Raw genomic sequence first — 57,671 nt, 5'->3', positions numbered from 1 at the left:
CGCTAGCAAATAGTGGCGAAATGGCAGCTTGAATATGTTTCCCTACTGGGCAATCCGGATTGCTATTTTGGTGAACGGGAAATAAGCTGATGTGGTTGACTTCTTGTGTGGAAAAATAAATCTCAAGTAAGGTCACTTCCTTTGGGGACTTACTGAGTTGATAGCCTGTTTTTCCTTGATGGGAAGTAATTAAGCCAGCGTTTTTCAATAAGGCAATCACCTTACGAATATAACTAGCGTTGGTTCCGACGCTCTCAGCCAGAGCTTGTGAACTTAAGGTATCCTTGCTCTCGCTAATCATGGTTAGGATATGTAAGGCTACTGAAAATTTTGTATCCATATAAACTCCTTTGGATAACTTGTATCTAATACGAGAACAAGTATATCACAAATAAAATGAAAAGCAAGACTTTTGTTTTAAATTTTTAAAATATTTTTGAAGAGTGTCATCAGATTAGAGATGTCTGGAAAGGCAGTTCATAAAAAATAGTGAGATAAACTTGTTTTAAAGAAACAGCATCTCCCCTCTCTGCTTGATCAAACATATCTTAGTTTGTGCCTAGTAAACTTTGTTTAATAATCTAATTATATGTTATTTCATTCCGTTTTTTTGTTCTTTTCAAAGCGTTATGAGGACTTGAAACTTCTTTTATGATTTTTAATTAGTAAAATGTTGAACTATAGTGAGTTTTGTGTCACAATAGATAGTATATAAATCATTAATAGAATAGAAATAATATTTTCTTACCTTTACAAGTAGTATTGGTTAGACATTTTTTCGTCTCAATTGTACTTATCTCTCAAGTTTAGCTAGTTTTTATAAGCTCTGTTTTCGAATCAATAAAACAAATTTTAGAAGTGCATAAGACAAGATGGTGACCTTACTACAGTCATCGCTAATCGCTATGTCTTGCTGGTACAGACTGTTTGTGCCGTTGGCTATTTACCAGTCAATTTGATCAAAGGGCTTAATTATTATTTTTGAAAGGTCTTTTATGGAAAAAATTCTTTCTTTAGGTCTGACAGGTAAGAAATTACTTGTTCAGGGTTTCTTGTTTGTTCTGCTAGGTCTTATCTTGATGGTCACGGGAACTTGGTTGCCAGTGACGGTTATTCGACTGGTTCTGTTTTTAGCTTGGATAGCAACGGTCTTAGATTTAGTATTACGTATTTTCAAAAAAAGTCAGTCAACGGACACCTTGGGAGTTGCACTGGTTAAATTGTTAGTGATGGGATATTTGCTAGGCTCGAATCTTGCTACTGATGTGCCAATTTATATTTTGGCTCTTGTGATTGGAATTTATCAGATTTTTCATGCTAGTATCAACCTTGTCACCTATGTTCTCTACCGCAAAAACAAAATTCGACCTCGTTTTCGTTTCTTACTAGATGGTCTCGTACTAGTTTTTCTTGGTGGGACTAGTCTTTTGTCCTCTACGGGAAATTCTGTCTTTCAACTCTTTGTTTTAGGGGCTTATTTTTGCCTTTATGGTGTGTCCAATATCCGTGACGGTTTCTTATTTGAAAAGGAAATTGGGAAAAACCATCTCAAACGTCGTGTCAGAATGAGCTTACCTATTGCCCTAGCCGCTTTCATCCCTGCAAGTACTTTAGCAAAAATCAATAAATTCATGCAGGAAAATGCTGATGAGGAAGAGGAAATCTATCTTGGAATGGTGAAGTTTGGTAAGACAGCAGATCTTGAAATTTTCGTTCATACAGCGGAGACTTCTCTATTTTCAGCTATTGGTCATGTGGACCTTTGTTATCAAGGACGTGTGATTTCTTATGGAAACTATGATCCGTCATCTGAGACCTTATTTGGTATGGTTGGAGATGGTGTTTTATATTTTTGCGACCGTGATAAGTACATTGACTTATGTAAACGGGAGAGTCAAAAAACGCTATTTGGTTACGGAATAGATTTGACACCGGAAATGGAAGAAGCGGTTCAGGAAAAATTAGCTGAATTAAAACAACTAACGATTCCTTGGGAGCCAAGCGCAGATAAAATTAAAACGGAAGATGGTAAGGAAGACTACACCTACGCTTATAAAATCAGACATGAGACGGATGGGGAACTTTATAAATTTATCAAATCTAAGTTTAAATCCTACTTTGTCTTGTCCACAAACTGTGTGCTCTTGGCTGATACCATAGTCGGTCAAGCTGGAACAGATATCCTCTCACCAAAAGGATTTATCGCACCAGGAACTTATCAAGCCTACCTTGACCGAGAGTTTGAAAAACCAAATAGTATAGTCGTATCTAAACATGTTTATTAAGGAGAATTTATGAAGTTAGTTAGAAAATACACCCCGTTAATCCTTTTTATAGGGCTGGTTGCTCTTGTGATTCTGAATGCGTCGAGCTTTATATCAGGAGCAATCTCTTTCTTTGACGTGACTTCAACCTTGATTTATGGCGCTGTTATTGCTTTTGTGCTCAATGTTCCCATGAAAAAAATTGAACAATTGCTAGTCAAAATGAAGGTAAAGGCAGAGTTGCGTCGTCCGATTGCCATGGTACTTGTTTTCCTAGCTCTTATCTTAATCGTGATAGGTCTTTTGGTTTTGGTGCTACCAACCCTAGCTCAGACTATTAGTCAGCTGGGAACAGTCCTTTCAACAGTCCTGACTCAACTTGGGAAATTGCTAGACGGCTCGGAATTTGTAACCAAAGACATGTTGTCAACTATTGTATCAGGCATACAGGGACAGTCTAGTTCTATTAGCCAAGCCTTGATAGGTTTCTTATCGGGTCTGACTAGTAATATCGGCAATATTTTTTCAAGTTTGATGAATGCCTTTTTGATTATAGTCTTCACCTTTTCATTTTTATCCAGTAAGGAACATTTGGCAGCGATGACGAGCCGACTTCTGAAAGTCTTACTTTCAGAGAAGGTAGTGACAAAGTTGGCTTACATCGGACAAATAGGACTAGAAACTTATGATCAGTTTTTGATGAGTCAGCTAATTGAAGCAGTCATCATAGGAGTTATGGTAGCGGTTGGCTATAGCCTATTTGGACTACCCTATGGGGTAATGACAGGTATCTTTGCAGGAGTGCTGTCTTTCATTCCTTATGTTGGTCCTATGATTGCTTGTGTGCTAGGAGCGATTTTTATCTTTACAGTCAGTCCAAGTCAAGCTTTACTGTCTATCCTTCTTTATCAAATTATACAGCTGATTGAGGGAAACCTTATCTATCCCAAAGTTGTGGGTCAATCTATCGGCTTACCAGCTCTCTTCACACTTGCAGCAGCTAGTATTGGAGGAAATCTATTTGGCTTACTTGGAATGATATTCTTTACACCCATATTTGCTGTTATCTATCGATTGGTTAAAGAATTTGTCGTTGCAAAGGAAAATCAGGTAGATTGAGAAAGACTGAATTTAATAAGATATACTAAGAAGAGAGTGAAAGATTCTCTTCTCTTTTATTTCTAAATGACTTGCTCTTGTTCTGTTGCGAAAATTTATGAATTCATAATAGCCCATTTTAATCTCTATGCGGATTGGCCATGTAATATGGGCACAAATTAGTATAGTTTAGTTAATTATAGACTAGCTCTGTACTGTAAAAAACAGTTGGTCTTATCAAATATTGCTAGCAATTGATTGAGAATAAATGATAAGTTTGATAAGGTTGGAAAACCTTTATAATGATTTGCTACAAAAAGTTATTTGACATCAAAAAAGCCTTGAAATCAAGGCTTTTTCCTGTTGATTTAGATGCCCCCTACATGAATTTGTAAGAACTTTTCATATTGAAAATAAACAAAAGTGTTGAAATATAGCTGATTTTAGGGAAATACTTTTAGGTGTTTTCACTGTCAGGCTTTAAAAACGTGGCAAAAGTGGGGCAAAAACGAATGACTCACATTTGGTTTGAAAATCTATAATACCTAATGATTATGCCATACTAGATATATAGTGTTGTTATAAATAAATGTCAGTGCGAGTTCAAATCGGAGGATAAAATGGAAAAACAAATTAATGAAAAAAAAGCCTTGGAAAACCAAGGCTTTTTTAATGCTATAAACTCATTAAAAGAACCCCCAGTTAGATTTGGAATATTTTTTATTCTGTGTCACATAAAAATAAATAAAATGAATGGCTATAGCTAGAGTAAAAATGGTTGCAATACTCAACACTGTTATAGGATTAGAAGCGAAAAGCAAAGAGAGAATCAAGGCAGCCAGATAGAGTGTCGCTTGAGCACAGTAGTAACTTCTCGGATAGCGAAGATAGTTTTTGTTATAGGGCCCATTTGCTAGGACAGCAGCTTGGAAGAGGCCAATTCCGATATAAAAGAAGCTGATTGCAACGAGAAGATTAGCCTCGGGATTCAGGAGATAACCCATCGAAACTGTCATCAACATAAGCCCGATGAAAATAGGATAGTGACTATAAATTACAAATAATCCCTTTTGACTAGATCCTTCATCAATAGCATGGTCAAATTCGCCAAAATAAAACAAGAACAGGGAAAGCATGATAACGAAATTGAGAACCGAATAAATCGAGAAATTCTCGACTGTAAAGAAGCTAGCTAGCCCAACAACCATCTCTCCAAACGTAATAATGACAAGAAGGGAGACGCGCTCGATTAAATGGGGAAGATTTACCTGGAAATGCTCATCTTTAGTAATCAAGAAAATTGGCACAATAAATGTTAGCAGAATACTAGCAATAAAGATATAGACTCCAACGTAAATAGGGAAAAGAGCTGCCAGATAGACTCATAAACTTCCTAGACCTGTTAACCATAGAAAACCTTTGATACTTTCCCGATCAGTATTATCGGTTGATTTTCTAAAAAATTCAACCAAATATTGAAAAAATAAGGTAAGGGTCAATGTACCAACAGCCCAACAGGTATAATAGAACCATTGTTGCCAATTGTATCCAATCATATTGGACATAAAGAGCATAAGTCCCATGTTGATAAACATGATTACCATGTTAAATAACGAGTTTGTTCCATAGCGATTGGTATAAATGGTTTGAATCATCCAGGAATTGATGATAACCATGACAGAGATGAAGAAATCAAGTAAAGAATCCCAAGCCACAACACCGCTATGAAGAGGGTGAATTAAAGCAGTTGCTTTTGAAATTGCAAAAACAAACACTAGGTCATAAAATAGTTCTGAAAATTCTACACGTTTATGCTTAATAAGAGTTGTCATATTAATACCTTTCTACTTTAGAAATACAATACATTATAACAGAAAATGGTAATGAAAGAAAAGGATATGCTTAAATAATTTCATGTGGCGCGAATTGTCAAAACCTTGACTTCTTTTGTCATTTACTTGAAAAAGCAACCCTGACGAGTTGCTTAAAATCCTATTAAAAATTAACTGTGTCAGGATCATTCTGAGTTTTGATGCCTTGAATCTTATCCAAGACTGCCATATCTTCCTCTGATAAGTCGAAGCCGAAGATATCCAAGTTGGCTTCAATATTTTTAGGTGTCACAGACTTAGGTAGTGGCAAGAAACCTTTTTGAAGGCTCCAACGCAGAGCAACTTGTGCTACAGATTTACCGTTACGTTCAGCCACTGCTTCAACATCTTCATTTCCAAAAATGCTACCTGTACCTAGTGGACTATAGGCTTCAAGAAGGATATCGCGCTCTTGGCAATAGGCAACTAAGTCTTTTTGGTCACAACCTGGAGCAAAGAGGATTTGATTGACATGTGGCACAATTTCAGCCGTTTCAAGAAGAGCTTCTAGGTGATGTTGCATAAAGTTAGACACACCGATAGCACGCACCTTACCTTCTTTGTAGGCTTCTTCCATTGCCTTCCAAGCGCCTGCATTACCAGACTTCCAAGCATCATTCTCACGAAGTGCCTTTGGATTTGGCCAATGGATAAGCAAAAGATCCAAATAATCCACACCGAGTCTTTCGAGAGACTCATCGATAGAAGTCTTAGCCAACTCGTAATCGTGCTTATCATTCCAAAGTTTGGTAGTTAGGAAAATATCCTCACGTGCCAAATTACTATCAGCAATCGCCTTACCTACAGAAACCTCGTTACCGTAAATTTGTGCGGTATCAATATGTGTGTAACCAGCCTTAAGTGCGAAGCTAACGCTGTTATAGGCTTCTTCGCCTTCAGCAATTTGCCAAGTTCCAAAACCAATTTTAGGAATAGCAACCCCATTTGCAAGCGTATATGTTTCCATGATTTTCACCTTTTCTTTTTTTAATAGTACTATCTTAAATAAGATAAGGCAAAAATGCAAAGATTTGCTACGGCTATTATTATGAATAGTTCCTTACTTCTTTTTCCGATGTTCGTAACAGCCTTTGGAGATATTATTACTTGGGAAGAGAATGGATTTGTAAGAACTTTTCATATTGAAAATAAACAAAAATGTTGAAATATAGCTGATTTTAGGGAAATACTTTTAGGTATTTTCAATGTAAATATTTCAAAATGGGGCAAAAGTGGGGCAAAAACGAATGACTCGTATTTTGTTTGAAAACCTATAATACCTAATGATTATACCATACTAGATATATAGTGTTGTTATAAATAAATGTCAGTGCGAGATCAAATTGGAGAATAAAATGGAAAAACAAATTTCTACGTAGAATGGAATGCGAAAAAGTGATAATTAAAGAGACGAAAAAGCTGAGAATATGATTTCCCAGCTTTTTTGAATGCGATAGAAATAGCAACTAGACTATTTACGAAAGGCCTCAATAATGTAGGTGAAGCCAGTAACTAAAAATGAAAAGGCAATGACATAAACGACAAAGACACCTGTAGCCACTGGATTGAACAGAATCACTAGACCTAGTAAAAATTCAAGCAAGGCTACCCACATGATATTGCTACCAATAATAGGGAAAATCAATCTTAGACGATTGCCTTTAAAGAAAGCAATAATGGCTTCTACAATTAACCAAATTCCTACAATGGTCGGAATGACGACCGGCAGGGTCACAAAGCCATAAGCAACGAGGTAAAGAGCTAAGAGAAGACTAACAAATCCTTGGAAAAGATAAACAGGTGAGCGAAGCTCTTTTGGTGCAGAGAAATAGCCTAAAATAGCTGCTATAGAAGAAACCAGTAAACCAAATGAAATCCACCAGCTGTAAGCAACAAGATTAGCTACTGGGTTTGTAAATAGGAAAAGTCCTAAAAGGACAAAAACAACTCCTGCAAGGAATAGCAGTAAACGATTAGAAAATTTCATTTCAATACCCCCTATATAGTATAGTTTGCTAATAAAACTATTGTACTTATTTTTATAGAAAATGTCAATAAAATAAATAAACAATTTGGAAGTTTCAGTCTGACTTACAAAAAGAAAAGGAGTTTTCACTCCTTTTCACAGATTGAAGACAAAGTCCTTATAAAAGTGTCTTCTAAAGATTTTAACTTCAATCTGAAGCGAGGTTATCCTCGCTTTTTCTATTTATCAAACAATTCCTTATTTTCAATTAAGAGTTCTAGTGGAGATTTATCCCTTGCTTCAATAAAACCAGGTTCATATTGGTTATGAAGTGTTCTTTTCTGAGAAGTTGGATCAATATACAACTCATCTCCATCTTCTGTGTATAGTTGGTTGCCTCTTGTTAAGTAAAGTAAATCCTCTAAGTACTGTCCATCAGTTTCTAGAAAATCTTCGATGTATTTGACAGCTTTTAAAATCTCACTTACTTTATCAGAGTATTCATTAGATTCAAGAACACTCTTTTCTAACTCAATCTCTTTACTAGTTCCAAATAGTTGGGTTGGAGTTGCATTAAAATATTCTGCTATCTTATCCAAATTTGCAAAGGTAGGATAGCTTTTTTGTTTTTCGTAATCAGAGATGTCTGGAAAGATTGCTCATAAAAAAATGTGGGGCAAATGATGGGGCAAATCAGTTATAGACAAGCAAAAAAGCCTTATAAATCAAGGCTTTTTCCTGTTGATTTAGATGCCCCCTACAGGGCTCGAACCTGTGACCCATAGATTAAGAGTCTACTGCTCTACCAACTGAGCTAAGGAGGCAAATAAAAAGCTGTATTGGTGCCGAAACTTCACGGTTTGTATTGAACCCGCGCAATTAAGCAGGTGGGCAACTCGCTCTAACTGAAGCTGTTTCCGTGTGAGACGGCCTACATGCTGTTAGAAGACTTTTGTTTCCCTAATAATACAAAAAATAGTCGGTCAACACTTAAATGTGAAGTCGTACACCACAGCGTTTCTATGATTATATGATACCACTTTTTCAAAAAAAATCAAGGGAAAATTAAAAATTTTGAAAAGGATTTCATAAGTTTCGTAATTTATCAATGGTTTCCTTGCGTTGAGCCAGGGCACGTTCGTATTTTCCACTATCTTCTGGTGAGAAGTAGCTATGGTTGCGAATTTTTTCTGGCAAGTACTCTTGTTTGACCCAGTGACCTGGGTAGTTATGTGGATAGAGGTAGTTTTGGGCATTGCCTAATTCCTTGCTACCACTATAGTGGCCATCTCGCAGGTGACGTGGGATTGGTAGGTGGCCTGAGGTTTTAAGGTCAGACAGAGCCTTGTCCATAGCTACATAGGCTGAGTTGGATTTTGGAGAAAGGGCCAAATCAATCACAACATTGGCAATGAGGATGCGGGCTTCGGGGAAACCGATCCTCTGTGCTGCATCCAGAGCAGTCACGGTATGAATCTGGGCTTCGGGATTGGCCAAACCGATATCTTCATAAGCAATCACAGTCAAACGACGAGCTAGGCTAGGAAGGTCACCAGCCTCTATCAAGCGAGCAGCATAGTGGAGACTAGCGTCCACATCTGAACCGCGAATAGACTTTTGAAGGGCAGAAAGGACATCATAGTGTCCGTCTCCATCCTTGTCCATAGTGATGTAGCTTCTCTGAAGACTATTTTCCATGATATCCAGTGTAATATGGTGGATACCTTTGTCAGTAGCTGGAGTGGAGAGAACTGCCAAGTCCAGCGAGTTAAAGGCAGAACGGAGATCTCCGTTGGTCGATGTTGCTATAAAATCAAGGGCATCATCATCTAACTTAACTGGGAAATCAAAACCTCGTTCAGGATCTGTCAGGGCTATTTGAATGGCCTTTTTGACGTCTTGATTGGATAAGGGTTCTAATTCAAAAATCTGAACACGGCTACGAATGGCTGGAGTGACAGAAAAGAAAGGATTTTCAGTCGTGGCTCCAATCATGATGACCAGTCCACTTTCCAAAAGAGGCAAGAGGAAGTCTTGCTTGGTCTTGTCAAGACGATGAATCTCGTCTAGTAGCAGTACAAGGCCACCTGAGAATTTAGCTTCTTCAGCAATCTCTTGGAGACGTTTTTTACTATCAACAGTGGCATTGAAGGTTCTAAAGGCATATTTGGTCGTTCCAGCGATGGCTGAAGCGATACTGGTTTTTCCGATGCCTGGAGGTCCGTATAGTATCATAGAGGATAGGCGATTGGCTTCCACCATACGGCGGATAATCTTGCCTGGTCCAACTAGATGCTCCTGACCGATGACCTGGTCGATGGTTTTGGGGCGCATACGAAGCGCGAGATTGTCTGGCATAGCAGCCCTTTCTAACATGGATTTTCTGATACGAATGTGGTAATATGGTAGTATCTATTTTAGCATATTTCCGAGTATTCGGGGCGATTGAAGAGTCGTATAGAAAGAGGACAAAATGGCAACATATGGATTTTTAGATGTTTTACAAGAAGAGTTGGACAAGAACTTTCCTTTTGATTATGAGATTAGTTGGGACAAGCGTAATCATGCGGTTGAAGTGAGTTTTCTATTAGAGGCGCAAAATTCTGCAGGGGTGGAGATGTTAGATGAAGACGGAGAGGTTTCGTCAGATGATATCCTTTTTGAAGAAGCGATGCTTTTTTATAACCCTGCCAAGTCAACAGTTAATGCAGAAGACTATCTCACAGTCATCCCTTATCTGCCGAAGAAAGGTTTTTCTCGTGAATTTTTAGCTTATTTTGCACTATTCCTCAAAGATACTGCAGAGGTTGGACTAGATGCCCTCATGGACTTTTTGGAAGACCCAGAAGCAGAAGAATTCGTCATGGAATGGAACCAAGAAGTCTTTGAAGAAGGGAAAGTTGGCTTGGAAGAGGGAGAATTTTACCCTTATCCTAGATACTAGGAGCTTGTAGTGGACGTAGATATTTTAGATTTCACAGGCTGCAAAATTGCTCTATTTTGCGGAGATAAGCTACTAACCATCTTGCGTGATGACAAGGAAAATATTCCTTGGCCCAATATGTGGGAGTTGCCGGGTGGTGGTCGTGAAGGGGACGAAAGTCCTTTTGAGTGCGTGGCGCGTGAAGTTTATGAGGAACTAGGCATTCACTTGACCGAAGATTGCCTGCTCTGGAGTAAGGTCTATCCCAGCATGCTCTATGAAGGCAGACAGTCAGTATTTATGGTCGGGCAACTAAGTCAAGAACAGTTTGACAGTATCACCTTTGGAGATGAAGGGCAGGGCTATAAATTGATGAACATTGAGGAATTTTTGACATCCAGTCAAGTAGTTCCGCAGTTGCAGGGTAGATTGAGGGATTATTTGGAGGAAGTGAAATGATTTTTGCAATTGCAACAACCACGTTAAACAAGGAAGTTAAACGCAAACTAAAAACTGGACAATACTCTAGGGAAGAAGCTACATTCATTTACATGGAATATTTAAAGTTAAAGAAGCAGAGAGAAAGTGGTACGAAAGTAGCTGGGATCTCTATGGCTGTTATTTGGGGATTAATGCTTGTTTTACCCTTACTGAGTGGTGAAGGTCTCGTACTGCCCCTTTCAGTACATTTTTTATTACTGCTACTGCTTGCAGGAATTGTTCTATTTGTTTATTATCTTATGTTTGGTATTTTTAAACAGCAGATTCATAGCGCAATGAAAGAACACTATACAGATGTGATTGAAGAATTTAAGAAGAATAAGGAAAATACAAAATGGAAACATGGCAAGAGTTAAAAGTAACGGTTAAGCGTGAGGGAGAGGAATTAGTTTCCAATCTCTTGATCGAGTTAGGCGCCCAAGGGGTTGCTATTGAAGACAGCATGGACTATGTGGGCAATGTCGATCGCTTCGGTGAGATTTTCCCTGAGGTCGAGCAGCAAGAAGAAATTGTGGTGACAGCTTACTATCCCGAAACGGTTGATGTGGTAGCGGTTGAAGCGGATTTGCAGGCGCGTCTTGCAGAATTGACAGACTTTATGGATTTGGGAGAGGTCAAGATTGGGACGACTGCCTTGGCTGAGGAAGACTGGGCAGACAACTGGAAGAAATACTATGAACCAACTCGCATTACCCATGACCTGACCATCGTGCCATCATGGACGGACTATGAAGCAACAGCGGGAGAAAAGATTATCAAGCTAGATCCAGGGATGGCCTTTGGGACAGGTACGCATCCAACCACTAAGATGAGTCTTTTTGCCTTGGAGCAGGTCCTTCGTGGTGGTGAAACGGTGATCGATGTGGGGGCAGGTTCAGGGGTTCTTTCCATTGCTAGCTCTCTACTTGGTGCTAAGGAAATCTTTGCCTATGACCTAGATGATGTAGCAGTTCGGGTCGCTCAGGAAAATATTGAACTCAATCCAGGCATGGAAAACATCCATGTAGCAGCAGGAGACTTGCTTAAGGGTGTTGAGATTGAAGCAGATGTGATTGTAGCTAATATCTTGGCGGATATCCTCATTCATCTGACAGAGGATGCTTATCGTTTGGTTAAGGACGAAGGCTACCTCATCATGAGTGGGATTATCAAGGACAAGTGGGACATGGTGCGCGAGTCGGCGGAGTCAGCTGGATTTTTCCTTGAAACCCATATGATCCAAGGGGAGTGGAATGCCTGTGTCTTCAAGAAGACCAAGGATATTTCTGGTGTGATTGGAGGTTAGAATGCAACAGTATTTTGTCAAAGGCAGTGCTAGCTCACCAGTCACTATCGAGGACAAGGAAACCAGCAAGCACATGTTTCAAGTTATGCGCTTGAAAGAGGATGACCAAGTGACCCTAGTCTTTAATGACGGGATCAAGCATTTGGCGCGCGTGCTAGATGTAGAGGCTCGTCAGTTTGAATTGGTTGAAGAACTAGCTGACAATGTGGAACTGCCAGTCCAAGTGACCATCGCATCAGGTTTTCCCAAGGGGGACAAGCTGGAGTTTATCACTCAAAAGGTGACGGAACTGGGGGCTAGCCAAATCTGGGCCTTTCCTGCCGACTGGTCAGTTGCCAAGTGGGATGGCAAGAAATTGGGGAAAAAGGTTGAAAAACTAGAAAAAATCGCCCTGGGAGCAGCCGAGCAAAGCAAGCGAAATCTTGTCCCAAGTATTACCCTTTTTGAGAAAAAAGCAGACTTTCTAGCTCAGCTGGACCAGTTTGACCGCATCGTGGTAGCCTACGAAGAGTCGGCTAAAGAAGGAGAAAGCGCTGCTCTTGTACAAACTGTAAGTGGTCTTGAAAAAGAAACTCAGTTGCTCTTTATCTTTGGTCCAGAAGGCGGTCTTTCACCTGCGGAAATAGAAGATTTTGAAGCCAAAGGAGCTGTTCTGGCAGGACTTGGTCCTCGAATTTTGCGAGCAGAAACAGCACCGCTTTATGCCCTATCAGCTATTAGTGTTTTGCTAGAATTGGAAAAATAAGAGACTATGAAAAAATCACCTAGAAAAGGTGATTTTTTGTTATGATAAAGCTTACTCAAATTTTCCTTTATTGGCTTCATTTGAAGCCTTCATGCTAATTTGTAAAAGGTTGGCGAGATTTTCATTATCAAGGCTAGCATCTCCGTTGCTATCAACTTTTATCGCTAGATAATGTGGATTTCGATCAAGATAGTCCATTCCTTCTAAATCTACGTAATTGTCTGCATTAAAATCAAGAGCGGCCAATTGATATACAAAACGAATATTCATGGCTTTAGCATAGTCTGTTTCAAGAACCTTTTGTTGTTCTTCCACCAGTCCTTGAAAGAAATCGAAACTGGCTGTGTGATAAGAGGCTTTCACTTCGTATTGGTAGGTGTCTACAGCTGGGGACATAAATTTCAAATAAACCATGTCACCTTCTACTTTATAATCTTCAAGAGTATAGGCTCCGGCTTTTCCTAGAGCATTGGTGTTGACCTTAAAAAACATTGGTGCATAAATTTTGAGAGGATATTTTTCTCCCTTATACTCAAAGACCGTATCATTTGAAAAATTCGGACGGATTTTAGTTAACTCAGGGACTAAATATTCGTTCCAAACCTTATCAAATAACTCTTCTTGATTGCTAGCACCCGCTGCTTTCACAACTAGGTCAAGATTTTCTTGATTGACAAAGACGGCATCCACTAATTTGAGGGCTGTTTGAACCTTAGGCTCCGAAATTTCCTTTTTCTTTTTTTCAAGATTCTCAGCTGCTTCTTTAGTACGGTCTAAAGTTTTATTAAATTGACTGCCACTGTTGGTTTCAACAAAGGTTCTCTCATAGTTCGTAGGTTCAACTTTGGCATTCCAATCAAATGAAGCAGCAGGACCAGTTACATCTTTCTTATGGTATGTGGAAGCCTGATTATTTGAATTATTTGTAGAACTAGTAGATGGCTTTGATGAGCAAGCGCCAAGGGCTAAAGCTAGTGTTGTCACACAAGCTAGGCAACAAAGTCTAAACGATTTTTTCATACATTTCTCCTTTAAGTAATGCTTGTTATTCACTGCCTATTATATCATGACTTTTAGGATTACAGTGCTTTAAAATGAATTAGACAGGGATTCTACGTGAGCGAGGGAACAGTCATATCAGTCTTTTATGATATACTATATGGGAACTACGGTTAGTTGTTTAATTGAATGTTATAAATAAGGAGAAGGTTATGAAAAAACGCATATTTCTCACAATAGTACTTTTAGGAGGATTGATCATGATAGGATTGGCAGGGTGCGGAGAAAATAAGAACAGTCGAGAATGGATTGAGAACAAAGTCTCTGAGATCAGTCGTGTCTATCCAACCGAGAATCTATTTGACTTGTTTAAGCAATTTCCGGAAGGGTTCAAAGTAAATCAAGTATATATAAAACGTGGAACCTATATTATAGAGATAACTTTACAAGGAGATAGTAGTAACCAAACAATTTCTGGAGTTCTAACTAAGACACGTGCTTCTGAAGATATTACTGAAAAGCCCGAAGAAACTATAAAAGTAGATTATATTAACGGGGAATTTATCTTTTCTGATGAGAAGAAGGCGAAAGAACTGTGGCCTTTTGATGGATTTTTATTTCAAAAGTTAACAGTTAATCACTCTTTTCTATCTTCATTGTCTATGAAATCTAAAAATTATAATGGTAATAATGGGGCATTTGATATTGATTATTTAGTTCGGAATCAAACTATCAATCAGTATTTTAAAAAAGATGAAAATGAACAAGCAACATTAAGTTTTGGAAGCTCATACCGAAACGACGATTATTACTATTATTCAATAACTGTTCACTATGATAATGTTTATACATTTATAGAAACGGTATCGAATTAAAAGGAAATAAAATGAAAGATGAAAAATATGTGAACAGTGGAATTGCTACTTTAGATGCAGCAAATATTACTTTTGATGATTTTGAGATGCCCTTTCCTTTGCAAAAAAATGGATATCCAAACTGTTCCTAATCTTGTGCTCTATTAAAACAGGGCAAATCACACTATTTAGAGCAGAGAGTATTCCTAGTCTTGATGAAAGATTAGTTTAACTAACACAAAATGACTCTGGAAATTGGAATCATAGAGATGATAAAAGAGGTTGGATTATTTTCCAACCTCTTTTTTTTTATCTTAATGGAATTGCATACCACCATCGACGATAATGGTTTGACCTGTAATATAGTTTGAATCTGGTCCAGCAAGGAAGCTAACCGCTGCAGCGACATCTTCTGGCTCAGATAGGCGTTTCAATGTAATATCTTTTGCGAATGTTTGCATACCCCATTCGTCGTCTTTTCCTGCATTTTTCCCAACTTCGTGAGCGATATCATACATCATTGGTGTTTTAACGATACCTGGAGCATAAGCGTTAACAGTGATGCCTGAATCAGCTAAATCACGCGCCAATGTTTGAGTAATGCCACGAACAGCGAATTTTGTACCACCATAAACAGTCAAGTTTGGATTTCCAACAACACCTGCTTGAGAAGTAGCGTTGATGATTTTACCACCGTGACCAAGTGCTTTGAATTGAGCTTGAGCAGCTTGTGCTCCCCAGATTACCCCACCGACGTTAATAGCAAAGGTACGATTGAACTGTTCTTCTGTAATCGTATCTAGAGGTGTAGTCGGAGCGACACCAGCGTTGTTTACCACAACGTTCAAGTCTCCGAAATGGTCTACAACTTTTTGGAAAGCTGCAGCAACCTCTGCTTGTTTAGACACATCTGCTACAACAGCTAAAGCATTCTCTGCTGACAACTCAGCAACTGCTTTTTCAGCTGTTTCAGCATTGTAGTCTAATACCCCAACCTTAAAACCATCTTGGACCAAGCGTTTTGCGATTGCAAAACCGATTCCTTGACCTGCACCTGTAACAATAGCTACTTTAGACATATGATTCCTCCTTTGGTATCCGTGATACCATTCAAACGTTCATAAAAGAACAGCAAAGGGTTATAAGTGAGTACTGATAAGTTTCTAAAAGAAGTCCTATCGCTTTTTAGTATACAACTTTGTGAAATTTGTGTCAAACAAAGACTGGTTTTTGGGAAAAATTAACCCTCTAAGAGTGAAAAAACTATCTGAGACTAACATGTTTATTTCTTATAATGAAGATAGCTAGAAAAGAATGTTGTATAATAGATGTGTATGATTGGAGGTAGGCTGATGTATCAAGAATTGAAAAGAAAAGTAATAGAAGAAAAACCGAGTTATAGTCAAAAAGAACTCCAGTGGTTACTTGAGCACTTAGGGGATTCGAGTCCAGAAATTCGAGATGAATTGGTTTTTACCAGTTTGGCTAGAGGGATCCAAGAAGAGTTATTTACAAAGGAGCAATTTCAATTTATATCTGCTATGATTGTTTCTGATGGTGGACTAGATAAAGAGCTCGATAAGCTAGGAACTTCAACGCTTGAACGTTCTTTTAGGGCACTTATTTATGCCAATCTCTTATCCGCCGATGGCAACCAACACTCTATTTATTATCAAGTGCTTAAAACTGATATCAGAAATACGATGCTCGATCAAGGATTGCACTACCTTGAAAAAGAAGAGGATACGACTGGTTTTTCAAGCCAGTATGGTTGGGTACATGCTTTTGCGCATGGAGCGGATCTCTTGACTGAAGTCGTTTGTCATCCAGACTTTTCTGCAAGTCGAATTTATGAGGTGTTTGAGATCCTTGGTCAACTGTTTAAAAGAATTTCGATTCGATTTATAGATGATGAGGAATGGCGCTTAGCCAGAGTGCTTTACGAACCTATTTTGCAAGGCAAGGTGGATCAAGCGACACTAACCTCTTGGATAAAGTCACTTGATTTCCCGATAGAAGCGACGGAAGATTTTTATAAATTTTCCAATTTTAGATCTTTTCTATTAGAAGTCTATGTTCAACTCGACCAGAGAAATAGTTTACAAGATAACTTGAAAGAAGCAATTCAATCTTTTCAATATTAGATTTCGACTATTAAATGTGAAAATTTACACAAAGTTTCCAAGCACATTTCTTGAAACCCTTTCCTTCTTCTGATAGACTAATACATAGTTTGAAAAAAGGAGACTTAATATGAAAAAATTTGTTGCTGAATTAATCGGTACTTTTATGCTTGTGTTCATCGGAACAGGAGCTGTTGTTTTTGGAAATGGTGTTGAAGGACTTGGACACCTTGGAATTGCTCTTGCATTTGGTTTGGCAATCGTAGTCGCAGCTTTCTCAATCGGAACTGTTTCAGGTGCTCACTTGAACCCAGCTGTTTCTATCGCTATGTTTGTGAACAAACGTTTGTCATCTTCAGAACTTGTAAACTACATCCTTGGTCAAGTAGTCGGTGCTTTCCTTGCGTCAGGGTCTGTATTCTTCCTCTTGGCAAATTCAGGTATGTCAACGGCAAGTCTTGGTGAAAATGCCTTGGCAAACGGTGTAACTGTCTTTGGTGGTTTCTTGTTTGAAACAATCGCAACATTCTTGTTTGTTTTGGTGATCATGACTGTAACATCAGCAAGCAAAGGAAATGGCGCAATTGCTGGTTTGGTGATCGGTTTGTCATTGACAGCTTTGATCCTTGTGGGATTGAACATCACTGGACTTTCAGTAAACCCAGCTCGTAGCTTGGCTCCTGCTGTATTGGTAGGTGGCGCAGCTCTTCAACAAGTTTGGATTTTCATCCTTGCACCAATCGTTGGTGGAATTCTTGCAGCCCTTGTTGCTAAAAACTTCCTTGGGACTGAAGAATAATTGAGACTCAAAAAGCCTTGCTCCTCATGATGAGGAACAGGGCTTTTTCGTATTATACTCTTCGAAAATCCCTTCAAACCACGTCAGCTTCCATCTGCAACCCCAAAGCACTGCTTTGAGGTTGTAGATAGCTTCCTAGTATGCTCTTTGATTTTCATTGAGTATGAGTTTAACGGTTGTCAATTTTCTCTGGATAGAGGTCATGTTGGAAGAGGCGTTGTTCTGCCAATCCTTCATACTTGGTTCCAGGTCTACCGTAGTTGTAGTAGGGGTCGATTGAAATGCCACCGCGAGGTGTAAATTTCCCCCAGACTTCTAAATAGCGAGGGTCTAGCAAGTTGACCAAGTCTTTCCCGATAGTGTTGATACAGTTTTCATGGAAATCTCCATGGTTTCGGTAGCTAAAAAGGTAGAGTTTGAGGGATTTTGACTCGACACAGAGCTTGTCAGGAATGTAGGAAATATAAATAGTTGCAAAGTCTGGCTGAGCAGTGATGGGACAAAGTGAGGTAAATTCAGGGCAGTTGAACTTGATGAAATAGTCATTTTCCACATGACGATTGTCAAAGGATTCGAGGACTTCGGGTTGATATTCGAAAATGTAGTTGGTTTCTTTGTTGCCCAATAGGCTGAGGTTTTTCATTTCTTCTTGTTGTGACATGATTTTTTCTTTCTAATCTTAAACACCACGTTGGTTGTCGTAGAGGAGGGTATGGAGTTGAGGAAGGACGCGGACATTGCCCCAGCTATCGTCGGCAGCGACACGTTCCCAGAGTTCTTTGAGGCGGTCGAGTTGGTCTTGGACAATATTGCCTGTAGCCTTGGGCTCAGGATTTCCCGCCGATAAGAAGAGGACATCTGGTTGGTAGCGTTCTTGAATACCTTTGGCAAAGGCTAGATCTGCATCATCAAAGACAGGGATTTTAAAGGTTACTTTGTCTGGGTCTAGTTGGGAAACGATAAAGTCCAAGGTCTCAAAGTTGACTTCCATCTTGGAGGAAGGAGGCTTAGGACTCAGAGTGACTTGGTCTATATCTTTTAACCAATTTTGCCAGCGGGAGCCTTGGGTCTCAACAGCCAGAGTGACCCCACGTTCCTTGAGTTTGGTTACTAGCTCAGCCATGTTGGCTGCTAGGATAGCAGGATTTCCCCCAGATAGGGTGACATAGTCGTAGCTTCCTAGTTTGTCTAACTCAGCGATTACTTCATCAGCTGTCATACGAGTTGGTTTTTCAGAACCGTCCCAAGTAAAGGCGGAATCGCACCAGTCGCAGTGGTAGTCGCAACCAGCAGTGCGGACAAACATGGTTTTCTGGCCAATAGCACGACCTTCACCTTGAAATGTAGGCCCAAAAATTTCTAGAACTGGTAGTTTGAGGACACGTTCCTTAGTCATCTAACCACTCCCGTCTAAACTCCGCAAAGGCAGTCGGAGTTTCATAGAGGCGAACATATTCCAAACGGAGACCGCGCTCGTCTGGCAACTCTTGGCTCATGGTTTGGAAAATCCAGTAAACCATATTTTCAGCAGTCGTATTCATGTAGGGCAGGGTTTCATTGAGATAGCGATGATCCAAGTGGGGCTCTAAGTAGTCCTTGTAGATAGCTTTGATGTCTCCGAAATCGTAGGTCATACCTCTATCATCTAAAAATCCACTGACAGCGATTTGCAGATGATAGGTGTGACCGTGTAGGGATTTGCATTTTCCTTCATAGTGAAAGAGGTGGTGGGCAGCATCGAAGGTAAATTCTTTTGAGACTAAGGTTCTGTGAGGATTGTAGACAAGAGATTCCCCAGTTTCTTGTTTGATTTCTTTGGGGGCAAAAAACATCAGGCCTCTCCTTTCTGAGAGAGATAAACCTCTAAACCATGTTGGCGTAGATGGCAGGCAGGACAATCTCCACAACCAGTACCGATAATCCCATTGTAGCAGGTCAAGGTCTTCTCACGAACGTAGTCAAAGGCACCAAGTTGGTCAGCTAATTCCCAAGTTTCAGCCTTGTCTAACCACATGAGAGGCGTTTGGATCACAAAGTCGTAATCCATAGCAAGGTTAAGCGTGACATTGAGTGATTTGACAAAGACATCCCGACAGTCAGGATAACCTGAGAAGTCTGTTTCGCACACTCCTGTCACGATATCTGTAATTCCACGCTGCTTGGCAAGGACTGCCGCAAAGGACAGAAAGAGATGATTGCGACCGTCAACGAAGGTATTAGGCACCTCTCCTTCTTTTTGCTCAATTTCTAAATCTGAAGTCAAGGCATTTTCAGTAATTTGTCCTAGCAGAGACATATCTAGGATATGATGACGAATTCCTTGTTCCTCAGCGATTTCTTTAGCCACTTGAATTTCTAAATGGTGGCGTTGACCGTAGGCAAAGGTAACGGCTTCAACCCTTTCATAGTGTTGCTTGGCCCAGAAAAGGCAGGTTGTTGAATCTTGACCGCCACTAAAGACGACCAAGGCTGATTGACGTTTCATAGTACTCCTTCCAAAATGGGAAATGTTCAGAGCACGCAAAAAGCTCCCCAGAGGGAGCTAAAAAATACCAAGTAGAGGTTTTTTTTAGCGATGGCATGTCCCAAACATCGTAATATTCTAGTTACAGTCTAGCATATTTTTTGAAAAATGGCAAAGGGCAAGAAAAAAGAGACCAAATGAATGCACTTGGTCTCTCCTTTGATTAGCTTAATTCAGCAACGATGGCTTTGATTTGTTCTGCAGTGTGGACACCTGCCACTTGTTTAACAACTTGTCCATCTTTCTTGAAGAGAAGAGTAGGGATAGACATGATGCCGAATGAACGAGCTGTGTTTGGATTTTCGTCAACATCCATTTTAACGATTTTCAAGACATCTTCTGAAAGTTCTTCAGACAATTTATCCAAGATTGGACCTTGCATACGACATGGACCACACCAAGTTGCCCAGAAGTCTACCAAGACCAAACCGTCTTTAGTTTCTTGTTCGAATGTTGCATCTGTAATTGCTTTTGCCATAGTATTTCTCCTTTTTAATTATATTGGCTTAAATCTTGTTTCATGAGATAGAAGAAGACATCTCCATAAGTCCCATGGTAGTCCAAAGTATGTCCCTTATAGGTTAACTTTTGAACTGGGTAGTAGTCTGCGACACCAATCAAACAGGCTTGCTGAGAACGCTCAAATTCTTCGTATGACTCGAAGGTCATGGTTCTCTCTTGCTTGCTGGCATCTAGATAAGTGATTTCAATCATAGGATTCTCCTTTGCTAAATTATGTTTTCATTTTACTCCTCAGAAAAAGGAATGTCAAGAAAATTGATTGCGCACGCAACTTTTTTTGAAAATCTGATTAAGGAATGAAATCAAGACTAGTTTCCAGTCTTTCTTCGACGGCTTTTTGCAGGTAAGCTAGGGTTGTTTGTCCCTCGTCAGTCAGGCAGATAAAACTAGCTCGCTTGTCTTGTTCGCAACATCTCCGACTAAGCAAACCACAGTTTTTAGCTTCTAGTCGTGCTACCATTCGAGAAACAGCGCTTGGACTCAGATGAAGTTTGTCCGGCAGGTCAATCTGTCTCAAAGATTTTTCTTGAGCCTGATTTAAAAAGTGCAAGAGATAGAATTCTTTGAGCGTTAGGCTTTGGTCACTCTGCTCAGCAATCGTTTGCTCTAAAAGAGCTTCTAGCTCTACTTGTCGGCGGTTGAAGTCAAACCATTTTTCTAAGTAAGTCATATCAATCTCCTTTCTATATAGTAGTTATAAACAGATTTACCTATCTGAGATGCTTGCGCACGCAATTAGTATACAACTTTTTGGAATAGATAGCAAGAAGGATGTTTCTTGTGTATTTCCTTGAAATTTTCTGAAAAAAGAGTAAACTGGTATGCAGAAAGTCTATTTGTGGAGTAAACGATGAAATTATATGTTCAGTTAATGATTCTCTTTGTCATTTCACTGATTGGTGAGGGAATCTCTAGCTTTTTCCATTTGCCTATTCCTGGAAGCATTATCGGTTTGATTATTTTATTTTTAGCCTTGCAGTTCAAGTGGTTGCGGGTACGGCATGTCAACATGGTTGGGAATTTTCTGCTAGCTAATATGACTATCCTCTTTCTACCTCCTGCAGTTGGGATTATGGAGAAATTTGATGTGATTGCTCCTTATTTATTGCCCATTGTCTTGATTGTCTTTTTTGCAGCAGTTATCAATATTATCTTGATTGCGCTTGTAGTTCAGTTTATCAAAAAGCGTTATGAAGGAGATTACGAAGAAAGGGGTGCCAAATGAGCGAATTTGTATCCAATCCACTTTTTGGAATAGCCTTATCCATTTTGGCTTATCTTGGAGGAATGATTATCTTTAGGCGGTACCCTCATCCTCTAACAACTCCCTTACTGTTAGCAACTGTATTTATCATTGTTTTTCTAAAATTGACTGGTATTTCTTACGTTGCCTATTACCAAGGTGGAGTCTACCTCAATAACTTGATTGTTCCCTCAACAGTAGCTCTAGGAATTCCTCTTTATAAGAGTTTTCACCTCATGAAACACCATGTAAGGAGTATTTTACTCAGTAGTTTTCTAGCGGTTGTTGTGAATACCATTTTTACAGCTTTAGTTGCAAAAATTTTCGGTATGGATTTTTTCTTGGCGATTTCGCTTTTCCCAAAGTCTGTAACGACGGCCATGGCAGTTGGAATTACGGATAAGCTACAAGGGATAGCGACGATCACCTTGGTAGTTGTGGTAGCAACTGGCATTTTGACCAGCGTTATAGGACCAACGCTTCTAAAATGGCTAAAAATTGACGATCCAGTAGCTGTTGGTCTTGCTCTTGGAGGAACTGGTCACGCAGTTGGGACTGGAACAGCTTTTCGTTATGGAGCTGTTGCGGGGGCTATGGGTGGCCTGGCTATCGGTGTCACCGGTATTCTCTATGTATTTGTAAGTCCCATCGTAGCAGGTTTGATATTGAGTTAAAAAATAAGAATGTTATATTTCTTTGTGTAAAAAGAAGCCTCTAGCTTTATTTGCTAGGGGCTTTATTCATTATTGTAAGTTTACTTTGTTCTTTAAGATATAGTAGGTTCCGAGATAGAAGCCGACGCTAAGGATTAAGTCCTTGAAAATTTCAAAAGATAATACCCAATTGTAGTCGAAATCGATGCGAAGATTGAGGGTGATAAATCCAAGAACAACTTGGATGGCGATGTAGGCAACGACCGCAAGAGCTGTACGGTATTCATTAAAGAGTTGGCCGATAGAGATAGACAAGTAGATACAAAGAATACCTGCAAGAGTGTTAAAAATATAGGAAATCAAGGCTAACCAGAAATCATCTGTATAATTTTTTAGCATATACTCGGCAAAACTAGATAGGAAGGCGTCTGGTTCAATCATGGAAATGATAATATAAAGGCTAAAAAGGAAGACCACTGTACTTGCCAAAGACCAAACAAAGGCTCCAAGAAGTTTAGCGGAGAGAATCTGGTGTTCAGATACTGGAAGGGTTAGAGTTAGATAGCCACGACGATCATAAACGCTTCCCTTAAATCGTTGAATAATCAAAATCAAGGTTGAGATACTCAAAGTAATGACCAGACCACCAAAAACTAGAGATAGAAATACTAACATGACAACACCCTTATCTTGATAATAGGTGCTTGAGAGGCTACTGCCCTGAATACCTATGATGACAGATAAGGATAGTACAGCTGCATAGAGGGCTAAAAACCATTTGTTGACATTTTTAAATTCATAACGAACTAAATTCCAAAACATAACAATCTCCTTTAACTAGGCTTTGAATTCGTGACGGAAGAGCTGGTCAATTGATTCACCTGACTCGTAACGAATATCATCCACATTCCCTTGACGGACAACTTTTCCGTCCTTGAGGAAGATAATCTCATCCAAGATTGGTTCGATGTCGGAAATCAAGTGAGTTGAAATCAAGACAGTCGAAGTTGGAGAGTAATTGTTGATGATGGTGTTCAAGATGTAGTCACGAGCTGCAGGATCGACACCACCGATAGGTTCGTCAAGGACATACAAACGAGCATCACGACTCATGACAAGGATCAACTGAACTTTTTCTTTGTTCCCTTTTGAGAGTTTCTTGAAACGGCTATTCTCGTCGATACCAAGGTCACGAAGAAGACTTTGAGCACGTTCCAGATTAAAATCTTTATAGAAGGTCTTAAAAAAGGTAAGAGCTTCTTTGACCTTCATCTGTTCGTTGAGATAGGTCGTATCAGGTAGATAAGAAACGATAGCCTTAGTTGCTGGGCTTGGTTCCATGCCATTGATGAGGATACGCCCTTGCTCTGGTTGGAGTAAACCGTTGATTAGTTTAATCAGGGTTGTTTTTCCGGAACCGTTTGGGCCAAGGAGACCCACAATCTTTCCTGCTGGAATTTCAAGGGAAACATTTTGAAGAGCAGGGCTTGCTCCATAGAATTTTGAAACATTTTCAAACGTTAACAAGGTCATAGTCTAAACTCCTTCAATATAATCTCTCAAAACAGTTGGTAGTTCTTCTTTTTCATAGCCAAATTCTACCATACCTGTTACAAACTGCTGCAACTGTTCTTCTGATAGTTGCTTCCGGGATTGGAGGATTAGGTCCAAATCCTCGGTGACAAAACGCCCTGCAGTCCGCTTGGTGTATACGAAGCCTTCTCTTTCTAGGTCTGATAGGGCACGTTGGATGGTATTAGGATTGACGCCAGCCTCACTAGCCAGTTCTCTGACAGTTGGCAGTTGTTGGTTGGGTTCTAGTTTATGAGAAACGATTTGCAGTTTGATCTTATCCATTATCTGCAAATAAATGGGTTTGTTGTTATCAAATGTCCAGGACATCACGGTCTCCTTTCTACAATTCCTTTTTGTGTCATTTAAATAATACAACTAAACAAAAAACTTGTCAAGCTAAAAGGAGAATTATTTTGGGAATTGCTTAAAAAATGGTATAATGAAAAGAAAACGACAAGGAGGGGAAGGCATGCGTTGTCCAAAATGTGGGGCTACTAAATCCAGTGTTATCGATAGTCGCCAGGCCGAAGAAGGAAATACCATTAGACGTAGACGTGAGTGTGAAGAATGTCAACACCGTTTCACAACCTATGAACGAGTTGAAGAGAGAACACTAGTAGTTGTCAAAAAAGATGGTACACGGGAACAATTTTCAAGAGATAAAATCTTTAACGGGATTATTCGCTCAGCCCAGAAACGTCCGGTGTCTAGTGATGAGATTGGCATGGTGGTCAATCGTATCGAACAAAAACTCCTCAGTCGCAATGATAATGAAATTCAAAGTGAAGATATTGGTTCTCTGGTCATGGAAGAATTGGCTGAACTGGATGAAATCACTTACGTTCGTTTCGCCAGCGTCTATCGTAGCTTTAAAGACGTGAGTGAGCTCGAAAATCTTCTCAAACAAATTACGCAATCTTCAAAGAAGAAAAAGGAAAAATAAATGAAGCCTAATGATCGTTTTTCTTTTCTAAAGAATAATCGGGTGTCGCAAGATCCCACAACTTTGGTGCAGTGCTACCTCCCGATTATCGGTCAGGATGCGCTGAGTCTTTACCTTTATACCTTAGCTTTTTGGGATGATGGACAAAAAGAACACCTGTTTGCAGCTATCCTCAATCATCTCAATTTTGGAATGGACAGGCTGTTAAAGGCTTTTAAAATCTTATCAGCCTTCAATTTGGTTACCCTCTATCAAAAGGGTGACGGCTATGAACTTGCTATTCATCCGACGCTTTCTAGCTCAGATTTCTTGCGTCATACGGTTTATCGTACCTTATTGGAGAAAAAAATCGGTGAGCCAGCAGTTTCTGATTTGCGCCAAAAGCAGGCAAACGGAGAAGCTTTGACGGTTCCTTTGAGTCAAGCCTTTCCAGAGATAGAAGAATTGGCTAGTCATGATGAGATACCAGTAAAAGCTGATTTTAAAAATGATTTTGATTTGGAGCATTTTCGTCAGCTCATGGCGAGAGATAATCTCCGTTTCCAAGATGAACAGTCAGATGTTTTAGAGTTATTTAAAATTGCTGATGAGAAAAAATGGACCTGGTTTGAAACCTATCAATTGGCCAAATCAACAGCTGTTTCACAAGTCATTTCTGTCAAGCATATGCATGAAAAATTAGCACAAGAGTGTGTTGCATCGGACTTTAGTCCCCAAGAAGCGACCATTATCCGAGAAGCTAAAAGTAAAACTGCCTTGCAATTTTTAGCGGGAATCAAACAAACCCGAAATGCTGGGATTATCCAAGCCGAACGCGATTTGCTAAAACAGATGGCGAATTTGGGACTGCTTGATGAAGTCATCAATGTTGTTATACTTTTGACCTTCAATAAGGTTGATTCGGCCAATCTCAATGAAAAATATGCCATGAAAGTGGCTAATGATTACTCTTATAACAAGATTCGTTCTGCTGAGGAAGCTGTACTTCGAATCAGAGAGAAAAATCAAAAGGGGCAAGAAAAAAAATCAGCGAAGCCAAGCCAAGCGAAAAGCAATGTCCCAAAATGGAGTAATCCAGAATATAAAAATACGTCATCAGCTGAGGAGTTGGAAGAAATGGAACGCCAAACTCTAGAATTGTTAGCAAAATTAGATAATGGAGGGGAATAGATGGAAAGTGTAGGAGATGTACTTAAAGGTCATCCTAGCCGTTTTCAATACCAGGACTTGGTTCAGCAAATTGTAAAAGATCCAGATGTTGCGGCTTTTATCCAGAAGGAATCTCTCAGTCAAGAGGAATTGAATCGTAGTATCTCTAAGTTTAACCAATACATCACCGAGCGTGATAAGTTTCTTCGCGGAGATACCGACTATATTGCTCGTGGTTTTAAGCCAATTTTAGTCATGAATCATGGTTACGCGGATGTATCTTATGAGGAAACTCCGGAACTAATCGCGGCTGAGAAGGAAGCAGCTATTAAGAAACGTCTAAAATTAATCAATTTACCATCTAGTTTGAAAAATGTCAGCTTTTTAGATGTTTATCGTGATGATGTTGCACGTTTAGCTGTTCTAAATAGAATGATTAAATTTGTTAATGATTACCCAGAAAACCGTAAAGGTCTCTATCTCTATGGAGACTTTGGTGTTGGGAAGAGCTTTATGGTAGCTGCCCTAGCTCATGATTTGTCAGAAAAACGTGGCGTTTCATCTACTCTTCTTCACTATCCTAGCTTTGTCATTGATGTCAAAAATGCTATCGGTGATGGGAATGTTAAGAATTTGGTGGATGAAATCAAGCAAGCTGAAGTCTTGATTTTGGATGATATTGGTGCGGAGCAATCAACGCCTTGGGTTCGTGATGAAGTCTTACAAGTCATTCTCCAATATCGTATGCAGGAAGATTTGCCAACCTTCTTTACCTCAAATTTCAATTTTGAAGATTTGGAAAAACATTTTGCTAAAGGCAAGAACGGAAACGATGAAACATGGGAAGCTAGACGCGTTATGGAGCGTATCCGTTATTTAGCAGAAGAAACACGACTAGAAGGAGAAAATCGCCGATGAGTGAAACAATCACATTAATGAAATCTCATACCTCGGTTCGCAGATTTAAAGAAGAAGCGATTCCTCAAGAGGACTTGAATGAGATTTTATCAGCTGCCCAAATGGCTTCTTCTTGGAAAAATTTCCAATCTTATTCTGTGATTCTAGTCAGAAGTCAAGAAAAGAAAGATGCTCTTTTTGAGCTGGTTCCTCAGGAAGCGATTCGTCAGTCTGCCGCCTTCCTCCTCTTTGTAGGAGATTTAAACCGTGCAGAAAAAGGGGCTCGTCTCCATACCGATACTTTCCAACCTCAAGGGGTGGAAGGACTCCTCATTACTTCAGTAGATGCAGCCTTGGCTGGACAGAATACCTTGCTTGCGGCAGAAAGCCTTGGCTATGGTGGAGTAATCATCGGTTTGGTGCGTTACAAATCTGTTGAAATAGCAGAATTGTTCAAGCTTCCTGATTATACCTACCCAGTTTTTGGGATTGCACTCGGTGTGCCGAACCAAAAACATGATGTAAAACCAAGATTACCACTAGAGAATGTTGTTTTTGAGGAAGAATACCAAGAACAAACAGCTGAGGCTATTGAAGCCTATGACCGTGTGCAGACCGAATATGCAGGAGCTCGTGCGACTACCACTTGGAGTCAACGTCTTGCAGAGCAATTCGGTCAGCCTGAACCAAGCTCAACTAGAGAAAATCTTGAACAAAAGAACTTATTGTAGAAAGTGAGAAAACATGGCCTTACCAACTGTTGCCATCGTAGGACGTCCCAATGTTGGGAAATCAACCCTGTTTAACCGTATTGCAGGGGAACGCATCTCAATCGTAGAAGATGTCGAAGGAGTGACACGGGACCGTATCTATGCTACTGGTGAATGGCTTAACCGTTCTTTCAGTATGATTGATACTGGAGGGATTGATGATGTTGATGCTCCATTTATGGAACAAATCAAGCACCAGGCAGAGATTGCCATGGAAGAAGCTGATGTCATCGTTTTTGTAGTTTCTGGAAAAGAAGGAATCACAGATGCTGACGAATACGTAGCCCGTAAACTCTATAAAACTCATAAACCTGTTATCCTAGCTGTCAACAAGGTTGACAATCCGGAAATGCGAAATGATATCTATGATTTCTATGCTCTTGGACTGGGAGAACCATTGCCAATTTCATCTGTGCATGGGATTGGTACAGGGGACGTACTGGATGCTATCGTCGAAAATCTACCACATGAAGTCGAAGATGAAAATCCAGATGTCATTAAATTCAGCTTGATTGGTCGCCCCAATGTCGGAAAATCTAGCTTGATCAATGCTATTTTGGGAGAAGATCGCGTCATTGCCAGTCCTGTAGCTGGTACAACTCGTGATGCCATTGATACACATTTTACAGATGCGGATGGCCAAGAGTTTACCATGATTGATACGGCTGGTATGCGTAAGTCTGGTAAAGTCTATGAAAACACAGAGAAATACTCAGTCATGCGTGCCATGCGAGCTATTGACCGTTCAGATGTAGTCTTGATGGTCCTCAATGCCGAAGAAGGCATCCGTGAGTATGATAAGCGTATCGCTGGATTTGCCCACGAAGCTGGTAAAGGGATGATCATCGTAGTTAACAAGTGGGATACTCTTGAAAAAGATAACCACACCATGAAAAACTGGGAAGAGGATATCCGTGAGCAGTTCCAATATCTGCCTTACGCACCGATTATCTTTGTTTCGGCTTTGACCAAGCAACGTCTCCACAAACTTCCAGAGATGATTAAACAAATCAGCGAGAGTCAAAACACTCGTATCCCATCAGCTGTCTTGAATGATGTCATTATGGACGCTATTGCCATCAATCCAACACCGACTGATAAAGGGAAACGTCTTAAGATCTTCTATGCGACTCAAGTGGCAACTAAACCACCGACCTTTGTGATCTTTGTCAACGAAGAAGAACTTATGCACTTCTCTTACTTGCGTTTCTTGGAAAATCAAATCCGCAAGGCCTTTGTCTTTGAAGGGACACCAATCCATCTGATCGCAAGAAAACGGAAATAAAATGATAAAAAGAAGAAGGTTCTCAGGCCTTCTTTTTTGTAGAGGATACCAAGAGCGTAGATCTAAATTTGTCATCAAATTAACATCATTTTTCTAGTCCTTGTTACGGTTTTGTAATGGAAAGGTACTTTCTTTGTAAGATTCAAAATGCTATAATGCTCTAAACAATTTTCCTTGCATAAGGAGGTTATTATGAAAAAAGATAGATTGTTAAAGAATCCTTTCTTGGTGCGTCTACTTGGATTGCTGATGGCATTTTTCTTCCTATCAGCATTCACTGCACCTGAAAAACCAGACTATGGTATCTATGACCCAAATCATTATTTGACAGAGGAAGTAGTTACTCAGATTCGTGATTTGAATGAAGCCAATAGTCAAAAGGCAGAAAAGCTTCAAATAGGTGTCTATATCGTAGATAGTCTGGAAGGAGAAAGCATTGAAACGGTGGCTAATGAAACTGCCAGGGCTTGGAAGATTGGCTATTCAGGAGATAATTTTGGAAGTCTCATTGTAGTAGCCGTTCAAGACCGTAAATCAAGAATTGAAACCAGTAATAACACCGCCATTAGAATAACGGACTATCAAACCAAGCAGATCTTGGCAACCAGCCGTACAGATTTTAAAACTGGTGACTATGGTAAAGGAATTCTAGCGATTGCCAAAGCCTTGGACAATCAGTTTTATAGAGGAAGTGGAACATTTCCATCTGATGAATCCTCTGAAATCAAACGTTATTCTGATAGCATCAGTGGGAAAAAATCGAGTCGCAATAGTAGCTCGTCTAGTCATCGTAAGAACAGTGACCCTATGGACAATGTGTTCGGAGTCGGGATAATCATTTATTTCATTATCGTATTTATAGCTATTATTAGAGGAGGCGGCGGTGGCCGAGGAGGAGGTTCCTCTGACGGAGGATGGTGGTTTAGTGACTCATCCGACTCAGGTTCATCTTGGTCCGATTCAGGCTCAGACTCTTCTAGTAGCTGGGACGGTGGTGGCTTCGATGGCGGTGGTTCATCAGATGATTGGTGATGCTCGTATAAAATTTAAGGAAATAAGTAGGTTTAGATATGAAAAATAAAGGAATTATTTATGTGTTGGGCATTTTGCTGGCTATTATCTTGCTTGGCGGTTGCTCAGTAGTAGGCACTTATAACGGACTTGTCTCTGAACAAACCAAGGTCGAACAAGCGCAAGCTGATGTAGCGACAGCTCTTCAACGTCGTTCTGACTTGATTGGAAATTTGGTAGAGTCTGTAAAAGGCCAGATGAACCATGAGACAGAGGTTTTTACCAAGATTGCGGAAGCTCGTGCTAAAATTGGGAATGGCTCCGTGACTTCAAAAGAAAACCAAGAGGCTCAAGGAGAGTTAAGTTCAGCTATTTCACGTTTGATATCGCTAACAGAAAATTATCCAGAACTCAAGAGCAATCAAAATGTGGAACAACTCATGACAGAATTGGCTGGAAGTGAAAATCGTATCTTTGTAGCCCGCAAGGATTACAACAAAGTGGCAACAGAATACAATCAAAAATTAAGAAGCTTCCCAACAGTTCTTTTTGCTAATATGATGAATTTTAAAGAGGCAGAAACCTTTAAAGAAAGCGAAGAAGCTAAGACAGCTCCAAAGGTTGACTTTAGTACTTCTACAACCAAAGAGTAGGCTTGAATTTTTTAAAAGAAAATCAATGATTAGCAATAGTTTGAACATTTACAAAAAAAGGCTCTAAATGAGCCTTTTTTAGCTTGTATAAACACGGATTCTTTCTTGAAAAAGCTGAGCAAATATGCTACAATAAAAAGAACATTCTAAAATATTCAGAATTTAAAGTAAGGAAAAAAATGGCAAATTTATTAAAAACAATCATCGAAAATGATAAAGGGGAACTTCGTCGCTTAGAAAAGATGGCTGATAAAGTCCTCAAATACGAAGATGAAATGGCTGCTTTGACAGACGAGCAGTTGCAAGCTAAGACAGAAGAATTTAAGCAACGTTATCAAAATGGTGAAACGCTTGATCAACTCTTGTACGAAGCCTTTGCGGTTGTACGTGAGGGAGCTAAGCGTGTTCTTGGACTTTTCCCATACAAGGTTCAGGTTATGGGTGGTATTGTTCTTCACCACGGTGACGTTCCAGAAATGCGTACAGGTGAAGGGAAAACCTTGACAGCGACAATGCCGGTATACCTTAATGCCCTTTCAGGAAAAGGTGTACACGTAGTTACCGTCAACGAATACCTTACAGAGCGTGACGCGACTGAGATGGGTGAATTGTACTCATGGCTTGGTTTGTCAGTAGGGATCAATTTGGCTGCAAAATCTCCAATGGAGAAAAAAGAAGCTTATCTCTGTGACATTACTTACTCAACGAACTCAGAAATTGGTTTCGACTATCTTCGTGACAACATGGTTGTTCGTGCAGAGAACATGGTTCAACGTCCGCTCAACTATGCCTTGGTCGATGAGGTTGACTCTATCTTGATCGACGAAGCTCGTACACCATTGATCGTTTCAGGAGCTAATGCAGTTGAAACAAGCCAACTTTATCATATGGCTGACCACTTTGTGAAGTCTTTGGATAAAGATGACTATATCATTGATATTCAGTCTAAGACAATCGGTTTGTCTGATTCAGGTATTGACAAGGCTGAAAGTTTCTTCAAACTAGAAAATCTTTATGATATCGAAAATGTGGCTTTGACTCACTTTATCGACAACGCCCTTCGTGCCAACTACATCATGATTCTTGATATTGACTATGTGGTCAGCGAAGAACAAGAAATCTTGATTGTCGACCAATTTACAGGTCGTACCATGGAAGGTCGTCGTTACTCTGATGGTTTGCACCAAGCGATTGAAGCTAAAGAAGGTGTGCCAATCCAAGATGAAACTAAGACATCAGCATCGATTACCTACCAAAACCTTTTCCGTATGTATAAAAAATTGGCAGGTATGACTGGTACTGGTAAAACAGAAGAAGAAGAATTCCGCGAAATCTACAACATCCGTGTTATTCCAATTCCTACTAACCGTCCGATCCAACGTATTGACCATTCCGACCTTCTCTACGCTAGTCTTGATGCAAAATTCAAGGCTGTAGTAGAAGATGTTAAGGCGCGTTACCAAAAAGGTCAGCCTGTCTTGGTAGGTACTGTTGCCGTTGAAACCAGTGATTTTCTTTCTAAGAAATTGGTTGAAGCAGGCGTACCTCACGAAGTATTGAATGCTAAAAACCACTATAGAGAAGCGCAAATCATCATGAACGCTGGTCAACGTGGTGCGATCACTATCGCAACCAACATGGCCGGTCGTGGTACCGATATTAAGCTTGGTGAAGGGGTTCGTGAACTTGGTGGTCTTTGTGTCATCGGTACAGAACGTCATGAGAGCCGTCGTATCGATAACCAGCTTCGTGGACGTTCAGGTCGTCAAGGTGACCCAGGTGAGTCACAGTTCTACTTGTCACTCGAAGATGATTTGATGAAGCGTTTCGGTTCAGAACGTTTGAAAGGTGTCTTTGAACGTCTTAATATGTCTGACGAAGCCATCGAATCTCGTATGTTGACACGTCAGGTCGAAGCAGCGCAAAAACGTGTTGAAGGAAATAACTACGATACTCGTAAACAAGTCCTTCAATATGACGATGTCATGCGTGAACAACGTGAGATCATCTACGCACAACGCTATGATGTTATCACTGCAGAACGTGACTTGGCTCCTGAAATTCACGCCATGATTCGCCGTACGATTGGACGAATTGTCGATGGGCATGCTCGTTCTAAACAAGATGAAAAGCTTGAAGCAATCTTGAACTTTGCCAAGTACAACTTGCTTCCAGAAGATTCAATTTCACTTTCAGACCTAGAAGGTTTGTCAGACCAAGCTATCAAGGATGAACTATACCAACGTGCATTGAAAGTCTACGATAGCCAAGTTGCTAAACTTCGTGATGAAGAAGCTGTGAAAGAATTCCAAAAAGTCTTGATTCTACGTGTTGTAGATAACAAGTGGACTGACCATATCGATGCCCTTGATCAGTTGAGAAATGCAGTTGGTCTTCGTGGTTATGCCCAAAACAACCCTGTCGTGGAATATCAAGCAGAAGGCTTCCGTATGTTTAATGATATGATTGGTTCGATTGAGTTTGATGTGACTCGCTTGATGATGAAAGCACAAATTCATGAACAAGAACGACCACAAACTGAACATCATATCAGTACGACAGCAACTCGAAATATTGCTGCTCAACAGACAAATCTCCCAGCTGATTTGGACCTCAGTCAAGTAAAACGTAATGACTTATGCCCATGTGGATCTGGTAAGAAATTTAAAAACTGTCACGGTAAACGACGTTAAGAATGATTAATTTTCAGGCGGATGCCTAGTGAAAAGTGAATTTTCGCTTGGCGTCCGTTTGCTTTATAAGGAGATGGATAATGGTATTTACAGCAAAAAGCCCTAAAATTAATATTGATGAAGTTCGTAGTTTGTCTAAACTAGAAGGACAAGTACTTGCGAACAAACTCCAACGTGATCAAGAGCTTGAAGCAATTATTCGTGGGGAAGACCAACGCATCTTGTTGGTGATTGGTCCGTGTTCGTCTGACAATGAAGAAGCGGTCCTAGAGTACGCTAAGCGTTTGTCAAAACTTCAGGAAGAAGTCAAAGACCGCGTCTTTATGGTCATGCGTGTCTATACTGCTAAACCACGTACTAATGGTGATGGATATAAGGGCTTGATTCACCAACCAAATGCCAAAGAAGCGCCTAGCCTCATCAATGGGATCAAGGCGGTTCGTCATCTGCACTACCGTGTTATTTCTGAAACAGGAATGACAACAGCAGATGAAATGTTGTACCCAGAGAACCTTCCTTTAGTAGATGATTTGATTTCTTATATGGCAGTTGGAGCCCGTTCAGTCGAAGATCAACAACACCGTTTTGTAGCTAGTGGAGCAGATTTTGCGACAGGTTTTAAAAATCCAACCTCAGGAAATCTCAATGTCATGTTTAACGGTATTTATGCAGCTCAAAACAAGCAGAGTTTTCTTTTCCTAGGGAAAGAAGTCGAAACTACTGGAAATCCTCTATCGCATGCTATTCTCCGTGGAGCTCTTAACGAGTACGGGAAAAACATTCCTAACTACTACTACGATAATTTGATGGATACTATTGCTCAGTATGAAAAGATGGTACTTGAGAATCCATTCATCATTATTGATACCAACCATGATAACTCAGGGAAACAGTATATGGAGCAGATTCGTATCGTTCGCCAGACTTTAATTAACCGTGATTGGAATGAAAAGATTAAAAAATATGTTCGTGGTTTCATGATTGAGTCATATCTAGAAGATGGTCGTCAAAATGAACCAGAGGTCTTTGGAAAATCTATCACCGATCCATGTCTAGGATGGGAAAATACGGAAGCTCTTGTTCGCGAAATCTACCAAAGACTAGGAGAATAATATGGCATTTATCGAGAAAGGTCAAGAAATCGATATTGAAGCGATTAAGGCGGAAACACGGCTATCTGCAGAAGCCTTGCAGTATAAGGAAAGCCGTGACCAAGAACTCGCAGATATCCTTTCAGGAAAGGATGACCGCGTCCTTTTAGTCATTGGACCTTGTTCGTCTGACAATGAAGAAGCAGTTCTTGAGTATGCTCGCCGTTTGGCAGACTTGCAGAAAAAAGTGGCGGACAAGATTTTCATGGTCATGCGTGTATATACTGCGAAGCCACGTACCAATGGAGATGGCTACAAGGGCTTGGTTCATCAGCCAGATACTTCTAAAGCTCCAAGCTTAATCAATGGTTTACAGGCTGTACGTCAGCTTCATTATCGGGTGATTACAGAAACAGGATTGACTACAGCAGATGAAATGCTTTATCCAGCCAATCTTGTCTTGGTTGATGACTTGGTGAGTTATCATGCAGTAGGTGCGCGCTCAGTAGAAGACCAAGAACACCGTTTTGTAGCTTCAGGAATCGATGCACCAGTGGGAATGAAGAACCCAACATCTGGAAACCTATCTGTGATGTTTAATGCTATTTATGCAGCACAAAACAAACAAACCTTTCTCTTTCATGGTCAAGAAGTTGAAACTTCAGGAAATCCCTTGGCTCACGTCATCCTTCGTGGAGCTATGAATGAATACGGGAAAAATGAACCTAACTTCTACTATGAAACCCTCTTAAATGCCATCGGTCGTTACGAGTCTATGGGGCTCGAAAATCCCTTTATCATGATTGATACCAACCATGATAATTCAGGGAAACAGTATATGGAGCAAGTTCGCATTGTTCGCCAAACTCTTCTCAACCGTGACTGGAATGAAAAGATTAAGAAGACAATTCGAGGCTTCATGATCGAGTCTTACTTAGCAGATGGGCGCCAAAACCAACCAGAAATCTTTGGACGTTCCATTACAGACCCATGTTTGGGCTGGGAAAATACAGTAGCTTTAGTAGAAGAAATCTATTCTACCTTAACAAAATAAGTGAAAAGGATGGAGTTGGGGGAATCTCAACTCCTTTTGATGAAAATGATAGTTGGACACGGAATCGATATTGAAGAATTAGCTTCTATACAAAATGCAGTTGAAAAAAGAGAAGGTTTTGCCCAGCGTGTCTTGACAGGCAAGGAAATGGAGCGCTTTGCCAGTCTCAAAGGTCGCAGACAGGTCGAGTATTTGGCTGGTCGTTGGTCAGCTAAAGAGGCTTTCTCAAAGGCTATGGGAACGGGAATTGGGAAGCTAGGCTTTCAGGATTTGGAAGTCTTGAACAATGAGAAGGGAGCTCCCTACTTCAGCAAATCCCCATTTTCAGGAAATGTTTGGTTATCGATTAGCCATACAGAACAGTTTGTGACAGCTAGTGTTATTTTGGAGGAAAATCATGAAAACTAGTCCACATAGACCAACCAAGGCCCTTATTAATCTAGAAGCAATCCGCTACAATATCCAACAGATGGGAGCACACATTCCTAAAGGCACTCTCAAATGGGCGGTTGTGAAAGCCAATGCCTATGGACATGGAGCGATAGCTGTTGCAAGAGCTATCCAGGATGATGTAGATGGCTTTTGTGTGTCAAATATTGATGAAGCCATCGAACTCCGTCAGGCAGGTATCACTAAGAAGATTCTCATTTTGGGAGTATCTGAGGTTGAATCTTTTTCATTGGCTAAGGATTTTGATATTACCTTGACAGTGGCAGGATTGGAATGGATTGAGAATCTCCTTGATACTGAGTCAGACTTATCAGGTTTAACCGTTCACCTTAAGATTGACTCGGGGATGGGACGAATTGGTTTTAGAAGTGCTAGTGAGGCCGAACAAGCCCAAGCTATGCTCAAAAACCATGGTGCTTCTGTCGAGGGAATCTTTACGCACTTTGCTACTGCAGATGAAGAGTCAGATAGCTACTTTAAGCAACAGCTGGACTGTTTCAAGACAATCCTTACAGGCATGAAGGAAGTGCCCAAATTCGTTCATGCAAGTAACTCCGCAACGACTTTATGGCATGCGGAAACGATTTTTAATGCTGTTCGCATGGGGGATTCCATGTATGGTCTCAATCCAAGTGGTCAAGTTTTGGAATTGCCTTATGAACTAAAACCAGCCTTAACTTTGGAGTCAGCCATCGTTCATGTCAAAACAGTAGAGGTTGGAGCTTGTATGGGGTACGGAGCGACTTATCAGGCAGACAGTGAGCAAGTCATTGCCACTTTGCCAATCGGTTATGCAGATGGTTGGACACGAGACATGCAGAATTTCTCAGTTCTGGTGGATGGCCAATTGTGTCCCATTGTAGGGCGTGTATCCATGGACCAAATCACCATTCGCTTACCTAAGCTTTACCCATTGGGTACCAAGGTAACTTTAATTGGCTCAGACGGTGATAAAGAAATTACTGCAACAGATGTAGCAGTTTACCGAGGAACTATCAATTATGAGGTAGTTTGTCTCCTCAGTGATCGAATTCCAAGAGAATATTATTAAGAAATAGAAGGAAAGGAGAAGAGCATGAATTTACATCAACCCTTGCATGTCTTACCAGGAGTGGGACCTAAATCAGCAGAGAAATATGCCAAACTAGGAATTGAAAACTTGCAAGATCTCTTGCTCTACTTCCCTTTCCGTTATGAAGATTTTAAGACTAAGCAGGTGCTAGAGCTAGAAGACGGTGAAAAGGCTGTTTTGTCTGGTCAGGTAGTGACACCAGCCAGTGCTCAGTATTATGGTTTTAAGCGCAATCGCCTACGCTTTAGCCTTAAACAGGGAGAGGTTGTTTTTGCAGTTAATTTCTTCAACCAACCCTACCTAGCTGACAAGATTGAACTAGGAGCAACCTTGGCTGTCTTTGGCAAGTGGGACCGTGCCAAGGCAAGCCTCACAGGAATGAAGGTTTTAGCCCAAGTGGAGGATGACCTCCAACCGGTCTATCGTCTAGCACAAGGTGTCAGTCAAGCAGGACTTGTTAAAGTCATCAAGACAGCCTTTGATCAAGGACTGGACCTCTTGATAGAAGAAAACATCCCCCAGTCCCTGCTCGATAAATACAAACTAATGCCCCGTAGTCAGGCTGTTCGTGCCATGCATTTTCCCAAGGATTTGGCAGAATACAAACAGGCTCTCCGTCGAATCAAATTTGAGGAACTCTTTTATTTCCAAATGCAATTACAGACCCTCAAGTCTGAAAATAAGGTTCATGGAAGTGGTCTGGTCTTGAACTGGTCTCAGAAAACATTAACTGCAGTGAAAGAGAAATTGCCTTTTGCCTTGACCCAAGCCCAAGAAAAAAGCCTGCAAGAAATTCTAACAGATATGAAGTCGGACCATCACATGAATCGGCTCTTACAAGGGGATGTCGGTAGCGGGAAGACAGTGGTTGCAGGTCTTGCTATGTATGCAGCTGTAACGGCAGGATATCAGGCTGCCCTCATGGTTCCAACAGAAATTCTTGCAGAGCAGCATTTTGAAAGCCTAGAGAGTCTCTTTCCGGATTTGAAATTAGCTCTCCTAACAGGGTCATTGAAAGCTGCAGAAAAACGCAAGGTCTTGGAAACCATTGCTAAGGGGGAAGCCGATGTGATCATCGGAACCCATGCTCTTATACAAGACGGCGTGGACTATGCCCGACTCGGCTTGATCATCATCGATGAGCAACACCGCTTTGGTGTAGGGCAAAGGCGTATTTTACGGGAAAAAGGTGAAAATCCAGATGTCCTCATGATGACGGCAACTCCCATACCACGGACCTTAGCCATCACTGCCTTTGGGGATATGGATGTTTCTATTATTGACCAGATGCCAGCAGGGCGTAAGCCCATCGTAACGCGCTGGATCAAACATGAACAGTTGCTCCAGGTCTTGACTTGGTTGGAGGGTGAGATTCAGAAAGGCTCCCAAGTCTATGTTATCTCTCCTTTGATTGAAGAATCTGAAGCTTTGGATCTTAAAAATGCCATTGCTCTGTCAGAAGAGTTAACGGCTCATTTTGAAGGAAAAGCAAAAGTTGCTCTCTTACATGGGAAAATGAAGAGTGATGAAAAAGACAAGATTATGCAGGATTTCAAAGAGAGAAAGACAGATATCCTGGTCTCTACAACGGTTATCGAGGTCGGGGTCAATGTGCCAAATGCGACAGTCATGATTATCATGGACGCTGACCGTTTCGGACTTAGTCAGCTCCATCAGCTCAGAGGTCGTGTCGGTCGTGGAGACAAGCAGTCCTATGCGGTTCTAGTGGCCAATCCAAAAACTGACTCTGGGAAAGACCGCATGCGTATCATGACGGAAACGACCAATGGTTTTGTCCTTGCAGAAGAAGATTTGAAAATGCGGGGTTCTGGTGAAATTTTTGGAACTAAACAGTCGGGTCTACCAGAGTTCCATGTAGCTGATATCATCGAAGACTTCCCAATCCTTGAGGAAGCTAGAAAGGTAGCTAGCTATATCAGCTCCCTCCCAAATTGGAGAGAGGACCCAGAGTGGCACATGATTGCCTTACATCTCGAGAAGAAAGAATATCTGGATTAAGCTTTTTCTAAGATAATGTTAAGTTTGCTTTTAGGGTGAGTATCTATACTAGAGTCATCCAAAAGAAACGAGGACTCTCTCATGACTATTAAAGTAAATTACCAAAAGACATTTCAAAAGGAAACTCAACCTTCTCCTAAATACTAAGAAAAGAGCGAAATCGCTCTTTTTTATTTTTTTAAAACTACTTTCAGAGGGATTCTTGCTGGGATCGGACATTAAATCCACTTTCCGTTTCCCTTTCTTTCTTGCATTGCTTCCCCATATGTGCTACAGTTATGATAACGGTTACAAAATAAAGGAGAATTCTATGAGAAATCCAGCATTAGTAGAAGAAATGAAAACATATAAAGGAAGAGATGAAGTTCCACAGGATTTTGATGTTTTTTGGGATGGTGAGATTGACAAGGTTTCGGTCTTGCAAGACTACCAACTAGAGGAACATGACTTTCATATTCCAAATGTGAAATGCTATGAACTTACTTTTAAAGGTACACGTGATGGCCTTGTCTATGCGCGTGTAGTCTTACCAAAATTAGATAAGAAAGTACCGGTTATTTTCCACTTCCATGGTTATATGGGACGTTGCTGGGATTGGACAGATATGTTAGCCTTTACGGTCGCTGGTTATGGGGTTGTATCGATGGATGTCCGTGGGCAATCTGGTTACTCTCAAGACGGCTTGCGTTCGCCTCTCGGAAATACAGTTAAGGGTCAAATCATTCGTGGCGCAGTAGAAGGAAAAGAGCAACTCTTCTATAAAGATGTCTATCTAGATATTTATCAATTGATTGAGATTGTAGCTAGTCTCCCTCAAGTAGATGAGGGGCAATTGGCTAGTTATGGAGCTTCGCAAGGAGGAGCCTTGGCTTTAGTGGCTGCTGGTCTCAATCCACGTATCAAGCGAACAGTTGCAATCTATCCATTCTTGTCAGACTTTAGACGAGTGCTAGAAATTGGGAATACCAGCGAAGCTTATGACGAGCTTTTTCGTTACTTTAAGTTTCATGATCCTTTCCATGAGACAGAAGAACAGATCATGGAGACGCTTGGTTATATCGATGTGAAAAACCTTGCCCATCGAATAAAAGGTGAGGTGAGAATGATTACAGGTCTTGATGACGATGTCTGCTATCCGATTACTCAATTTGCCATCTATAATCGTTTGACTTGTGAGAAGAGTTATCGCTTCATGCCTGAATATGCACATGAGGCTATGAATGTCCATGTCAATGACCAGGTTTACAACTGGTTGTGTGGTAGTGAGATTCCCTTTACCTATGTAGGTCATTAAAAAAATGAAAAAGAGCCTTGCTAAAACAGGGCTTTATTTGTTGAGGAGTACAGAAAGTAGTTTCAAAAAGTTTGAAACATAGAAATATATCTGAAAGTAAATTCTATTATAGATTACTAAGGCTAAAATTTGGAAGATTTATTATATAATAAGTGTAACATCAAGTCGAAAGGAGTTGAATGGTTGCTTACTGGAAGGAAGTAAATAAGGGCAACCACATTTCAGATGAAAAAGAATGGGGAAACCCATCAATAATACAGTTTCTTTATATGATTGATGCCCTAGAGGCTAAAAATTTTAATTAAAAAAGAAAGCGCTTTATTTTTGAAAAAAGAAAGGAAAATTATGACACAGAGAGATTTTGAACGGAAACAACGATTTGGAATTAGAAAGTTTACAGTAGGAGCTGCATCAGTAGTCATTGGAGCAGTTGTTTTTGGTGCTTCACCAGTTTTAGCTCAAGAAGCTCCAGCAACTAGTGGTGAAACAGCTGGACAAGCTTTGCCAGAATTGCCAAAAGAAGTAGAAACAGGAAATCTAGCTAACTTAGATAAGGAGCTTGCTGATAAGTTGGCAACAGCGACAGATAAAGGAACAGAAGTTAACCGTGAGGAGTTGCAAGCAAATCCGGGCTCTGAAAAACCAACAGAAACTGAAACTCCAGCAGAGACTCCAGCTGCAGAAACTGGAAATGCAGAAGAAACTGAGAACCAAGGAGCAATTGCTAGGGATTATTACTCAAGAGAATTAGAAAATGTTAACACTGTCGTAGAAAAAAATGATGTTACTATTAACTCAGAAAATAATCAGCGAGATGATCTTACAAGTGATTTAGAGAAACTCAAGAAACTTCAAGATGCAACAGTGCATATGGAGTTCAAACCAGATGCATCGGCACCACGTTTCTACAATCTTTTCTCTGTATCAAGTGATACCAAGGAAAATGAGTACTTTACCATGTCAGTCTTTGATAACACAGCCCTTATCGAAGGACGTGATGCAAATGGTACACAATTCTATGATAAATACACTGATGCGCCATTAAAGGTTCGCCCTGGTCAGTGGAATTCAGTTACCTTTACTGTGGAAAAACCAACAACTGAAGTTCCTGCCGGAAGAGTTCGTCTATATGTAAATGGTGTCTTATCCAGAACAAGTCTAAAATCTGGGAAATTCATCAAAGATATGCCAGATGTGAACCACGTTCAAATCGGAGCGACCAAACGAGGAAGCAAGACAGTTTGGGGCTCAAATCTACAAGTTCGTAATTTAACAGTCTATGACCGCGCCTTAACACAAGATGAAGTTCGAACACGAAGTCAATTATTTGAAAGAGGAGACTTGGGGCAAGAACTTCCAGAAGGGGCTGAAATTTCTAAAAAAACAGATGTCTTTACGGCAGGTAAAAATGGGCAGCCAAATCAAGATGGTATCAACAGCTATCGTATTCCAGCCCTCCTCAAGACTGATAAGGGAACTTTGATTGCTGGATCTGACGAACGCCGCTTACACCACTATGACTGGGGTGATATCGGTATGGTCGTTAAACGAAGTGAAGATAAGGGTCAAACATGGAGCGATCGCATCACTCTTACAAATCTACGTGACAATCCAAAAGCCAAGGATCCAAACATCGGTTCGCCAGTAAACATCGACATGGTCTTGGTTCAAGATACGGAAACCAAACGAATCTTCTCAGTCTACGATATGTTCCCAGAAGGTAAAGGAATCTTTGGAATGTCTTCTGAAAGAGAAGTTGCCTATAAGGAAATTGATGGAAAAACTTATCAAATTCTATATCGTGAAGGAGAAAATGGAGCCTATACAATTCGTGAAAATGGGCTTGTCTACACACCAGATGGTCAGGCAACGGATTACCGAGTTGTTGTAAATCCTGTTAAGCCTGGATATAGCGATAAAGGTGACCTTTATCAAGGTGAGCAGTTACTAGGAAATATCTACTTTACAAGCAATAAAACTTCTCCATTTAGAATTGCTAAAGACAGCTACCTATGGATGTCTTATAGTGATGATGATGGGAAGACTTGGTCTGCACCACAAGATATTACTCCAATGGTCAAAGCTGATTGGATGAAATTCTTAGGTGTGGGACCTGGAGTGGGAATTACCCTCCAGAATGGACCTCATAAAGGTCGGATTGTTGTCCCTGTCTATACGACAAACAGAACCCACCACCTCGACGGTTCTCAATCATCTCGCATTATCTATTCAGATGACCATGGTAAGACTTGGCATATGGGTGGCGGTGTCAATGACAACCGTACACTTCATGATGGCACAGTAGTTGATTCAAGCAACATGAAGAATTACTACGCTCAAAATACAGAAGCTTCTGTTGTTCAGTTGAACAATGGTCAATTGAAACTCTTTATGCGTGGATTGACAGGAGATTTGCAGGTCGCAACAAGTAAAGATGGTGGAGCAACTTGGGAAAAAGATGTGAAACGCTATTCAGATGTCACAGATGTTTATGTTCAAATGGCGGCAACTCACACAGTTCAAGATGGTAAAGAGTATATCCTTCTAGCCAATGCTAATGGACCAGGTCGTAAGAATGGCTACATTCGAGTGGCTCGCGTAGAAGAAGATGGCGAGTTGACTTGGTTGCATCATCATCTGATTCAAGAAGGTGAGTATGCTTATAACTCACTTCAACAAATTGGACCAAAAGAATTTGGTCTCTTGTATGAACATCATGAAGCGGGTGGCAATCCTTATACTCTATCCTTCAAGAAATTCAACTGGGATTATCTAACTAAAGAGAGACTTGCTTCTAAAGAAGTGAAAGTTACAACGGCTATGGAAAAATGGCCAGGCATTATTGCTATGGAATTTGATTCAGAAGTCTTGGTAAATCAAGCTCCAACTCTCAAATTAGCTAATGGTAAGACTGCAACCTTCATGACTCAGTATGATACGAAGACTCTCCTATTTACAATAGCTCCTGAAGATATTGGTCAAAAAGTTACAGCTATTGAAGAGGGTGCAATTGAAAGTATGCATAACTTGCCAGTATCTGTGGTAGGTACTAAACTTACGAATGGTTTTAATGGCGACGAACCGGCAATCCATGAAGTCCCAGAATTTACAGGTGGTGTCAATGGCGACGAAGCAGCTGTAACAGAACTTCCTGAGTACACTGAAGCTATTGGAACTGCAGGTGATGAAGCGGCACCAACAGTAGAAATCCCAGAATTCGAAGGAGGTGTCAATGGCGACGAAGCAGCTGTGGCTGAGCTCCCTGAGTATACTGAACCTAGTGCAACAGTCGGTGATGAAGCAGCACCAACAGTAGAAGTCCCAGAATTCGAAGGTGGTGTCAATGACGACGAAGCGGTTGTAACAGAGCTCCCTGAGTACACTGAACCTAGTGCAACAGTCGGTGACGAAGCAGCGCCAACGGTGGAAATCCCAGAATTCGAAGGTGGTGTTAATGCAGTCGAAGTTGCAGTTCATGAGCTTCCAGAATTCACAGGCGGAGTAAACGCAGTTGAAGCGCTCAAAAATGAGCTTCCAGAATTTGCAGGTGGAGCAAATGCAGTTCAAGCCCTTAAGCATGAACTTCCAGAATTCACAGGCGGAGTAAATGCAGTCGAAGCAGCCAAAAACGAACTTCCGGAATATAAGGTTGAAGAAAAACCGCTTGTCACTTTAGTAGCACAGCAAGACAAGACATATCAAGCTCCAGCAGCTCAACCACAACAACCAACCCTCCCTGCAACAGGAAGTGAGGTTTCTACTCCTCTAGTATCTGTAGGAATGGTTGGAATGCTTCTCGGCTTGTTTGGAATGGCTAAGAAAAAAGAAGATTAATGGCAACATTGAATCTAAAAAGTCTCTATAAAAAAGGTTTAGACTTATATTAGAAGGGTCTGTAACGTTCATTCGTTACAGGCTCTTTATTTGCAGAAAGCGAAGATTCTAGTGAAAATAAGCGGATGGAAGGCGATTCAAAGGCGGGAATTTCTCCCTGAAACTACTTTCAGGAGATTCTGTTTCATAAAATTGTTTTGAAACTTCAATCTATTCTAGTACAAGTTCTTGAAAGCGCTTTAAAAATGATATATAATAGGCTCATAAGAAAAAAGAAAAGGAGGAAAGTAGATGCCACAGATCAGTAAAGAAGCTTTGATTGAGCAGATTAAAGATGGAATCATCGTTTCTTGTCAGGCACTTCCTCATGAACCGCTTTATACAGAAGCGGGAGGTGTAATGCCCTTGCTAGTCAAAGCGGCTGAGCAGGGTGGAGCAGTCGGTATCCGAGCAAATAGTGTTCGGGATATTAAGGAAATCAAAGAGGTCACAAATCTTCCGATTATCGGAATTATCAAACGTGATTATCCACCACAGGAACCATTCATCACTGCTACTATGAAAGAAGTTGATGAACTAGCGGCTCTAGATATTGAGGTGATTGCTCTTGATTGTACCAAGAGAGAACGCCATGATGACTTGGAAATTCAAGAATTCATCCGTCAAATCAAAGAAAAATACCCAAATCAACTCTTGATGGCTGACACAAGTACCTTTGAAGAAGGGCTTACAGCAGTTGAAGCAGGAATTGACTTTGTTGGAACAACCTTGTCAGGCTACACATCTTACAGCCCGAAAGTGGATGGTCCAGACTTTGAATTGATTAAGAAACTTTGTGATGCAGGAGTAGACGTCATCGCAGAAGGTAAGATTCACACACCAGAACAGGCTAAGCAAATCCTAGGTTACGGAGTGCGAGGCATTGTAGTTGGTGGCGCTATTACTAGACCAAAAGAGATCACGGAACGATTTGTTGCGGGTCTCAAATAAGACAATTAAAACACGAGGAGAGTGGTTGATTAGTAAAACAAAATGTAAACGTATACAAAGTTGTCAATGCTCATTATCCGTTTCGGATACGCTTATCATCATTTAGGAGAATACTAATGAAATTTAGAAAACTAGCTTGTACAGTACTTGCGGGTGCTGCTGTCCTATCTCTTGCTGCTTGTGGCAAATCAGACGCTAAAAAAGACGCTGCAAGTGATGCAGGACAAACTGAAATCACTTGGTGGGCTTTCCCAGTCTTCACTCAAGAAAAATCTGGTGACGGTGTAGGAACTTATGAAAAATCTATCATCGAAGCTTTCGAAAAAGCAAACCCAGATATCAAAGTTAAACTAGAAACAATCGACTTCAAATCTGGTCCAGAAAAAATCACGACAGCTATTGAAGCTGGAACTGCTCCAGATGTACTTTTCGATGCACCAGGTCGTATCATTAATTACGGTAAAAATGGTAAATTAGCTGAGTTGAATGACCTCTTTACAGATGAATTTGTTAAAGATGTTAACAATGAAAACATCATTCAAGCAAGTAAAGCTGGTGATAAAGCATACATGTATCCAATCAGTTCTGCACCATTCTACATGGCTATGAACAAGAAAATGTTGGAAGATGCTGGTGTAGCTAACCTTGTTAAAGAAGGTTGGACAACAGATGATTTTGAAAAAGTCTTGAAAGCACTTAAAGACAAAGGATACACTCCAGGTTCATTGTTCAGTTCTGGTCAAGGGGGAGACCAAGGAACACGTGCCTTCATCGCTAACCTATACGGCGGTTCTGTAACAGACAAAGAAGTTACTAAATACACAACTGACGATCCTAAGTTCGTCAAAGGTCTTGAAAAAGCAACTAGCTGGATTAAAGATGGTTTGTTGAACAACGGTTCACAATTTGACGGTGGAGCAGACATCCAAAACTTTGCAAACGGTCAAACATCATACACAATCCTTTGGGCACCAGCTCAAAACGGTATCCAAGCTAAACTCTTGGAAGCAAGTAAAGTTGAAGTGGTAGAAGTACCATTCCCATCTGATTCAGGCAAACCAGCTCTTGAGTACCTTGTAAACGGATTTGCAGTATTTAACAACAAGGATGAAAAGAAAGTTGCTGCTGCTAAGAAATTCATCCAATTCATCGCAGATGATAAAGAGTGGGGTCCTAAAGACGTAGTTCGTACAGGTGCCTTCCCAGTTCGTACTTCATTTGGAAAACTTTACGACGACAAACGTATGGAAACAATCAGTGGTTGGACTCAATACTACTCTCCATACTACAACACAATCGACGGATTTGCTGAAATGAGAACTCTATGGTTCCCAATGTTGCAATCAGTGTCTAACGGTGACGAACAACCTGCTGCAGCTTTGAAGACATTCACTGAAAAAGCGAATGAAACAATCAAAAAAGCAGCTAAATAATAAGCCCTAAATAAAAAGTAAAATCACCCCCTTTTCCCTGTGCACATCTGTGTACGAAAAGGGGGAGTTTTGTTTAAAAAATGTAAGGAACTGACAGGTCAAAATTAAAATGAAGTTCTTACATAGGCTTTTCTTGGAAAAAATTTCATTTTGATTTTACATCAATGTCAGACAACAATCAAAAAAAACAAAAACTATTTGAAAGTGAGGTGCCGACTGTGAAAGTCAATAAAATTCGCATGAGAGAAACAATTGTTTCTTATGCTTTCTTAGCACCAGTATTAATCTTCTTTACCGTCTTTGTCCTAGCTCCAATGATCATGGGATTCATCACTAGTTTCTTTAACTACTCGATGACTAGCTTTGAGTTTGTAGGATTGGACAACTACATCCGCATGTTTAAAGACCCTGTCTTTACAAAATCTTTGATTAATACCGTAATCTTAGTTATCGGATCTGTACCAGTCGTTGTACTCTTCTCACTATTTGTGGCATCACAAACTTACCAACAAAATGCAGTTGCTAGATCCTTCTATCGTTTCGTATTCTTCCTTCCTGTTGTAACAGGTAGTGTTGCCGTAACGGTTGTATGGAAATGGATTTATGATCCTCTATCAGGTATTTTGAATTTCGTGCTTAAGTCAAGCCATATCATTAGCCAAAACATTTCTTGGTTGGGTGATAAAAACTGGGCTTTGATGGCGATTATGATTATTCTTTTGACAACATCAGTTGGTCAGCCAATCATCCTTTACATCGCTGCAATGGGTAATATTGATAACTCTCTTGTTGAAGCGGCGCGTGTCGACGGAGCAACTGAGTTACAAGTTTTCTGGAAGATTAAATGGCCAAGCCTCCTTCCAACAACTCTTTATATCGCAATCATTACAACAATCAACTCATTCCAGTGTTTCGCTTTGATTCAGCTTTTGACTTCAGGTGGTCCAAACTACTCAACAAGTACTCTCATGTACTACCTATACGAGAAAGCCTTCCAATTGACTGAGTATGGCTATGCCAATACTATTGGTGTATTCTTGGCAGTTATGATCGCAATTGTCAGCTTTGTTCAATTTAAAGTACTTGGAAACGACGTAGAATATTAATAGAAAGGAGACAGCTATGCAATCTACACAAAAGAAACCTTTAACAGCCTTCACTGTTATTTCAACCATCTTCTTGCTTTTATTGACTGTACTCTTTATCTTTCCATTCTACTGGATTTTGACAGGTGCATTCAAATCACAACCGGATACCATTATGATTCCACCACAATGGTTCCCTAAAGCTCCAACAATGGAGAACTTCCAACAATTGATGGTGCAAAACCCAGCCTTGCAATGGATGTGGAACTCAGTCTTCATTTCATTGGTAACTATGTTCTTGGTTTGTGCAACTTCATCCCTAGCAGGTTATGTATTGGCTAAGAAACGTTTCTACGGTCAACGCATTCTCTTTGCAATCTTCATCGCTGCCATGGCTCTTCCAAAACAAGTTGTCCTTGTGCCATTGGTACGTATCGTCAACTTCATGGGAATCCATGACACTCTTTGGGCGGTTATCTTGCCTTTGATCGGATGGCCATTTGGGGTCTTCCTCATGAAACAGTTCAGTGAAAACATTCCAACAGAATTGCTCGAATCTGCTAAAATCGATGGATGTGGTGAGATTCGTACTTTCTGGAGCGTAGCCTTCCCTATTGTGAAACCAGGATTTGCAGCTCTTGCAATCTTTACCTTCATCAATACATGGAATGACTACTTTATGCAGTTGGTTATGTTGACATCTCGTAACAACTTGACCATCTCACTTGGGGTTGCGACTATGCAGGCTGAGATGGCAACCAACTATGGTTTAATTATGGCAGGGGCTGCTCTTGCAGCTGTGCCAATCGTAACAGTCTTCCTTGTCTTCCAAAAATCCTTCACTCAAGGTATTACTATGGGAGCCGTTAAAGGTTAATACTCTGCGAAAATTGAATTCAAACCACGTCAGCGACTCCTTGCTGTACTCAAGTACAGCCTGCGGATTGCTTCCTAGTTTGCTCTTCAATTTTAATTGAGAATAGGAAAATCTATTTATTGAAAACGATATAGTATTATAAGTGTCTACAAAATGGAAAGGAGTTGGTTACTTCATGAAGTTTTGTTAGACACTTATAAACTTACTGGCTAGACATTTTGTGTCTGAAGATAACAATCAGGTAAAGGAAATTACTATGATTTTTGATGATTTAAAAAATATTAGCTTTTACAAGGGAATTCACCCAAATCTGGACAAGGCTATTGATTATCTCTATGAGCATCGTAAAGATACTTTTGAATTGGGTAAATACGACATTGATGGAGATAAGGTCTTCTTAGTTGTACAGGAAAATGTTCTCAACAAAGAAGAAAATGATCGCTTTGAGCATCATAAAAACTATGCAGACTTACATTTGTTAGTTGAAGGACATGAATATTCAAGTTACGGTTCTCGTGTTAAGGACGAGGCAGTAGCATTTGATGAAGCTAGTGATATTGGCTTTGTTCATTGTCACGAACAATACCCACTCTTGTTGGGATATCACAATTTCGCAGTTTTCTTTCCAGGAGAACCTCATCAGCCTAACGGTTATGCAGGTATGGAAGATAAAGTTCGCAAATATTTATTTAAAATTTTAATCGATTAGTCAGTTAGGAGGAGAAACAATGGCACATAAAGGATCTGGATTGATAAAAGCGGCATTCGATACGGATAACTTTCTGATGCGTTTTTGCGAGAAGGTTTTAGATATCGTGACGGTTAACCTACTCTTTGTTGTGTCTTGTTTGCCTATTGTGACCATTGGAGTAGCTAAAATCAGTCTCTATCAGACAATCTTTGAAGTGAAGCGTAGCCGTCGTATTCCTGTTTTCAAAATCTATATTAGAGCCTTTAAGCAAAATTTGAAATTAGGTTTTCAGTTAGGTTTGCTGGAATTAGGAATCTTTTTAATCAGTGTGGTTGATTTATCACTATTTTGGAGTCAAACTGGTGTTGCCTTTCAGCTTATTAAAGCTATCTGTTTGGGAATTCTGATATTTTTAACCCTAGTTATGTTGGCTAGCTATCCAATTGCTGCACGCTATGACTTGACTTGGAAAGAAGTTCTTCAAAAGGGATTGCTGTTGGTCAGCTTTAACTTCGTGTGGTTCTTCTTGATGCTTGCGATTATTTTGTTAATCATTATGCTTCTTTATCTATCAGGCTTCACTCTAGTGCTTGGTGGTTCAGCATTTCTACTTTTTGGCTTTGGTCTTCTTGCCTTTTGCCAAGCAGGATTAATGGAAAAATTGTTTGCTAAATATCAAGAGAATTGAAAACAATATGAAACTACTTTCAAACAAGAAAAGCTTCGGGAGATGTATAGAAATTAAAATCTAAGTGGCTTGGATGTATTGAAAGCGCTTTTTACAAGGTGTATACTAAAATAGTAAATAATCATCTGCCCGGTGCAGAAAATAAGAAATTTTAGGAGAAATCTATGTCAGATTTAAAAAAATATGAAGGTGTCATTCCTGCCTTCTACGCATGTTATGATGATGCGGGTGAAGTAAGCCCAGAACGTACTCGTGCTTTAGTTCAATACTTTATTGATAAAGGTGTTCAAGGACTTTACGTTAATGGTTCTTCAGGTGAGTGTATCTACCAAAGTGTAGAAGACCGTAAATTGATCTTAGAAGAAGTTATGGCAGTTGCCAAAGGTAAATTAACGATCATTGCTCACGTAGCTTGTAATAATACCAAAGATAGTATTGAACTGGCTCGTCATGCAGAAAGTTTGGGAGTAGATGCTATCGCAACAATCCCACCAATTTACTTCCGTTTGCCTGAGTACTCAGTTGCTAAATACTGGAACGACATCAGTGCTGCAGCACCAAATACAGACTATGTTATCTACAACATTCCTCAGTTGGCAGGTGTTGCTTTGACTCCAAGTCTTTACACAGAAATGTTGAAAAATCCACGTGTTATCGGTGTTAAAAACTCTTCAATGCCAGTACAAGATATCCAAACTTTTGTCAGCCTTGGTGGTGAAGATCATATTGTCTTTAATGGTCCAGACGAACAATTCCTAGGCGGACGTCTCATGGGAGCAAAAGCTGGTATCGGTGGTACCTATGGTGCTATGCCAGAACTCTTCTTGAAACTGAACCAATTGATTGCGGATAAAGACCTAGAAACAGCGCGTGAATTGCAATATGCTATCAACGCTATCATCGGTAAATTGACTGCAGCTCACGGGAATATGTACTGTGTGATCAAAGAAGTCTTGAAAATCAATGAAGGACTTAACATCGGATCAGTTCGTTCTCCACTTACACCAGTGACCGAAGAAGATCGTCCAGTTGTTGAAGCAGCTGCGGCATTGATTCGTGAAACTAAGGAGCGTTTCCTCTAATCAATAGGAGGCTTTATGACTAATTACGTTGCAATTGATATTGGTGGCACTAATATCAAATACGGTTTGATTGACCAAGATGGACAACTGGTAGAGTCTCACGAAGTTGCGACTGAGGCTCATAAGGGCGGTCCACACATCTTACAGAAAACAAAAGATATCGTAGCTGGCTATCTAGAAAAAGGTCCAGTGTCGGGCGTCGCCATTTCTTCTGCAGGAATGGTTGACCCTGATAAGGGTGAGATTTTCTATGCTGGTCCACAGATTCCAAATTATGCTGGAACTCAATTTAAAAAAGAAATTGAAGGAAGTTTTGGAATTCCGTGTGAGATTGAGAATGATGTTAACTGTGCGGGGTTAGCAGAAGCTGTTTCTGGTTCCGGAAAAGGTGCAGGAATAACGCTATGTTTGACCATCGGAACTGGTATCGGTGGTTGCTTAATCATTGATGGGCAAGTTTTCCATGGCTTTAGTAATTCTGCCTGTGAAGTTGGTTACCTGCATATGCAAGATGGAGACTTCCAAGATTTAGCCTCTACAACAGCACTTGTTAAGTATGTGGCTGATGCACATGGTGATCAGGTAGAACAGTGGAATGGCCGCCGGATTTTCAAGGAAGCAACCGAGGGCAACAAACTCTGTATGAAGGGGATTGACCGCATGGTAGATTACCTTGGAAAGGGGCTCGCCAATATTTGTTATGTAGCCAATCCAGAAGTTGTCATCCTAGGTGGTGGCATTATGGGGCAGGAAGCTATTCTGAAACCTAAAATTCGTAAGGCTTTGAAAGATGCACTTGTTCCAAGTTTGGCAGACAAGACTCGTCTTGAATTTGCCCACCATCAGAATACTGCTGGCATGCTCGGCGCATATTATCATTTTAGAACCAAACAGTCCTAAATTGGCTTTGCCAATTTAGGGTTTTTTGACAGGGAAAAAGTTAGGTAAAACTTTAATAAAACTTTGAAAGCCCTTGCATTTCTTGAGATAATATAGTATATTTATTATACTGAGAAATCTCGAAAAAGCGTTTGTAAAATCAAGTCATTTTTTTATTCAGAAAAAATGTAAGCGATTTCTAAATGAATTTAAACAGAAGATAAGAGTGGGAGGAAGAAGAGTTTTAAAGTAGGTACTGAGAAATAAAATTGTCACCAGAGAAACTGGGCTCTTGCAGTAGCTGACTGCTTTTGTTCATTAGGAGAATTTGATGAAACGGTATTTTTTTGAAAGAAGTCGAATATTCAGTATTCGGAAACTAACGGTTGGTGTAGCCTCTGTGGCAGTTGGACTAGCTTTTTTTGCATCTGGAAATGTTGCTGCTAACGAAGTTGTGACAGAGCCAAAACTAGAAGTGGAAGGTCAAGCAAAAGAAGTAATCGATGTTGATAAAGAAAAAGTAGAGACAGTTAAGGAAACTAAAGAAGTAGCGACTCCTGTTAAAGAAGATGTAGCTGAACAAGTAGCTCCTGCTACAGAAAAAGTAATAGAAGAAACTAAAACTACTGAAGAAGCTGGCGATTTACTTCCGGCAGAGATTCCTGACCGTGCTTATCCTGATACACCAGTGAAAAAATTGGATACTTCAGCTATTGTATCAGAAAAGGATAGCCCCAAAGTAGAAACGAAGAGTATTTTAAAAGCTGAAGAATCAAATGCAACTGAAGTTGAGAAAGATAATAGAGCTATTATCAATGGTGGTCAAGACCTTAAGCATATCAATTATGAGGGTCAACCTGCTACATCAGCTACCATGATTTACACAATTTTCAGATCACCTCTAGCAGACGGTGGAACTCAGCGTTACCTCAATTCAGGTTCTGGTATCTTTGTAGCTCCAAATATCATGTTGACAGTGGCTCATAATTTCTTGAAGAAGGATGCCGAAACCAATGCTGGTCATATCTTAGGTGGTGATACCGCTAAGTTCTACTACAATGTCGGCTCTAATACTCCAAAAGAAAGATCTTTACCAACTTCAGGAAAGGATATTTTGTTTAAGGAAAAAGATATTCATTTTTGGAATAAAGAAAAGTTTGGTGAAGGTTACAAGAATGACCTAGCCTTGGTTGTAGCCCCTATTCCACTTCAGATTGCAAGCCCAAATAAGGCTGCAACCTTTACTCCTTTAGCAGAGTATCGAGAGTATAAAGCGGGAGAACCTGTTAGTACGATTGGTTATCCTACAGACTCAAGTTCACCAGAATTGAAGGAACCAATTGTGCCTGGTCAATTGTATAAGGCTGACGGTGTCGTTAAAGGTACTGAAAAATATGATGATAAGGGAACTGTTGGTGTCACTTATCGTTTGACTTCTGTATCAGGTCTTTCTGGTGGCGGTATCATCAACGGTGATGGTAAAGTTATCGGTATTCACCAACGTGGGACTGTTGACAATATGAACATTGCTGAAAAAGACCGCTTCGGTGGAGGCCTTGTCTTGTCTCCAGAACAACTAGCATGGGTCAAAGAAATCATTGACAAGTACGGTGTCAAAGAAGGCTGGTACCAAGGTGATAACGATAATCGCTATTACTTTGATTCGAAGGGACAATTGCTCAGAAATACAACAGCTGTCATTGGCGGAAACAAGTATGCCTTTGACAACAGTGGTCTAGCAACATTAGTTGAAGGCGTTGATTATAGCCGAGTAGTTATCGAACATGTGGACCAAAATGATAACCCAGTCAAAGAAAACGATACGTTTGTAGATAAGGCAGAAGTGGGTGCTCAATTCAACTATAACTACAAATCGGAAATCGAAAAAACAGATTTCTACAAGAAGAATAAAGAAAAATATGAGATCGTTTCAATTGGAGATTCTCCAGTCAATAAACAATTGAAAGACGCTTGGGATGAAGATCATAGTGTGGTAAGCAAGGCTCCTGCAGGAACACGCGTCATCAAGGTAGTTTATAAAGTGAATAAAGGTTCTTTTGAAGTTCACTATCGCTTGAAAGACTCTGATAAAGAGTTGGCAACAGCTGATGTGGACAATAACGAAGGTAAGGAATACGATGTTTCCTTTGTTCATAGATTCCAAGCCAAAGAAATTGCAGGCTATCGTCCAGTAAATGCGAGCCAAGAAGCGACTATCAAGCATAAAGGGGTGAATGAAGTTATTTTTGAATATGAAAAGATTGAAGATCCAAAACCAGCGACTCCTGTAACTCCAGTAGCTGATCCAAAAGATGAAGAAACAGAAATTGCTGCTTACGGTCCACTGCCTAGCAAGGCTCAATTGGATTATCACAAGGAAGAATTAGCTGCCTTCATCCACTATGGTATGAATACCTATACTAACTCTGAGTGGGGGAACGGTAGAGAAAATCCTCAAAACTTTAACCCGACGAACCTTGATACAGACCAGTGGATTAAGACTTTGAAGGATGCTGGATTCAAACGAACCATTATGGTTGTGAAACACCATGACGGATTTGTTATTTATCCATCTAAATACACAGACCACACGGTAGCTGCGAGTCCATGGAAAGATGGTAAGGGGGACCTTCTCGAAGAAATCTCTAAATCAGCGACTAAGTATGACATGAATATGGGTGTTTACCTATCACCATGGGACGCCAACAACCCTAAATATCATGTTGCAACTGAAAAAGAGTACAACGAATACTATCTCAACCAACTCAAGGAAATCCTTGGAAATCCTAAATACGGAAACAAAGGTAAATTTATCGAAGTATGGATGGACGGTGCGCGTGGTAGCGGAGCTCAAAAAGTAACTTACACCTTTGATGAATGGTTCAAGTACATCAAGGAAGCTGAAGGAGATATCGCTATCTTCTCAGCTCAACCGACAAGCGTCCGTTGGATCGGTAATGAACGTGGTATCGCTGGAGATCCAGTTTGGCATAAAGTCAAGAAAGCTAAAATCACCGACGATGTGAAGAATGATTATCTCAATCATGGGGATCCAGAAGGAGATATGTACTCAGTCGGTGAAGCAGACGTTTCTATCCGTTCAGGTTGGTTCTACCATGATAATCAACAACCAAAATCAATCAAAGATTTGATGGATATTTACTTCAAGTCTGTTGGTCGTGGAACGCCACTTCTACTCAATATTCCACCAAATAAAGAAGGTAGATTCGCAGATGCAGATGTCGCCCGCTTGAAAGAATTCCGAGCAACATTGGATCAAATGTATGCGACTGACTTTGCTAAGGGTGCAACTGTAACTGCAAGTTCTACTCGTAAGAATCATTTGTATCAAGCAAGTCACTTGACAGATGGTAAGGATGATACTAGCTGGGCACTAGCAAATGATGCTAAGACAGGTGAGTTTACAGTCGATCTTGGTAAAAAGAGACGCTTTGACGTAGTCGAACTCAAAGAAGACATCGCTAAAGGTCAGCGTATCTCTGGATTCAAGGTTGAAGTTGAGCTCAATGGTCGTTGGGTTCCATATGGTGAAGGTTCGACTGTTGGTTATCGTCGTCTTATCCAAGGTCAACCAGTAGAAGCACAAAAGATTCGTGTGACTATTACTGGTGCACAAGCGACTCCAATTTTGACAAACTTCTCTGTTTATAAGACACCAAGCAGTATCGAGAAAACAGACGGCTACCCTCTAGGATTAGATTATCATTCAAACACAACAGCCGATAAAGAAAATACAACTTGGTATGACGAATCTGAAGGTATCCGTGGAACATCTATGTGGACCAACAAGAAAGATGCTAGCGTTACCTACCGCTTTACTGGAACGAAAGCGTATGTCGTTTCTACCGTCGATCCAAACCACGGTGAAATGTCTATTTACGTGGATGGTCAAAAGGTTGCAGATGTACAAACCAAGAATGCAAGCCGTAAACGCAGTCAGATGGTCTATGAAACGGATGACTTAGCTCCTGGTGAACATACTATCAAACTGGTCGATAAGACTGGTGAGCCTATTGCAACTGAAGGTATCTACACGCTCAACAATGCCGGTAAGGGTATGTTTGAGATGAAAGAAACAACCTATGAAGTTCAAAAAGGTCAACCGGTTACTGTAACGATTAAACGTGTTGGTGGTAGCAAAGGAGCAGCAACAGTCCATGTTGTAACAGAGCCAGGAACAGGAGTTCATGGTAAAGTTTACAAGGATACAACAGCTGATTTGACCTTCCAAGATGGTGAAACAGAGAAAACAATCACGATTCCAACTATCGACTTTACAGAACAAGCAGATTCAATCTTTGACTTCAAAGTGAAAATGACCAGCGTTTCTGACAATGCCCTTCTTGGTTTTGCTTCAGAAGCTACGATTCGAGTGATGAAGGCAGAATTACTCCAAAAAGACCAGGCAAGCTATGACGATCAAGCAACTCAGCTTGACTATAGCCCAGGTTGGCACCATGAAACCAATTCATCAGGTAAATACCAAAACACTGAGTCTTGGGCATCATTTGGCCGTTTGACAGAAGATCAGAAGAAAAATGCCAGCGTAACAGCTTACTTCTACGGAACAGGTCTTGAAATCAAAGGATATGTGGATCCAGGACATGGTATCTACAGAGTAACGCTAGACGGTAGAAAAGTCGAGTATCAAGATGGTCTAGGGAATGCGTCTGAATACAACGGCAAGAAGTACTTCAGTGGTACAGCCACTACTCGTCAAGGTGGTCAGACTCTTGTTCGTTTGACTGGACTCGAAGAAGGTTGGCATGCTGTAACCTTACAATTGGATCCAAAACGTAATGATACTACGAGAAATATTGGTATCCAAGTTGACCAGTTCATCACTCATGGTGAAGATAGTGCTCTTTATACCAAAGCAGAGTTAATCCAAGCCATGAAGAGCTGGAAGGATGAGTTGGTTAAGTTTGACCAGACAAGCTTGAAGAATACTCCAGAGGCACGTCAAGCCTTCAAGTCAAACTTGGATAAATTATCTGAGCAACTTTCAGCAAGTGAAGCCAATGCACAAGAAGTTCTTAAGACAGCAGCAGCTTTGCAAACGATCCTTGATAAGGAAGAAAATTATGGCACAGATGATACACCAACACCAGAACAGCCAGAAGAACCAAACTATGACAAGGCTATGGCAAGTCTGACAGAAGCGATTGAAAGAAAAACAGCTGAGCTCGGTGATGACAAGGAAGCTAAGAAGAAGCTAGTTGCATTAACAGAGCAAGCCTTGGCAGCCATCCAAGAAGCTAAGACTCAGGATGCAGTAGATAAGGCCTTGCAAGCAGCTTTGGCATCTATCAATCAGCTTCAAGCGACTCCAAAAGAGGATCCAGCTCCAGAAGAACCGGCACAGCCAGAGGAGCCATCAAAACCAGAAGAGTCTAAAGTTGACTACCATAAGGCGATTGCAGATTTGACTGAAGCTATCGAGAAAAAAGCAACAGAACTTGCCGATGATGTAGCTGCTCAGGAAAAACTAGTTGAACTTGGAGAACAAGCTCTTGTGGCTATCCAAGAAGCTAAGACTCAAGATGCTGTTGAAAAAGCCTTGCAAGATGCGTTGGTATCCATCAATAAGCTTCAAGCAACTCCAAAAGAGGATCCAGCTCCAGAAGAACCAACACAACCAGAGGAACCAAGCAAGCCAGAAGAACCAGCAAAACCAGAGGAGCCAAGCAAACCAGTAGAGCCTAAGCTTGACTACGATAAAGCTATGGCAAGCTTGTCCGAAGCCATTAAAAGTAAAACAGCTG

General features: G+C 40.4%; 54 protein-coding genes, 1 tRNA gene and 1 pseudogene (1 of these 56 running past the window's edge). 37 read left to right on the top strand and 19 right to left on the bottom strand.

From position 1 onward, the window contains the following. Window positions 1-340, bottom strand: partial view of an Rrf2 family transcriptional regulator gene (locus I1J71_RS02545; RefSeq protein ID WP_060955225.1) — the 5' portion only. 92 nt of this gene lie to the left of the window's left edge; 340 of the gene's 432 nt are visible here — the first part of the coding sequence; its start codon is at window positions 338-340; its stop codon lies beyond the left edge, outside the window. 655 nt (window positions 341-995) lie between these two features. On the opposite strand from I1J71_RS02545, the gene I1J71_RS02540 reads away from it, so the two are divergent. Together I1J71_RS02540 and I1J71_RS02535 are read left to right on the top strand one after the other, a co-directional pair. Beyond that, window positions 996-2,285, top strand: coding sequence for a DUF308 domain-containing protein (locus I1J71_RS02540; protein WP_195183598.1), 1,290 nt, complete (start codon window positions 996-998; stop codon window positions 2,283-2,285). Window positions 2,286-2,294: 9 nt separating this feature from the next. After that, entirely contained in the window at window positions 2,295-3,383 is a 1,089-nt protein-coding gene (locus I1J71_RS02535; protein ID WP_195183597.1) for an AI-2E family transporter, read from the top strand. A 665-nt stretch (window positions 3,384-4,048) separates the two neighbouring features. On the opposite strand, the pseudogene I1J71_RS02530 reads toward I1J71_RS02535, so the two are convergent. The 6 genes and pseudogenes from I1J71_RS02530 to I1J71_RS02505 form a co-directional block, all read right to left on the bottom strand. Beyond that, a pseudogene (locus I1J71_RS02530) lies at window positions 4,049-5,194 on the bottom strand (low temperature requirement protein A). Window positions 5,195-5,357: 163 nt separating this feature from the next. Further along, window positions 5,358-6,200: an aldo/keto reductase gene (locus I1J71_RS02525; protein WP_195183596.1), complete on the bottom strand. Its 843-nt coding sequence runs from the start codon at window positions 6,198-6,200 to the stop codon at window positions 5,358-5,360. Window positions 6,201-6,704: 504 nt separating this feature from the next. After that, window positions 6,705-7,220, bottom strand: coding sequence for an HdeD family acid-resistance protein (locus I1J71_RS02520; protein ID WP_003004261.1), 516 nt, complete (start codon window positions 7,218-7,220; stop codon window positions 6,705-6,707). Between the two features lie 218 nt (window positions 7,221-7,438). Next, window positions 7,439-7,855 carry a helix-turn-helix domain-containing protein gene (locus I1J71_RS02515; RefSeq protein ID WP_225305933.1) on the bottom strand — a complete coding sequence of 139 codons (417 nt, stop codon included), beginning with the start codon at window positions 7,853-7,855 and terminating at the stop codon, window positions 7,439-7,441. A 95-nt stretch (window positions 7,856-7,950) separates the two neighbouring features. Beyond that, window positions 7,951-8,023: transfer RNA gene (locus I1J71_RS02510), tRNA-Lys, on the bottom strand. Between the two features lie 262 nt (window positions 8,024-8,285). Further along, a complete protein-coding gene (locus I1J71_RS02505) occupies window positions 8,286-9,557 on the bottom strand; it encodes a replication-associated recombination protein A (protein WP_195183595.1) in 1,272 nt (423 codons plus the stop codon). A gap of 115 nt (window positions 9,558-9,672) precedes the next feature. Here I1J71_RS02505 and I1J71_RS02500 point away from each other — a divergent pair, with 115 nt between their 5' ends. Genes I1J71_RS02500 through I1J71_RS02480 form a run of 5 tightly spaced genes read left to right on the top strand, consistent with a single transcriptional unit; the run spans window position 9,673 to window position 12,653 of the window. Beyond that, window positions 9,673-10,143, top strand: coding sequence for a DUF3013 family protein (locus I1J71_RS02500; protein ID WP_195183594.1), 471 nt, complete (start codon window positions 9,673-9,675; stop codon window positions 10,141-10,143). A 9-nt stretch (window positions 10,144-10,152) separates the two neighbouring features. Continuing rightward, on the top strand, window positions 10,153-10,581 hold the full coding sequence (locus tag I1J71_RS02495; protein ID WP_195183593.1) for an NUDIX hydrolase: 429 nt from the start codon (window positions 10,153-10,155) through the stop codon (window positions 10,579-10,581). Further along, the gene (locus I1J71_RS02490; RefSeq protein WP_036758379.1) at window positions 10,578-10,979 is read left to right on the top strand and encodes a hypothetical protein; all 402 of its coding nucleotides are present in this window, start codon (window positions 10,578-10,580) and stop codon (window positions 10,977-10,979) included. The genes I1J71_RS02495 and I1J71_RS02490 overlap by 4 nt, the downstream gene beginning before the upstream one ends. Continuing rightward, window positions 10,958-11,908: a 50S ribosomal protein L11 methyltransferase gene (gene prmA / locus I1J71_RS02485; protein WP_195183592.1), complete on the top strand. Its 951-nt coding sequence runs from the start codon at window positions 10,958-10,960 to the stop codon at window positions 11,906-11,908. Before I1J71_RS02490 ends, prmA begins: the two co-directional genes overlap by 22 nt. Window position 11,909: 1 nt before the next feature. Further along, the gene (locus tag I1J71_RS02480; protein ID WP_195183591.1) at window positions 11,910-12,653 is read left to right on the top strand and encodes a 16S rRNA (uracil(1498)-N(3))-methyltransferase; all 744 of its coding nucleotides are present in this window, start codon (window positions 11,910-11,912) and stop codon (window positions 12,651-12,653) included. Between the two features lie 51 nt (window positions 12,654-12,704). On the opposite strand, the gene I1J71_RS02475 is transcribed toward I1J71_RS02480, so the two are convergent. Further along, entirely contained in the window at window positions 12,705-13,673 is a 969-nt protein-coding gene (locus I1J71_RS02475) for a hypothetical protein (protein ID WP_125391593.1), read from the bottom strand. Window positions 13,674-13,864: 191 nt separating this feature from the next. On the opposite strand from I1J71_RS02475, the gene I1J71_RS02470 reads away from it, so the two are divergent. Then, entirely contained in the window at window positions 13,865-14,527 is a 663-nt protein-coding gene (locus I1J71_RS02470; RefSeq protein ID WP_195183590.1) for a hypothetical protein, read from the top strand. A 293-nt stretch (window positions 14,528-14,820) separates the two neighbouring features. On the opposite strand, the gene I1J71_RS02465 is transcribed toward I1J71_RS02470, so the two are convergent. Then, complete coding sequence (locus I1J71_RS02465) at window positions 14,821-15,585, bottom strand: (S)-acetoin forming diacetyl reductase (protein ID WP_004250763.1); 765 nt, start codon at window positions 15,583-15,585, stop codon at window positions 14,821-14,823. 273 nt (window positions 15,586-15,858) lie between these two features. On the opposite strand from I1J71_RS02465, the gene I1J71_RS02460 reads away from it, so the two are divergent. Both I1J71_RS02460 and I1J71_RS02455 read left to right on the top strand, forming a co-directional pair. After that, complete coding sequence (locus I1J71_RS02460; protein WP_195183589.1) at window positions 15,859-16,650, top strand: DUF2785 domain-containing protein; 792 nt, start codon at window positions 15,859-15,861, stop codon at window positions 16,648-16,650. Between the two features lie 109 nt (window positions 16,651-16,759). Continuing rightward, entirely contained in the window at window positions 16,760-17,428 is a 669-nt protein-coding gene (locus I1J71_RS02455) for an MIP/aquaporin family protein (protein WP_195183588.1), read from the top strand. 169 nt (window positions 17,429-17,597) lie between these two features. On the opposite strand, the gene queF is transcribed toward I1J71_RS02455, so the two are convergent. The 7 genes from queF to I1J71_RS02420 form a co-directional block, all read right to left on the bottom strand. Further along, a complete protein-coding gene (queF, locus tag I1J71_RS02450; protein ID WP_000082589.1) occupies window positions 17,598-18,089 on the bottom strand; it encodes a preQ(1) synthase in 492 nt (163 codons plus the stop codon). An 18-nt stretch (window positions 18,090-18,107) separates the two neighbouring features. Further along, complete coding sequence (gene queE, locus I1J71_RS02445; RefSeq protein WP_195183587.1) at window positions 18,108-18,824, bottom strand: 7-carboxy-7-deazaguanine synthase QueE; 717 nt, start codon at window positions 18,822-18,824, stop codon at window positions 18,108-18,110. Further along, window positions 18,817-19,260, bottom strand: coding sequence for a 6-carboxytetrahydropterin synthase QueD (gene queD, locus I1J71_RS02440; protein WP_000464566.1), 444 nt, complete (start codon window positions 19,258-19,260; stop codon window positions 18,817-18,819). Before queD ends, queE begins: the two co-directional genes overlap by 8 nt. Then, window positions 19,260-19,913 (bottom strand): 7-cyano-7-deazaguanine synthase QueC, encoded by a 654-nt coding sequence (gene queC / locus I1J71_RS02435; protein WP_004250769.1) that lies wholly within the window; start codon window positions 19,911-19,913, stop codon window positions 19,260-19,262. Before queC ends, queD begins: the two co-directional genes overlap by 1 nt. Window positions 19,914-20,115: 202 nt before the next feature. Then, window positions 20,116-20,430, bottom strand: coding sequence for a thioredoxin (gene trxA, locus I1J71_RS02430; protein ID WP_001029584.1), 315 nt, complete (start codon window positions 20,428-20,430; stop codon window positions 20,116-20,118). A gap of 14 nt (window positions 20,431-20,444) precedes the next feature. Then, complete coding sequence (locus I1J71_RS02425) at window positions 20,445-20,666, bottom strand: DUF4649 family protein (protein ID WP_016466235.1); 222 nt, start codon at window positions 20,664-20,666, stop codon at window positions 20,445-20,447. Window positions 20,667-20,763: 97 nt separating this feature from the next. After that, entirely contained in the window at window positions 20,764-21,144 is a 381-nt protein-coding gene (locus I1J71_RS02420) for a MarR family winged helix-turn-helix transcriptional regulator (RefSeq protein ID WP_195183586.1), read from the bottom strand. Between the two features lie 180 nt (window positions 21,145-21,324). Here I1J71_RS02420 and I1J71_RS02415 point away from each other — a divergent pair, with 180 nt between their 5' ends. Further along, window positions 21,325-21,699, top strand: a complete 375-nt coding sequence (locus I1J71_RS02415) for a CidA/LrgA family protein (RefSeq protein WP_004250774.1) — start codon at window positions 21,325-21,327, stop codon at window positions 21,697-21,699. Then, window positions 21,696-22,391, top strand: coding sequence for an LrgB family protein (locus I1J71_RS02410; RefSeq protein ID WP_195183585.1), 696 nt, complete (start codon window positions 21,696-21,698; stop codon window positions 22,389-22,391). The genes I1J71_RS02415 and I1J71_RS02410 overlap by 4 nt, the downstream gene beginning before the upstream one ends. A gap of 69 nt (window positions 22,392-22,460) precedes the next feature. Here I1J71_RS02410 and I1J71_RS02405 read toward each other — a convergent pair whose 3' ends face one another. The 3 genes from I1J71_RS02405 to I1J71_RS02395 are packed head-to-tail and all read right to left on the bottom strand — an operon-like array spanning window position 22,461 to window position 24,272. Next, window positions 22,461-23,192 (bottom strand): hypothetical protein, encoded by a 732-nt coding sequence (locus I1J71_RS02405; protein WP_195183584.1) that lies wholly within the window; start codon window positions 23,190-23,192, stop codon window positions 22,461-22,463. A 15-nt stretch (window positions 23,193-23,207) separates the two neighbouring features. Continuing rightward, window positions 23,208-23,903 (bottom strand): ABC transporter ATP-binding protein, encoded by a 696-nt coding sequence (locus I1J71_RS02400; protein ID WP_195183583.1) that lies wholly within the window; start codon window positions 23,901-23,903, stop codon window positions 23,208-23,210. Window positions 23,904-23,906: 3 nt separating this feature from the next. Further along, window positions 23,907-24,272 carry a GntR family transcriptional regulator gene (locus I1J71_RS02395; protein ID WP_006149409.1) on the bottom strand — a complete coding sequence of 122 codons (366 nt, stop codon included), beginning with the start codon at window positions 24,270-24,272 and terminating at the stop codon, window positions 23,907-23,909. A 142-nt stretch (window positions 24,273-24,414) separates the two neighbouring features. On the opposite strand from I1J71_RS02395, the gene nrdR reads away from it, so the two are divergent. The 25 genes from nrdR to I1J71_RS02275 form a co-directional block, all read left to right on the top strand. After that, window positions 24,415-24,888 (top strand): transcriptional regulator NrdR, encoded by a 474-nt coding sequence (gene nrdR, locus I1J71_RS02390; RefSeq protein WP_004250782.1) that lies wholly within the window; start codon window positions 24,415-24,417, stop codon window positions 24,886-24,888. Beyond that, window positions 24,889-26,058 carry a DNA helicase gene (locus I1J71_RS02385; protein WP_195183582.1) on the top strand — a complete coding sequence of 390 codons (1,170 nt, stop codon included), beginning with the start codon at window positions 24,889-24,891 and terminating at the stop codon, window positions 26,056-26,058. Continuing rightward, window positions 26,059-26,955 carry a primosomal protein DnaI gene (dnaI, locus tag I1J71_RS02380; RefSeq protein ID WP_195183581.1) on the top strand — a complete coding sequence of 299 codons (897 nt, stop codon included), beginning with the start codon at window positions 26,059-26,061 and terminating at the stop codon, window positions 26,953-26,955. Then, entirely contained in the window at window positions 26,952-27,665 is a 714-nt protein-coding gene (locus I1J71_RS02375) for an NADPH-dependent oxidoreductase (RefSeq protein ID WP_195183580.1), read from the top strand. Before dnaI ends, I1J71_RS02375 begins: the two co-directional genes overlap by 4 nt. 13 nt (window positions 27,666-27,678) lie before the next feature. Next, window positions 27,679-28,989 carry a ribosome biogenesis GTPase Der gene (der, locus tag I1J71_RS02370; protein ID WP_004250788.1) on the top strand — a complete coding sequence of 437 codons (1,311 nt, stop codon included), beginning with the start codon at window positions 27,679-27,681 and terminating at the stop codon, window positions 28,987-28,989. Between the two features lie 192 nt (window positions 28,990-29,181). Continuing rightward, window positions 29,182-30,021: a TPM domain-containing protein gene (locus tag I1J71_RS02365; RefSeq protein ID WP_195183579.1), complete on the top strand. Its 840-nt coding sequence runs from the start codon at window positions 29,182-29,184 to the stop codon at window positions 30,019-30,021. 38 nt (window positions 30,022-30,059) lie between these two features. Further along, window positions 30,060-30,653, top strand: coding sequence for a LemA family protein (locus I1J71_RS02360; RefSeq protein WP_070678788.1), 594 nt, complete (start codon window positions 30,060-30,062; stop codon window positions 30,651-30,653). Between the two features lie 179 nt (window positions 30,654-30,832). Further along, complete coding sequence (gene secA / locus I1J71_RS02355) at window positions 30,833-33,346, top strand: preprotein translocase subunit SecA (RefSeq protein WP_195183578.1); 2,514 nt, start codon at window positions 30,833-30,835, stop codon at window positions 33,344-33,346. An 80-nt stretch (window positions 33,347-33,426) separates the two neighbouring features. Continuing rightward, the gene (locus I1J71_RS02350) at window positions 33,427-34,458 is read left to right on the top strand and encodes a 3-deoxy-7-phosphoheptulonate synthase (protein ID WP_006152856.1); all 1,032 of its coding nucleotides are present in this window, start codon (window positions 33,427-33,429) and stop codon (window positions 34,456-34,458) included. Between the two features lies 1 nt (window position 34,459). Further along, window positions 34,460-35,491 carry a 3-deoxy-7-phosphoheptulonate synthase gene (locus tag I1J71_RS02345; protein ID WP_195183577.1) on the top strand — a complete coding sequence of 344 codons (1,032 nt, stop codon included), beginning with the start codon at window positions 34,460-34,462 and terminating at the stop codon, window positions 35,489-35,491. A gap of 39 nt (window positions 35,492-35,530) precedes the next feature. After that, window positions 35,531-35,899, top strand: a complete 369-nt coding sequence (gene acpS, locus I1J71_RS02340) for a holo-ACP synthase (protein WP_229026613.1) — start codon at window positions 35,531-35,533, stop codon at window positions 35,897-35,899. Beyond that, window positions 35,889-36,992: an alanine racemase gene (alr, locus tag I1J71_RS02335; RefSeq protein ID WP_195183575.1), complete on the top strand. Its 1,104-nt coding sequence runs from the start codon at window positions 35,889-35,891 to the stop codon at window positions 36,990-36,992. Before acpS ends, alr begins: the two co-directional genes overlap by 11 nt. Window positions 36,993-37,016: 24 nt before the next feature. After that, the gene (gene recG, locus I1J71_RS02330) at window positions 37,017-39,032 is read left to right on the top strand and encodes an ATP-dependent DNA helicase RecG (RefSeq protein WP_195183574.1); all 2,016 of its coding nucleotides are present in this window, start codon (window positions 37,017-37,019) and stop codon (window positions 39,030-39,032) included. Window positions 39,033-39,342: 310 nt separating this feature from the next. After that, window positions 39,343-40,326 carry an acetylxylan esterase gene (locus tag I1J71_RS02325; RefSeq protein ID WP_195183573.1) on the top strand — a complete coding sequence of 328 codons (984 nt, stop codon included), beginning with the start codon at window positions 39,343-39,345 and terminating at the stop codon, window positions 40,324-40,326. Window positions 40,327-40,505: 179 nt separating this feature from the next. Beyond that, a complete protein-coding gene (locus I1J71_RS08675; RefSeq protein WP_267471783.1) occupies window positions 40,506-40,631 on the top strand; it encodes a hypothetical protein in 126 nt (41 codons plus the stop codon). Window positions 40,632-40,671: 40 nt separating this feature from the next. Continuing rightward, window positions 40,672-44,160: an SIALI-17 repeat-containing surface protein gene (locus I1J71_RS02320; protein WP_195183572.1), complete on the top strand. Its 3,489-nt coding sequence runs from the start codon at window positions 40,672-40,674 to the stop codon at window positions 44,158-44,160. Between the two features lie 291 nt (window positions 44,161-44,451). Continuing rightward, window positions 44,452-45,150: an N-acetylmannosamine-6-phosphate 2-epimerase gene (locus I1J71_RS02315; RefSeq protein ID WP_195183571.1), complete on the top strand. Its 699-nt coding sequence runs from the start codon at window positions 44,452-44,454 to the stop codon at window positions 45,148-45,150. Window positions 45,151-45,266: 116 nt separating this feature from the next. Next, on the top strand, window positions 45,267-46,583 hold the full coding sequence (locus I1J71_RS02310; protein ID WP_195183570.1) for an ABC transporter substrate-binding protein: 1,317 nt from the start codon (window positions 45,267-45,269) through the stop codon (window positions 46,581-46,583). A gap of 239 nt (window positions 46,584-46,822) precedes the next feature. Continuing rightward, a complete protein-coding gene (locus tag I1J71_RS02305; RefSeq protein WP_053092415.1) occupies window positions 46,823-47,689 on the top strand; it encodes a carbohydrate ABC transporter permease in 867 nt (288 codons plus the stop codon). Window positions 47,690-47,705: 16 nt separating this feature from the next. Next, entirely contained in the window at window positions 47,706-48,545 is an 840-nt protein-coding gene (locus I1J71_RS02300) for a carbohydrate ABC transporter permease (protein WP_004250812.1), read from the top strand. Between the two features lie 256 nt (window positions 48,546-48,801). Continuing rightward, entirely contained in the window at window positions 48,802-49,254 is a 453-nt protein-coding gene (locus I1J71_RS02295; protein ID WP_049494261.1) for a YhcH/YjgK/YiaL family protein, read from the top strand. A 19-nt stretch (window positions 49,255-49,273) separates the two neighbouring features. After that, window positions 49,274-49,924 (top strand): YesL family protein, encoded by a 651-nt coding sequence (locus I1J71_RS02290; RefSeq protein ID WP_195183569.1) that lies wholly within the window; start codon window positions 49,274-49,276, stop codon window positions 49,922-49,924. Window positions 49,925-50,088: 164 nt separating this feature from the next. Beyond that, window positions 50,089-51,006, top strand: coding sequence for a dihydrodipicolinate synthase family protein (locus I1J71_RS02285; RefSeq protein WP_049484689.1), 918 nt, complete (start codon window positions 50,089-50,091; stop codon window positions 51,004-51,006). Between the two features lie 15 nt (window positions 51,007-51,021). Then, the gene (locus I1J71_RS02280; RefSeq protein WP_195183568.1) at window positions 51,022-51,906 is read left to right on the top strand and encodes an ROK family protein; all 885 of its coding nucleotides are present in this window, start codon (window positions 51,022-51,024) and stop codon (window positions 51,904-51,906) included. Between the two features lie 310 nt (window positions 51,907-52,216). Beyond that, window positions 52,217-57,671, top strand: a 5,455-nt coding sequence (locus I1J71_RS02275; protein ID WP_195183567.1) for an alpha-L-fucosidase, incomplete at its 3' end; no start/stop codon positions are given.

It is taken from the genome of Streptococcus infantis (genome assembly GCF_015546995.1).
Lineage (GTDB): Bacteria > Bacillota > Bacilli > Lactobacillales > Streptococcaceae > Streptococcus > Streptococcus infantis_J.
This window is presented reverse-complemented; position numbering and strand designations above follow the sequence as displayed.

Excerpts from the sequence above, each read along its gene's own strand:
- I1J71_RS02540 (WP_195183598.1), top strand. The coding sequence starts at position 996 with ATGGAAAAAATTCTTTCTTTAGGTCTGACAGGTAAGAAATTACTTGTT.
- I1J71_RS02535 (WP_195183597.1), top strand. The coding sequence starts at position 2,295 with ATGAAGTTAGTTAGAAAATACACCCCGTTAATCCTTTTTATAGGGCTG.
- I1J71_RS02525 (WP_195183596.1), bottom strand. The coding sequence starts at position 6,200 with ATGGAAACATATACGCTTGCAAATGGGGTTGCTATTCCTAAAATTGGT.
- I1J71_RS02520 (WP_003004261.1), bottom strand. The coding sequence starts at position 7,220 with ATGAAATTTTCTAATCGTTTACTGCTATTCCTTGCAGGAGTTGTTTTT.
- I1J71_RS02505 (WP_195183595.1), bottom strand. The coding sequence starts at position 9,557 with ATGCCAGACAATCTCGCGCTTCGTATGCGCCCCAAAACCATCGACCAG.
- I1J71_RS02500 (WP_195183594.1), top strand. The coding sequence starts at position 9,673 with ATGGCAACATATGGATTTTTAGATGTTTTACAAGAAGAGTTGGACAAG.
- I1J71_RS02490 (WP_036758379.1), top strand. The coding sequence starts at position 10,578 with ATGATTTTTGCAATTGCAACAACCACGTTAAACAAGGAAGTTAAACGC.
- prmA (WP_195183592.1), top strand. The coding sequence starts at position 10,958 with ATGGAAACATGGCAAGAGTTAAAAGTAACGGTTAAGCGTGAGGGAGAG.
- I1J71_RS02480 (WP_195183591.1), top strand. The coding sequence starts at position 11,910 with ATGCAACAGTATTTTGTCAAAGGCAGTGCTAGCTCACCAGTCACTATC.
- I1J71_RS02475 (WP_125391593.1), bottom strand. The coding sequence starts at position 13,673 with ATGAAAAAATCGTTTAGACTTTGTTGCCTAGCTTGTGTGACAACACTA.
- I1J71_RS02470 (WP_195183590.1), top strand. The coding sequence starts at position 13,865 with ATGAAAAAACGCATATTTCTCACAATAGTACTTTTAGGAGGATTGATC.
- I1J71_RS02465 (WP_004250763.1), bottom strand. The coding sequence starts at position 15,585 with ATGTCTAAAGTAGCTATTGTTACAGGTGCAGGTCAAGGAATCGGTTTT.
- I1J71_RS02460 (WP_195183589.1), top strand. The coding sequence starts at position 15,859 with ATGTATCAAGAATTGAAAAGAAAAGTAATAGAAGAAAAACCGAGTTAT.
- I1J71_RS02455 (WP_195183588.1), top strand. The coding sequence starts at position 16,760 with ATGAAAAAATTTGTTGCTGAATTAATCGGTACTTTTATGCTTGTGTTC.
- queF (WP_000082589.1), bottom strand. The coding sequence starts at position 18,089 with ATGTCACAACAAGAAGAAATGAAAAACCTCAGCCTATTGGGCAACAAA.
- queE (WP_195183587.1), bottom strand. The coding sequence starts at position 18,824 with ATGACTAAGGAACGTGTCCTCAAACTACCAGTTCTAGAAATTTTTGGG.
- queD (WP_000464566.1), bottom strand. The coding sequence starts at position 19,260 with ATGTTTTTTGCCCCCAAAGAAATCAAACAAGAAACTGGGGAATCTCTT.
- queC (WP_004250769.1), bottom strand. The coding sequence starts at position 19,913 with ATGAAACGTCAATCAGCCTTGGTCGTCTTTAGTGGCGGTCAAGATTCA.
- trxA (WP_001029584.1), bottom strand. The coding sequence starts at position 20,430 with ATGGCAAAAGCAATTACAGATGCAACATTCGAACAAGAAACTAAAGAC.
- I1J71_RS02425 (WP_016466235.1), bottom strand. The coding sequence starts at position 20,666 with ATGATTGAAATCACTTATCTAGATGCCAGCAAGCAAGAGAGAACCATG.
- I1J71_RS02420 (WP_195183586.1), bottom strand. The coding sequence starts at position 21,144 with ATGACTTACTTAGAAAAATGGTTTGACTTCAACCGCCGACAAGTAGAG.
- I1J71_RS02415 (WP_004250774.1), top strand. The coding sequence starts at position 21,325 with ATGAAATTATATGTTCAGTTAATGATTCTCTTTGTCATTTCACTGATT.
- I1J71_RS02410 (WP_195183585.1), top strand. The coding sequence starts at position 21,696 with ATGAGCGAATTTGTATCCAATCCACTTTTTGGAATAGCCTTATCCATT.
- I1J71_RS02405 (WP_195183584.1), bottom strand. The coding sequence starts at position 23,192 with ATGTTTTGGAATTTAGTTCGTTATGAATTTAAAAATGTCAACAAATGG.
- I1J71_RS02400 (WP_195183583.1), bottom strand. The coding sequence starts at position 23,903 with ATGACCTTGTTAACGTTTGAAAATGTTTCAAAATTCTATGGAGCAAGC.
- I1J71_RS02395 (WP_006149409.1), bottom strand. The coding sequence starts at position 24,272 with ATGTCCTGGACATTTGATAACAACAAACCCATTTATTTGCAGATAATG.
- nrdR (WP_004250782.1), top strand. The coding sequence starts at position 24,415 with ATGCGTTGTCCAAAATGTGGGGCTACTAAATCCAGTGTTATCGATAGT.
- I1J71_RS02385 (WP_195183582.1), top strand. The coding sequence starts at position 24,889 with ATGAAGCCTAATGATCGTTTTTCTTTTCTAAAGAATAATCGGGTGTCG.
- dnaI (WP_195183581.1), top strand. The coding sequence starts at position 26,059 with ATGGAAAGTGTAGGAGATGTACTTAAAGGTCATCCTAGCCGTTTTCAA.
- I1J71_RS02375 (WP_195183580.1), top strand. The coding sequence starts at position 26,952 with ATGAGTGAAACAATCACATTAATGAAATCTCATACCTCGGTTCGCAGA.
- der (WP_004250788.1), top strand. The coding sequence starts at position 27,679 with ATGGCCTTACCAACTGTTGCCATCGTAGGACGTCCCAATGTTGGGAAA.
- I1J71_RS02365 (WP_195183579.1), top strand. The coding sequence starts at position 29,182 with ATGAAAAAAGATAGATTGTTAAAGAATCCTTTCTTGGTGCGTCTACTT.
- I1J71_RS02360 (WP_070678788.1), top strand. The coding sequence starts at position 30,060 with ATGAAAAATAAAGGAATTATTTATGTGTTGGGCATTTTGCTGGCTATT.
- secA (WP_195183578.1), top strand. The coding sequence starts at position 30,833 with ATGGCAAATTTATTAAAAACAATCATCGAAAATGATAAAGGGGAACTT.
- I1J71_RS02350 (WP_006152856.1), top strand. The coding sequence starts at position 33,427 with ATGGTATTTACAGCAAAAAGCCCTAAAATTAATATTGATGAAGTTCGT.
- I1J71_RS02345 (WP_195183577.1), top strand. The coding sequence starts at position 34,460 with ATGGCATTTATCGAGAAAGGTCAAGAAATCGATATTGAAGCGATTAAG.
- acpS (WP_229026613.1), top strand. The coding sequence starts at position 35,531 with ATGAAAATGATAGTTGGACACGGAATCGATATTGAAGAATTAGCTTCT.
- alr (WP_195183575.1), top strand. The coding sequence starts at position 35,889 with ATGAAAACTAGTCCACATAGACCAACCAAGGCCCTTATTAATCTAGAA.
- recG (WP_195183574.1), top strand. The coding sequence starts at position 37,017 with ATGAATTTACATCAACCCTTGCATGTCTTACCAGGAGTGGGACCTAAA.
- I1J71_RS02325 (WP_195183573.1), top strand. The coding sequence starts at position 39,343 with ATGAGAAATCCAGCATTAGTAGAAGAAATGAAAACATATAAAGGAAGA.
- I1J71_RS08675 (WP_267471783.1), top strand. The coding sequence starts at position 40,506 with ATGGTTGCTTACTGGAAGGAAGTAAATAAGGGCAACCACATTTCAGAT.
- I1J71_RS02320 (WP_195183572.1), top strand. The coding sequence starts at position 40,672 with ATGACACAGAGAGATTTTGAACGGAAACAACGATTTGGAATTAGAAAG.
- I1J71_RS02315 (WP_195183571.1), top strand. The coding sequence starts at position 44,452 with ATGCCACAGATCAGTAAAGAAGCTTTGATTGAGCAGATTAAAGATGGA.
- I1J71_RS02310 (WP_195183570.1), top strand. The coding sequence starts at position 45,267 with ATGAAATTTAGAAAACTAGCTTGTACAGTACTTGCGGGTGCTGCTGTC.
- I1J71_RS02305 (WP_053092415.1), top strand. The coding sequence starts at position 46,823 with ATGAGAGAAACAATTGTTTCTTATGCTTTCTTAGCACCAGTATTAATC.
- I1J71_RS02300 (WP_004250812.1), top strand. The coding sequence starts at position 47,706 with ATGCAATCTACACAAAAGAAACCTTTAACAGCCTTCACTGTTATTTCA.
- I1J71_RS02295 (WP_049494261.1), top strand. The coding sequence starts at position 48,802 with ATGATTTTTGATGATTTAAAAAATATTAGCTTTTACAAGGGAATTCAC.
- I1J71_RS02290 (WP_195183569.1), top strand. The coding sequence starts at position 49,274 with ATGGCACATAAAGGATCTGGATTGATAAAAGCGGCATTCGATACGGAT.
- I1J71_RS02285 (WP_049484689.1), top strand. The coding sequence starts at position 50,089 with ATGTCAGATTTAAAAAAATATGAAGGTGTCATTCCTGCCTTCTACGCA.
- I1J71_RS02280 (WP_195183568.1), top strand. The coding sequence starts at position 51,022 with ATGACTAATTACGTTGCAATTGATATTGGTGGCACTAATATCAAATAC.